Source organism: Pseudomonas sp. FYR_5 (assembly GCF_043106315.1).
Classification (GTDB): domain Bacteria; phylum Pseudomonadota; class Gammaproteobacteria; order Pseudomonadales; family Pseudomonadaceae; genus Aquipseudomonas; species Aquipseudomonas putida_Y.
Map to the genome: position 1 here is coordinate 1 of NZ_JBICMK010000052.1, position 41,673 is coordinate 41,673.

Consider the following 41,673-nt stretch of genomic DNA (forward strand, 5'->3'; position numbering starts at 1 on the left):
CGGATCGGGGGTGGACACACATCGGGGGTTGGACACAGGCCGCCGTGTAGGAGCGGGTTTACCCGCGAAGAGGCCGGCCCTGGTGGTCAATTTCCACCCGCCGTTCACCGTTGCGGCCGCCACCGTATTCGCGGGTAAACCCGCTCCTACCGGTGTTTGTGCTACTGGCTGGATATTGCGCCAGGCAGGTGATCGCAAGGCAACCAGCCTGGCTCAAGACATGCGCTGTAGATGCAGCGTATGCCTGTCAGGCGCGGTGCTCATGCATGCGCGCCAGTTGCCGTTCCAGCATTGACGGGTAGGGCTCCATCAGGCGCTCCACACAGCACGCGCCTTCGGGGCTGGCGATCGGGCGAATACGCGCACGCTGGCGAATCAGGGCATCATCGTTGATCTGCCGCTCTACCAGCAACAGGTTGCGGCTGTGCTGCGACAGCGCCAGGGCATCCTGGACCTTCTCGGCTATCAGCAGGTCAACCAGTTCCAGCCCATGCAGGTCGTTGCCCAAGACCAGGCCTAGCTGCAGTTGCAGGGTGATGCCGCTGTCGGCTACCTCGATCTGCAAGGCGTGGCCCAAGGCGCGCAACAGTTCGCCACAGCAAATGGCGTTGGTCAGGTAGTCCTCGCCACATTCGCGGCTGTGGAACAGCACCAGGGTGCTGCCGTCGTTCAGTGTGTGGGTTTCGCCGTCATAGAGCGAAGCCGCGTGCTCCAGGCAATCGCGGTAGCGCTCGGTCAGCTCGTCCAGGCGTGTACGTGGCAGGCGGCGCAGTTGCTCCTGCGAGCCCAGCTGCACGGCAAGTACGGCGCTGTACTGCGGCTCGTCGGACTCGACCTCTGCGGCGGCCTTGGGGGCAGTGTCGTCGTCCAGCAGGCCGGCGAAGGCTGCGTCGTCATCTTCGTCTTCCAGGGCGACCTTGGTGCGCGGTACGGCCTTGGGTGCCGGGGCAGCTGCGTGCAGGTCGTCGAATTGCTCGTCGTCTTCTTCCTCGGGCTCCGGCTCTGGTGGCGGAGGCGGGGCCAGGCGTGCATGCAGCTGTCGGGCGATGTCGCCGATCTCGTCCTGGCGGTCGGTGGCCGGGGTATAGGGCTGCGGGTCGCGCAGCCATACCCGCAGCTGCAGCAGTGGCAGGGTGATGAAGCGGCCTTGACGCAAGCTGAGGGCCAAGGCCAGGGCCAGCAGGATGGCGGCCAGAATGCCCATGCTCTGCAGGCTGATCAGCATCGGCTGCTGGAACTGGCTCATGTCCAGGCTGATGCGCAGTTGCCCGGCCATCACGTCCTGGAACGTGATCTTGGTCTGGTACAGGCCTTCGGCCTCGCCCAGCAGGCTGTTGCGCGGGCGCTGGCCAGCTTCGGCGAGGATGCGGTTATCCACGCTGTAGATTGCCGCATGGGCCACCAGCGGGTTTTTCACCAGGTTGCCCAGTAGCACGTTGAGGCTGAGGATGTCGTTGGACACCAGCAGCTCGGTTGCCGATGTGGCAGTCTGGGTGGTCAGGCTCTGGCCCAGGGCATCGGCCTGCTCATGCATGGCCTGCTTGAACTGCAGGCCCATCACGCAGGCGTAGATCACCAGCGCCAGCGCCACCAGGAAAATGTTGGTGCAGGCGATGCGCAGTGCCAGCGGCACGCGACGTTGACTCAGGGCGCGATAGATCATCAGGAAGAAGTTGTCTGGTTTGACTGGCGTGGGCCGGTTCACAGAGCTCGGCTCTTAATGGCATGAAAGTGGGGGGAGTATAGCGAGCCGGGTTTTGTCGGCAAAGTATCGTTGGCGCCCGATGGTCATGGAAAATCGGTAGAATGCGCATTTTTCATCGAAGTCGGAGCCAGGTTGTGCGCGAAATCGTCCTGATCAACATCACCGGTGAGGACCGTCCCGGTCTCACTGCGGCTATCACCGGCGTCCTGCTGCAGGGCGGTGTGAGTGTCCTCGACATCGGCCTGGCGGTCATGCACGGCACCTTGTCGTTTGGCATCCTGGTCGACATCCCGGACAACGAAGTGGCTACCGCGCTGCTGCAAAGCGTGCAGGCAAAAGCCCACGAACTGAACCTGCAGGCCCGTTACACGCCGATTTCCGAGGCGGACTACCAGCACTGGGCCGATGGGCATGGCGAAGCGCGTCACATCGTTACCCTGCTCAGCCGCAAGATCACTCCCGAGCAGTTGCAGCGGGTGAGTGCGGTGATCAGCCAGTACGGCCTGACCATCGAGCGCATGGAGCGCCTGTCGGCCCGGGTGGCACTGGATACAGAAATCGACAAGGGCAAGGCAGCCGTCGAGATCTCCGTGCGTGGCGTGCCGAGCGATGCCCAGGCCCTGCGCGCCGACTTCTTTGCCCTGGCTGAAGAACTGAGTGTCGACATCGCCTTCCAGAAGGACGATCTGTTCCGCCGCAACCGCCGCCTGGCGGTGTTCGACATGGACTCCACGCTGATCGAGGCCGAAGTCATCGACGAATTGGCCAAGGCAGCGGGTGTGGGGGAGCAGGTGGCGGCGATCACCGAGCGCGCCATGCGCGGTGAACTGGACTTCCGCGCCAGCTTCAAAGAACGCATGGCTCTGCTCAAGGGCCTGGATGTGGGTGTGCTGGACGAGATCGGGGCATCGCTGCGCCTGACCGAGGGTGCCGAGAACCTGTTTGCCGAGCTCAAGCGCCTGGGATACAAGACTGCGATTCTATCCGGTGGCTTTACCTACTTCGCTCGTCAGGTACAGGCGCGCCTGGGTATCGACTATGTGTTCGCCAACGAACTTGAAGTGGTCGATGGCAAGGTGACCGGCGTGGCTGTTGAGCCGATTGTCGATGCCCAGCGCAAGGCCGAACTGTTGAAGAAGCTGGCCAGTGAGGAAGGCTTGCAACTGGAGCAGACCATCGCTGTGGGCGATGGCGCCAATGATCTGCCGATGCTGTCGCTGGCCGGGTTGGGCGTGGCGTTCCGTGCCAAGCCGCTGGTGCGCCAGTCGGCCAAGCAAGCGATTTCCACCTTGGGGCTGGATGGGGTGCTGTATCTGCTGGGCCTGCGTGACCGCGACGCCCGCGGCTGATCCGTGAATCTGGGGCCGCATGCTGGCCCCAATGAAAAAGGCCCTGCATTTGCAGGGCCTTTCCATATGGATCGAATCAAGCCTGCACGGGTGCCGCCAACTGTTGCCCCATGCGCACTGCTGAGCCAGCACCCAGGCTCTCGGCCCATTTCACCTGCTCTGGCCCGAAGAGCACGATGGCAGTCGAACCCAGCTTGAAGCGGCCTAGTTCGGCACCTTTCTCCAGGTGGATCGGGGCGCGGCTGGCTTCGTCGTAACGGAAGGTCTTCAACTCACGCTTGGGCGGCGTGACCAGCCCAGCCCATACCGTTTCGATCGAGGCGACGATCATCGCACCGACCAGTACCACGGCCATTGGCCCGCGCTCTGTATCGAACAGACACACCACGCGCTCGTTGCGGGCGAACAGTTCGGGGACATTCTCTGCGGTGGTCTGGTTGACCGAGAACAGACGGCCCGGCACGTAGACCATTTCGCGCAGGGTGCCGGCCAGCGGCATGTGCACGCGGTGGTAGTCCTTGGGCGACAGGTAGATGGTGGCAAACTCGCCGCCCATGAACGGCGCGGCCATGGCCGGGTCACCGCCCAGCAGCTCTTGCGCGCTGAAACCGTGGCCTTTGGCCTGGAAGATACGGCCGTGCTCGATCGGGCCGAGCTGGCTGACCGCACCGTCGGCCGGGCACAGGATGGCGCCCGGGGTTTCGTCCAAAGGGCGGGCGCCTGGCTTCAGGGCGCGGGTGAAGAACGCATTGAAGTGCTCGTAAGCGCTCAGGTCTTCGACCAGAGCCTCGCTCATGTTGACCTGGTAGCGCTTGGCGAACCATGCGGTGAAGGCGTTCTTGAACCAGCGCACACGGCACTCGGCGATGCAGCCGGCCAGCCGCGACAGCAGGTGGTGCGGCAGCAGGTACTGGCTGATGATGAACAGACGGGATTTCATGCAGGTTCCTTAGACTTCTACAGGCGTGTCCGGGTGGTTGCCCCATTCGCCCCACGAGCCGGCGTAGGCCTTGACGCGTGGGTAGCCGAGGGACTTGGCCACCAGGTAAGTGAAACCGGAGCGGCGGTGGGTCTGGCAGTGGGTGATCACTTCCTTGTCGGGGGTGATGCCCAGCTTCTCCAGGACTTCAGCGATGTCGTGGCGGATGCGCAGGTGGTCGTTGAAGTCCATGCCGGCGGTCCACTCGAAGTTGATCGCGCCGGGAATATGGCCGCCTTTGGCTGCCAGCACTTTTTCGCCGCTGAATTCCTGCGGGCCGCGCGCGTCCCAGATGACCAGGTCATCGGCACCCAGGCGGCTTTGCAGGTACTCGCGGGTGGCAGTGGGTGCGCTGTCGATGTGCAGACGGACCGGGGCGTTGCCACTGGCCGGCACTTGGGTGGACAGCTTGTCTGCCGGCCAGGCCTGTATACCGCCATTGAGGTAGTGGTAGCGCTTGTGGCCGATGACATCGAGCAGCCAGATGAAGCGCCCGGCCCAGCCGCCACCTTCATCGTCGTACACCACATACACGGCGTCGGCGCGATGGCCGAGTTCGCTGAACAGCTTCTCGAGCTCGCCCAGGGCCGGCAGCAGGCCGGGCGCCGGGGGCTGGCCGAGCTGGGTGCGCTTGCCTTCGACAAAGCGCGCGCCGGGGATATGCCCGCTGACATAGCGGTTGGCGCTGCTCAGGTCGACCAGGATCAGTTGCGGCGAATCCAGGCGTGGCAGCAGGTCTGCAGCTTCGATCACCAGGGGCAGGCCGGAAAAGTCGGTCATCCACGGTCTCCAGTGTGGAAAGAGGGGCGATTGTAGCGCAAGGCTCAACCCTTGCGGTTGGTAAACACCGACAAGGCCCGCTCGATGCATTGCGCGGTCTTGCCGAAGGCTTGCACGCTGATATCGGCCATCGGCCGGCAGCCCTGGTCGGCGACCAGCAGCATCAGCACCTGGTCGTTCGCAGCCAGCGAGCGAAGTAGAACATGCTCGCTGCGAAACAAAGCGCGCAGCGGGGCAGGCATCAGCGCCGAGAACTGGCTGTGGTTTTCCGGTGTGATGCGCAGCTGCCCGGCCTGACTCAGCAGCTTTTGCAGCAGCTTGTTCTGTGATACCTGCAGGGCCAGGGCCCCAGCCTCCTTGGGCAGACCGGCAATTTGCTGCACGCGCAGGTAGTCGCTGGCCTTGTCCAGGCTAAGCAGCATGATGCGTTGCATGCCGCAGGCCAGCAGGGCTTCCTGGGCCTGGGTGGCCAGGTGCACGGCGTTGGTGAACGGGCTGGGTTGGGCCAGCAGGTGCTGGCACAGCGTGCGCCAGCGCGCCAGGTCGTCGCTGCTGGGTGGAGGCGGGGCCAGCATGTCCGGGTGAGGGCGGCGTTGGTGCCACGGCCAGATCAAAGCCTCGGCCGGGTGGAACAGGGCATGCCGGGCGTGGCGGCGGGCGCTGGCAGCCGCCTGCTGGTGCACTTGCTGCTGCACGTCTTCCAGCGTGGTTTGCAGGTACAGCGCGGTCAGCAGTTGCCAGCGCAGCAGGTGCGGGTTGTCCCAGCCGACCTGTGCCGCCAGGGCCAGGTTGTTGGCCAGCAGTACGGTATTGGCCGGCTGGTTGAACCAACGTCGCAAGCCGGGCTCGGCATCCAGGCGGTGCTGTTGGCTGAGCAGGTCTTCGTCGCGGGCGATGCTCAGCACCTGGGCCAGTTGCTCGCGCTCTTCCAGCAGCAGGCGATAGCCCTGGGTGACCCACTGGGGCAGGCGCCAATACTCGGCCATGGTCTGGCACAGCGCCATGATGCGCACGCCGAACAGTTCTTCCTCGACGTGGGCGGCGTCTTCACCTTTGTGAATAACCCGCAGTTCCCAGGTGTCGAGCAGCTTGGGGTAAGCCAGTGCCAGTGGCCAGAGTGGCGACAGGAACAGCAGGCTGCCCCAGTGAATCTCTTGCCACAGCCGTGCCAGGCGGCTGGCGAACAGGCCGCTGGCCTGCTGTGCCGCATGCTGGCTGATCATCTGGAACTGGCACAGTACCGGCGGAATCTCCTCCACGGGCAGTGCCGGCAGGCGTTTGAGAAGCTGCTCGCTGCGCTCCAGGCCCAGGCGGTTGAGTGCGACTTCCAGGCTTTCGGCGGGCTCGGCGAGGCTGGCATTGGTGGGGTGATTGGCTTCGCGCATCACTGACAGCACCAGTGCCGGGCTATCCTGCATCAGTTCGGCGATATCGCGCAGCGAGCGGCGGTTATCGTGGATGGCGGCCATGACCCGGTCGTAGCTGTGCTTCGGCACGGGGATGCGAACACTCTCGAGCAGCTTTACCCAGGCCTCTAGCGTACGCGGGGCCTGAGTGGGCACCTTGGTTTCAATTGGCATTTTGACATCAGTCCGAACTGGCTTTTCGCATTGAGTGGCTATAGTCTGGCGCAGTTCTGCCGATAAGTAGAAGAAGAGTTTTAAAGCTCCCGTCTCTTCCCCTGACCACGACAGCAAGTGCTTTGAACCTATGGCTAAAATTATCGGCATCATCGTCGTATTCGCGAGCGTGCTCGGCGGCTACGTGCTCTCCCACGGCAAGATCGCAGCGCTGATCCAGCCGTTCGAAGTACTGATCATCGGCGGTGCGGCCTTCGGTGCATTCCTGCAGGCCAACCCTGGCCACATGACCATGCATGTCATCAAGAAGTCGATAAAGATGTTCGGCTCGCGCTTCAGCCATGCCTTCTACCTGGAGGTGCTGGGCCTTGTATACGAAATCCTCAACAAGAGCCGTCGCGAAGGCATGATGGCCATCGAGGCCGACATCGAGGACGCCGCTGCCAGCCCGATCTTCGCCAAGTACCCGACGGTACTGGCCGATGAGCGCATGACTGCGTTCGTCTGCGACTACCTGCGCATCATGTCCACCGGCAACATGGCCCCGCACGAGCTCGAGGGCCTGTTCGACATGGAACTGCTGAGCATGAAAGAAGAGCTGGAGCACCCGTCCCACGCGGTGACCGGCATCGCCGACGGTATGCCCGGCTTCGGTATCGTTGCGGCGGTACTGGGTATCGTGGTGACCATGGCCTCGCTGGGCGATGGCGACCAGGCGGCCATCGGCATGCACGTAGGTGCGGCGCTGGTGGGTACCTTCTTCGGTATTCTGGCGGCTTACGGTTTCTTCGGTCCTTTGGCCAAGTGCCTGGAGCACGATGCCAAGGAAGAACTGAACCTCTACGAATCGATCAAGGCTTCGCTGGTGGCCTCGGCGTCGGGCATGCCACCTTCGCTGGCGGTCGAGTTCGGGCGCAAGGTGCTGTACCCCAAGCACCGCCCAAGCTTCGCCGAACTGGAACAAGCGGTTCGCGGTCGCTGAGTCATGGAGAACAATCAGCCCATCATCGTCAAGCGCGTCAAGCGCTTTGGCGGCGGCCACCATGGTGGCGCCTGGAAAATCGCCTTTGCCGACTTCGCCACGGCGATGATGGCGTTCTTCCTGGTGCTGTGGCTGTTGTCCACGGCCACGCCTGAGCAGAAGATCGCCATTGCCGGCTACTTCCAGGACCCAATCGGTTTTTCCGAGAGTGGCACGCCTTATGTCATCGACCTGGGTGGTTCACCGGAAATGGCGCCGGACAAAACCATCAATCCGGAAGTGAAGACCGAGCCGACGCAGCAGTCCCCCACTCAGCTGAGCAAGGACCAGGTCGAGACCATGGCCGAGCAGGTCGAGCGCGAGCGTCTGGAGCTATTGCTGCAGGAACTGCAGAACAAGGTGGAAGAGAACCCGCAGCTGCAGAAGTTCAAGGACCAGATCCTGTTTGAGATTACCCAGGATGGCCTGCGTATCCAGATCATGGATGCCGAGAACCGGCCGATGTTCGACATCGGTAGCGCGCGCCTGCAGCCCTACTTCGAAGATATCCTGCTGGCCATGGCCGACACCATCAAGGCGGTGCCGAACAAGATCAGCATCAGCGGCCACACCGATGCCAAGCAGTATGCTGGCACGGGCGAGTACGGTAACTGGGAGCTGTCGGCCAACCGCGCCAACGCCGCGCGTCGTGCACTGGTGGCCGGTGGTTACCCGGACAGCCAGGTGGCGCGGGTGGTGGGTTACGCCTCGTCATCGCTGTTCGACCGCAAGGACCCGTTCAACCCGGTCAATCGCCGCATCGACATCATCGTGCTGACCAAGAAAGCCCAGCGCAACATCGAGGGTGAGCAGGGTGCGCCGCAAACACCGCCAACTGCTCCTGCAGCGCCAGCCAGTGGTGCTGCGCCAGGGGCTTCGGCGCCGGCTGCCCCAGGGGCAACTGAACAGACACCGATGCAACCGCGTGAGCTGCGCCAGAAGCTGAACATCTTTGAAGAGGGCACGCTGAAGATGGATGACGCCAAGGAGCAGTAAGCGGCCTTTTTGTGTGGGCAACTGTGCTACCCAGCACTTGAACGCTGGCGCGATCACTGCAGGAGCGGGTTTACCCGCGAAGCCTCCAGCGCGGTGAATGGCACCGGCGTTGCCGGTGTTCGCGGCTAAAGCCGCTCCTACATACGCATCGGTGATTGGGCGCAGGCCGTCGTAGGAGCGGGTTCACCCGCGAAAGGGCCGGACCTGCTGGCCAATTTCCACCCGCCGCTCACCGTTGCAGTCGCCACCGTATTCGCGGGTAAACCCGCTCCTACAAGGGATCGCGGCAACTTTCAATTCGAGCGTTTCAGTAGCTGCCTTCAGTCAGGCTGGCAATGATCGAGCGATAGCTGTTCATGCGTTGCGGCTTGATACGCCCCTCTTCCAGTGCCTTGAGCAGCGCGCAGCCCGGTTCGCGGTCATGCTTGCAGTCGCGGAAGCGGCAGGTGCCGAACAGGTCGCGGAACTCGATGAAGCCGTCTTCCACGTCGTCGCGGCTGACATGGCCAAGGCCGAACTCGCGAATGCCCGGCGAGTCGATCAGGTCGCCGCCGTTGGGGAAGTGGTACAGCCGGGCCGTGGTGGTGGTGTGGGTACCCTGGCCAGACCATTCCGACAGGTCGCCGACGCGGGTGCCGGCGTCCGGCAGCAGGCTGTTGACCAGCGACGACTTACCTACCCCTGACTGGCCGACGAACACACTGATGTGGCCGTCGAGTAGCTGCTGCAGGCGCTGCATGCCGTCGCCCTGGTGTGCCGATACTTCCAGTAGCGGGTAACCCAGTTCGCGGTAGACCTCCAGCAACGCATGCAGGCCGGGGCCGTTCTCGTCGTTGATCAGGTCGGCCTTGTTCAGCAGCAGCAGCGGCCGCAGGCCGGCGTGTTCGGCCGCTACCAGATAGCGGTCGATCAGGTTCGGGTGTGGTTCCGGCGCCGGGGCGAACACGATCACGATCAGGTCGACGTTGGCAGCTACGGGCTTGAGCTGGCCATGGTTGTTCGGCCGGCACAGCTCGGTGCTGCGCGGCATCTGCGCCACGATCACGCCAATGCCCTGATTGCCCGCACGCCATACCACGCGGTCGCCGGTGACCAGTGCTGGCAGGTTGGCACGCAAGTGACAGCGGAACACCTGGCCCGCGGTTTCGCCGTCCTGGGCTTCCACTTCTACCTGTACGCCGAAGTGTGCGATCACCAGGCCAAGCTGCTCCGGCCCCAGGTCACCACCCTCCAGTTCCTGCAGTGCATGCTGCTCGCGTTTGGCCGCGCGAGCGGCGCGCTCACCCTGGATTTTTTCGATCCGCCAGTTCTGGCGGCGATTGAGCTGGCGTTTGGCCATGAAGGTACCGTAAGAGAGGCCCGGCGTGGGCATTGAAAACGGCAGGCAGTTTAGCACGCCAGCCGTTGGACTATTCCGCCCAGCTTTATGCCGTGAATGGGCGTGCCTTGGCCACTAGGCTAATATGACCGCCTATATGAGGAGCCCCTGCATGCAAAACCCACAGAACCTGATCTGGATCGACCTGGAAATGACCGGCCTGGATCCGGACAGCGACGTTATCATCGAAATGGCCACCATCGTCACCGACAGCGAGCTGAACACCTTGGCCGAAGGGCCGGTAATCGCCATCCACCACAGTGACGAAGTGCTGGCGCGCATGGACGAGTGGAATACCCGCACCCATGGTGCTTCGGGGCTGACCCAGCGCGTGCGCGAGAGCAAGGTCAGCATGGCCGAAGCCGAGGCGCAGACCATCGCCTTCCTCGAGCAGTGGGTGCCTAAAGGCAAGTCGCCGATCTGCGGCAACAGCATCTGCCAGGATCGTCGTTTCCTCTACCGCCACATGCGCAACCTGGAAAACTACTTCCACTACCGCAACCTGGATGTCTCCACCCTCAAGGAATTGGCCGCGCGCTGGGCGCCGAACGTGCGTGACAGCTTCAAGAAGGGCAATACCCACCTGGCGCTGGACGATATCCGCGAATCGATCGCCGAACTGCGTCACTATCGCGAGCACTTCATCAAGCTGTGAGTCGAAACGGCGCAGATATTGTATCTGCGCCCCCTTTTGGTGCCTTGGGCAACTGGTTAGACTGCGCGCCTTTCCTGCACGGACCCGCACCATGTTGTTGATGCTCTACCTCATCGCCATTACCGCCGAAGCCATGACTGGCGCGCTGTCTGCCGGGCGTCGCGGCATGGACTGGTTTGGCGTGGTACTGATCGCCTGCGTCACTGCGCTTGGGGGCGGCTCGGTGCGTGATGTGCTGCTCGGGCACTACCCGCTGACCTGGGTGAAGCACCCGGAGTACCTGGTGCTGACCAGTTTTGCGGCGCTGCTGACCATTTTCATCGCGCCAATGATGCGCCGCCTTCGCTCGCTGTTCCTGGTGCTCGATGCCCTGGGGCTGGTGGCATTTACCCTGATTGGCTGCATGACGGCGCTGGAGATGGGGCAGGGCATGCTGGTGGCGTCGATCAGCGGGGTGATCACCGGGGTGTTTGGCGGGATCCTGCGGGATATCTTCTGCAACGATATCCCGCTGGTGTTCCGCCGAGAGCTGTATGCCAGCGTGTCATTTGCGGCGGCCTGGTTCTATCTGGGTTGCGTGTATTTCAAGGTGCCGGCGGAGCAGGCGATGTTGCTGACACTGTTTGGCGGTTTCCTGGTGCGCCTGTTGGCGATTCGCTTCCACTGGGAAATGCCCAAGTTCCACTACAACGACCAGCAATAGGCTGATGCAGCCCTGTAGGAGCGGGTTTACCCGCGAAAGGGCCGGGCCTGTCGGCCAATTTCTACCAGGCGTTCAATTTTGCCACTGCCACAGCATTCGCGGGTGAACCCGCTCCTACAAAGATTGTGTGGCTAGGAAATGTCGTGTCGGGCCAGCGCCCATTCCACATGCTCGCGCACCAGATCCGATTCATCGTCGCGCCGGGCCTTCAGCGCCTCGATCACCGGAATCGTCGACGGCGCATTGCCCAAACCTACCGCCAGGTTGCGCAAAAAACGCTCGTACCCGGCCCGCCGCAACGGCCCGCCTTCGGTCTTGCGCAGGAAGGTGCGTTCATCCCACAGGAACATCGCTGCCAGATCGGTATTTTCCAGCCCGTGCCGTGGCTGGAAATCCTGCTCCTGGCTGTGCTTGGCAAAGCGGTTCCACGGGCAGACGATCTGGCAGTCGTCGCAACCGAACACCCGGTTGCCCATCTTTGCGCGCAACTCGACAGGGATCGCGCCTCTCAGCTCGATGGTCAGGTACGAGATGCAGCGCCGGGCATCCAGCACATAAGGCCCGACGAACGCCTGTGTCGGGCAGATGTCCAGGCAGGCCTGGCAACGCCCGCAGTGTTCGCTGGTGGTGGCTTCGTCCACCGGCAGCGGCAGGTCGACGAACAGTTCGGCAAGGAAGAAATAGCTACCTGCCTTGCGGTTGAGCAACAGCGTGTTCTTGCCGATCCAGCCCAGCCCGGCCTGTTCGGCCAGGGCTTTTTCCAGTACCGGGGCGCTGTCTACAAAGGCGCGGTAGCCGAACGGGCCGATGGCTTCCTGGATGCGGTCGGCAAGAAACTGAACGCGCTTGCGCACCAGCTTGTGGTAGTCCCGGCCAAGCGCATAGCGCGACACGTAGGCCTTCTCCGGCTGGGCCAGGCGCTGTGCCATCTGCGTGTCGCCGGGCAGGTAGTCCATGCGTAGCGAGACCACGCGTACCGTGCCGGGGATCAGTTGGTCCGGGTGTGACCTTTTGCTGCCGTGGGCGCCCAGGTATTCCATTTCACCCTGATAGCCGGCGTCGAGCCAACGCTGCAGGTGGTGTTCGTGTTCGCCAAGGTCGACCCCGGCGATGCCGACATGGGCAAAACCGAGTTCCTGGCCCCACATCTTGATCGATTGGGCCAGTTGGGCGAGGTCAGGTGTGGAGGCAGGCATGGATGGGCAAGGCAATACGGGCTCAGGTGCGTATAATTCTGCCAGACATTGGAGCCTTTGACCCCATGCCGCAGACCAAACACCCCAGTAATGCCCCTCAATTGCTCAGCAGCGTGACGGTTGCCCGCCTGCCGGCACGGCATGCGCATGCCCACAAGGGCGACTTTGGCCATGTACTGGTGGTCGGTGGCGACCTTGGTACCGGAGGCGCTGTATTGCTCAGCGCTGAAGCCGCCCTGCGTTGCGGCGCCGGGCTGGTCAGCGTGGCAACCCGGCCCGAGCACGTGTCAGCCAGCCTGGCGCGCCTGCCCGAGGTCATGTGCCTGGGGGCCCGTTCGGCCAACCAGCTGATGGGCGTGCTGGAGCGCGCCTCGGTGTTGGTGGTCGGGCCCGGCCTGGGGCAGGCGGCGTGGGGCCGCAGCCTGTTGTCGGCGGTGGCCAACGCCGAGCGGCCGCAAGTGTGGGATGCCGATGCCTTGAATTTGCTGGCGCGCACCCCGCTGGCCCTGCCCAGTGGCAGCATCCTTACCCCGCACCCGGGGGAGGCGGCGCGGCTGCTGGGCATTTCCACCGAGGCGGTGCAGGCCGACCGTCCTGGCGCCGCACGCAAGCTGGCGCGCCGTTATAACAGCGTCTGTGTACTCAAAGGTGCTGGCACATTGGTGGCAGCTCCGAGCGGGCAACTGGCGGTGTGCGAGCGCGGGCACCCGGCGATGGCCGGCGCCGGTCTGGGCGATGTGCTGACTGGCGTGTTGGCGGCACTGGTGGCCCAAGGCCTGGATGCCTGGGGTGCGGGCTGTCTGGGGGTATGGTTGCACGCCTGTGCCGGCGAGCGCCTTGGGATAAAAGGTAGAGGCCTGGCGGCCAGTGATCTGGCGCCGGTCATTCGTGAGTTGTTGGAGGAGCATTCTGCGTGTCTGGCTTAAATTTGTTTCTGGCCGATGAAGAGGCCACGGTCAAATTCGGTGCAGCACTGGCCGAAGTGACCGGTGGTCGCGGTGTTATTTTCCTTGAAGGCGACCTGGGTGCGGGTAAAACTACCCTGTCGCGTGGCCTGATCCGCGGTCTGGGCCATACTGGTGCTGTGAAAAGCCCGACGTTCACCGTGGTCGAACCCTATGAAATCGGCGAGGTCCGAGCCTTTCACTTCGACCTGTATCGCCTGGTCGACCCGGAGGAGCTTGAGTTCATGGGTATTCGTGACTATTTCGAAGGCGACCCGCTGTGCTTGTTCGAATGGCCACAAAAGGGTGCGGGCGTTTTGCCAAAGCCTGACCTGACCATTACCATAAGCCCCCAAGCGAGTGGACGCTCGCTGAACCTTTCGCCGCAGGGGGCTCGCGGCGAGGCCTGGTGCGTGGCACTGGCCGAACACTATAAACAGTAAGTGGGGTAGGTATGCGCATACGCGCACTGGTCGCCATCGTTGGGCTGCTGCTGACAACGGTGACCGTTGAGGCTCTGGCCGTCACTCAAGTCAAGAGCATGCGCCTGTGGCGCGCACCGGACAACACGCGGCTGGTTTTCGACCTGTCTGGCCCCGTGCAGCACAGTGTCTTCACCCTGAGCGCGCCCGATCGCCTGGTCATCGACATCAATGGCGCAACACTGGCCGCGCCACTGAATGTGGCCACCTCCAACACGCCGATAAGCAATGTGCGTTCGGCCCAGCGTACGCCAACCGACCTTCGGGTTGTGGTCGATCTGAAAAAGTCGGTAACCCCGAAAAGCTTCACCCTGGCGCCCAATGCACAGTACGGCAACCGCTTGGTGGTCGACCTTTATGACCAGGAAGCTGACGCTATCGCGGCCAGCGCGCCGCCGCCTGCACGGGCCCCGGTGCAAACGCCTGCGACCACGCCGGCGGTGCCAGTGACGCCGGCCCAGCCGGCGATCAAGCTGCCACCGGTACCCAGTGGCAAGCGTGACATCGTGGTTGCCATCGATGCCGGGCATGGCGGCGAAGACCCTGGCGCTTCCGGCTCGCGTGGCCAGCACGAAAAAGACATCGTGTTGCAGATCGCCAAAGAACTGCAGCGTCAGATCAACAGCGAAAAAGGTTTCCGCGCAGAGCTGACCCGCACCGGTGATTACTTCATCCCACTGCGCAAGCGTACCGAAATTGCCCGCAAGAAAGGCGCCGACCTGTTCATTTCGATTCACGCCGACGCGGCTCCGTCGCGTGCAGCCTTTGGCGCTTCGGTGTTCGCCCTGTCCGATCGTGGCGCCACCTCCGAGACTGCGCGCTGGCTGGCCGACACGGAAAACCGTTCCGACCTGATCGGTGGTGCGGGTAATGTCAGCCTCGACGACAAGGACCGCATGCTCGCTGGCGTGCTGCTTGATCTGTCGATGACAGCTACGCTCAGCTCCAGCCTCAACGTGGGGCAGAAGGTATTGGGCAACATGGGGCGCGTCACCTCGTTGCACAAGCAGCGCGTGGAGCAGGCCGGCTTCATGGTGCTGAAGTCACCGGATATTCCGTCGATTCTCGTTGAAACCGGGTTCATCTCGAACAACAACGAAGCAGCCAAGCTGGCCTCGCCCAGCCACCAGCAGGCACTGGCCCGCTCGATCCGCACCGGGGTGCGCCAGTATTTCCAGCAGAACCCGCCACCTGGCACCTATATCGCTTGGCTGCGTGACACCGGCAAGATTGCCGCCGGCCCGCGTGAACACACCGTGCGCCCTGGCGAAACCCTGGCGATGCTCGCCGTGCGTTACCAGGTCAGTGTGGCCAGCCTGCGCAGCACCAACAGGCTGAAGACCGATGAACTGAAGGTTGGCCAGCGCCTCGATGTGCCCGCCACAACCTTGGCCGCGCAATAATGAGTGGCGGTTCACGAATTCAGCTGCTCAGCCCGCGGCTGGCCAACCAGATTGCTGCCGGCGAGGTTGTAGAACGGCCGGCATCCGTAGCCAAGGAACTGCTGGAAAACAGCCTGGACTCCGGTGCCCGGCGCATCGATGTCGAAGTAGAGCAGGGCGGCGTCAAGCTGCTGAAGGTGCGGGACGACGGCAGCGGCATTTCTGCCGACGACCTGCCGCTGGCGCTCGCCCGACACGCCACCAGCAAGATCCGCGAGCTGGAAGACCTTGAAGGGGTATTGAGCCTGGGCTTTCGTGGCGAGGCTTTGGCCTCGATCAGTTCGGTGGCGCGCCTGACCCTGACCTCGCGTACTGCCAGTGCCAGCGAGGCATGGCAAGTTGAAACCGAAGGCCGAGACATGACGCCGCGGGTGCAGCCGGCGGCGCACCCGGTCGGTACCTCTGTGGAAGTGCGCGACCTGTTCTTCAATACCCCGGCCCGGCGCAAGTTCCTCAAGGCCGAGAAAACCGAATTCGATCACTTGCAGGAAGTGATCCGCCGGCTGGCACTGGCCCGTTTCGATGTCGGCTTCCACCTGCGCCACAACGGCAAGAGCATCCTCAGCCTGCATGAGGCCCACGACGAAGTCGCCCGTGCGCGGCGGGTGGGTGCCATCTGTGGCCCGGGGTTCATGGAGCAGGCGCTGCCGATCGACGTCGAGCGCAACGGCCTGCGCCTTTGGGGCTGGGTCGGTTTGCCCACGTTCTCGCGCAGCCAGGCAGACCTGCAGTACTTCTTCGTCAATGGCCGGGCAGTGCGCGACAAACTGGTCGCCCATGCCGTGCGTCAGGCCTACCGGGACGTGCTGTTCAACGGCCGCCACCCCACTTTCGTGCTGTTCCTGGAGCTGGAGCCCAACGGCGTCGATGTGAACGTGCACCCTACCAAGCATGAAGTGCGATTCCGTGAAGGGCGCTCGGTGCATGACTTCCTGTATGGCACCTTGCACCGTGCCTTGGCCGACGTACGCCCGGAAGATCAGCTGGCCGCACCTGCTGCCGTGCCTGAGCTGGTGCGCCCGACTGGTCAGCAGGCCGGTGAGTTCGGGCCCCAGGGTGAAATGCGCCTGGCCTCGCCGGTGCTTGAACAGCCTCGAGCCCCACAGCAGTCATTTTCCAATGGTGGCAGTGGCGCCGGTTACCAGTATCAGTACACCCCACGCCCCTCGCAGCCGCTGCCGGCCGCAGAGGCACAGGCGGTGTATCGTGAGTTCTACAAGCCGCTGGAAACCGGTGCAGCGCCTGCGACGGCCCTGCCCGAAAGCCAGGGCGACATTCCCCCGCTAGGCTACGCGCTGGCGCAGCTCAAGGGCATCTACATCCTGGCCGAGAACGCCGTTGGCCTGGTGCTGGTGGACATGCACGCCGCCCACGAGCGGATAATGTACGAGCGCCTCAAGGTGGCCATGGCCAGCGAGGGCCTGAGCGGCCAGCCGCTGCTGGTGCCGGAAACCCTGGCCCTGAGCCAGCGTGAGGCCGACTGTGCCGAAGAGCATGCACAGTGGTTCCAGCGGCTGGGCTTCGAATTGCAGCGCCTGGGCCCCGAAACTTTGGCGATTCGCCAGATCCCGGCCTTGCTCAAGCAGGCCGAAGCCAACCGCCTGGTGCAGGACGTGCTTGCCGACCTTATGGAATACGGCACCAGTGATCGCATTCAGGCGCACCTCAACGAACTGCTCGGCACCATGGCCTGTCACGGTGCCGTACGCGCCAACCGGCGCCTGGCAATTCCCGAGATGAACGCCCTGCTGCGCGACATGGAAAACACCGAGCGCAGCGGCCAGTGCAATCATGGCCGTCCTACCTGGACCCAGATGGGCCTGGACGATCTGGACAAACTTTTCCTGCGCGGTCGATGAAATGAGCGGCAAGCCCCCTGCAATATTCCTGATGGGTCCGACGGCGGCCGGCAAGACCGACCTTGCCATCGAACTGACCACAGTGCTGCCGTGTGAGCTGATTAGCGTCGATTCGGCACTTGTCTACCGTGGCATGGATATCGGTTCGGCCAAGCCGTCGAAAGAAATACTTGCCGCCCACCCGCACCGGCTGATCGACATTCGCGACCCGGCCGAGAGCTATTCGGCCGCGCAGTTCCGTACCGACGCCCTGGAGGCCATGGCCGAGATCACCGCGCGCGGCAAGATCCCGCTGCTGGTCGGCGGCACCATGCTCTATTACAAGGCGTTGATCGATGGCTTGGCCGACATGCCAGCGGCCGATGCGGCGGTGCGCGCCGAGCTGGAGGCACAGGCTGAAGCCCTGGGCCTGGCCGAGCTGCACCGCCAGTTGGCCGAAGTTGATCCGGAGTCCGCGGCGCGTATCCACCCCAATGACCCGCAGCGGTTGATCCGGGCGTTGGAGGTATACCGGGTGAGCGGCGAGAGCATGACAGTTCATCGTCGGCGTCAATTCGCGGAAAGTCGCGGCGCAGACGCAGGCGCTGGCGGACATTTGCCCTATACTGTCGCCAGTTTGGCGATTGCTCCTACAGATCGTCACATTTTGCATCAGCGAATTGCGTTACGATTTTCGCAGATGCTGGAACAGGGCTTCGTTGACGAGGTCCGATCGCTGCGAGCCAGAAGTGACTTGCACGCCGGGCTGCCGTCTATACGGGCAGTGGGTTATCGGCAAGTGTGGGATTACCTGGATGGCAAGCTGACTGAGAATGAGATGCGTGAACGCGGTATCATTGCTACCCGGCAGCTGGCCAAGCGGCAGTTCACCTGGTTGCGTGGCTGGCCTGAAGTGCACTGGCTTGACAGCCTGGCCTGCGACAATCTGTCCCGCACCTTGAAATACCTTGGGGCCATCTCCATATTGAGCTGAGTCCCTGCTGATTGCCGTCTATTCTTGCGAAGGGGCGGCCTAATTTATCGATTTTATTGATTTTCTATTATTTATCCTTACAGGAGTGCGGCATATGTCAAAAGGGCATTCGCTACAAGACCCTTACTTGAACACCTTGAGAAAAGAAAAGGTCCCGGTATCCATTTATCTGGTCAACGGTATCAAACTGCAGGGCTCGATCGAGTCGTTCGACCAGTTCGTGGTATTGCTGAAGAACACCGTCAGCCAGATGGTCTACAAGCACGCCATCTCGACCGTAGTTCCGGCCCGTCCGGTCCGCCTGCCAAGCCCGACCGACAGCGAGCACGGCGACAGCGAGCCAGGCAACGCCTGATAGGAGCCTGCATTGTTCTTTGAGCGCCACGGTGGTGGTGAGCGGGCGTTGCTCGTTCACTTGGAAGGTCAGAACCCTGAGGCGCGCGAAGACCCGCAGGAGTTTCAGGAGTTGGCATTGTCGGCCGGGGCCGACATCGTCTCGCTGGTCACGGTGACAAGGCATCAGCCTTCCGCCAAATACCTGATTGGCAGTGGCAAGGTCGAAGAGTTGCACGACCTGGTCCATGCCGAACAGGTAGATCTGGTGATTTTCAATCACACCCTTACGCCCAGTCAGGAGCGCAACCTTGAACGTGTGTTCGAGTGTCGTGTGCTCGACCGTACCGGGCTGATCCTCGATATCTTCGCCCAGCGGGCGCGTACCCATGAAGGCAAGCTGCAGGTCGAACTGGCCCAGCTGGAGCACATGAGCACGCGGCTGGTGCGCGGCTGGACTCACCTTGAGCGACAAAAAGGTGGTATTGGCCTGCGCGGCCCGGGTGAAACCCAGCTGGAAACCGACCGCCGCCTGTTGCGGGTGCGGATACGCCAGATCAAGTCACGCCTGGAGAAAGTGCGCAGTCAGCGCGAGCAGGCGCGTCGCGGGCGCAAGCGCGCGGATATTCCGTCGGTGTCGCTGGTGGGTTATACCAACGCCGGCAAGTCCACGCTGTTCAACGCCCTGACCGAGTCCGAGGTGTATGCCGCGGACCAGCTGTTCGCCACACTCGACCCGACCCTGCGCCGGCTCGAGCTCAACGACCTGGGGCCGATCGTGCTGGCCGATACCGTAGGCTTCATTCGCCACCTGCCGCACAAGCTGGTCGAGGCATTTCGGGCTACGCTCGAAGAGTCGAGCAACTCCGACCTGTTGCTGCATGTGATCGACGCCCATGAGCCTGAGCGCATGGAGCAGATCGAGCAAGTGCTGGCGGTGTTGGGCGAGATTGGTGCCGAGGGGTTGCCGATCCTTGAGGTGTACAACAAACTCGACTTGCTCGAAGATGTCGAGCCACAGATCCAGCGCAATGCCGATGGCAAGCCGGAACGGGTCTGGGTATCGGCACGCGATGGGCGTGGCCTGGAGCTGGTTGGCCAGGCGGTTGCCGAGTTGCTGGGGGATGATCTGTTTGTCGGTACCCTGTGTCTGGAGCAGCGTTTTGCCCGCTTGCGCGCGCAATTCTTTGCCTTGGGGGCCGTGCAGAGTGAAGAGCATGATGAAGAAGGGCGCAGCCTGCTGAGCGTGCGACTGCCCATGGTCGAACTGAATCGCCTGGTCAGCCGCGAAGGCATGGAGCCGCAAGTGTTTGTCGAGCAACACACTTTGCAATAAATGCTCGTCGAGGTCGCCGGGCAGCAGTGACAGGCATTCTGTAGCATTGGACGGCGCGCCGTGGGCGCGTCTTTGCTTTATCAGATGGAGAGCGCTATGGCTTGGAACGAGCCGGGTGGCAACTCGAACAATCAGGATCCCTGGGGCGGCCGCCGTGGTGGCGGTGGCGGCGGTGGTGACAAGAAAGGTCCACCGGATCTGGACGAGGCCTTCCGCAAACTGCAGGACAGCCTGAATGGCATGTTCGGCGGCAGCAAAAAACGTGGCGGCGGTGACCGCAATGTCGGCAAGGGCGGTGGCCTGGGCCTGCTGGGCATCGGCCTGGCGGTGCTGGCTGCAATCTGGCTGTACAACGCCGTGTATGTGGTCGACGAGCAGGAGCAGGCGGTTGTGCTGCGCTTCGGCAAGTACTATGAGACGGTCGGTCCCGGCCTGAACATCTACTTCCCGCCGATTGATCGCAAGTACATGGAAAACGTCACGCGTGAGCGTGCCTACACCAAGCAGGGCCAGATGCTGACCGAAGACGAGAACATCGTCGAGGTGCCGCTGACCGTCCAGTACAAGATCAGCAACCTGCAGGACTTCGTGCTCAACGTCGACCAGCCTGAGGTGAGTTTGCAGCACGCGACCGAGAGTGCTCTGCGCCACGTGGTTGGTTCCACTTCGATGGACCAGGTGTTGACCGAGGGTCGTGAGCAGATGGCCGTGGATATCCGCGAACGCCTGCAGCGCTTCCTCGACAACTACCGTACCGGTATCACCGTTACCCAGGTCAACGTACAGAGCGCGGCAGCCCCGCGTGAAGTGCAGGAAGCCTTCGACGACGTGATCCGAGCCCGCGAAGACGAGCAGCGTGCCCGCAACCAGGCCGAGTCCTATGCCAACGGCGTGGTGCCGGAAGCCCGTGGTCAGGCGCAGCGCATCATCGAGGACGCCAATGGTTACCGCGACGAAGTCATCGCCCGCGCCAAGGGTGAGGCAGACCGCTTTACCAAGCTGCTTGTCGAGTACCGCAAGGCACCTGACGTAACCCGTGAGCGTCTGTACCTGGAGACCATGCAAGAGGTCTACAGCAACTCGAGCAAGGTCATGGTGGCAACCAAGGACGGGCAGAACAACCTGCTCTACCTGCCGCTGGACAAGATGGTCGAAGGCAGCCGCAGGCCGTCCATGCCAACCACCAGCGTGTCGCCATCGGCCAACGATGCGGCCGCCCGTGCCGCGCAGGACATGCAACAGCAACAGCAGCAACTGCGTACTAGGGAGAGCCGCTGATGAGCAATAGATCGCTGATCGCCCTGATCGCCGCCGTGGTCCTGGCCATCGTGGCCTGGAACAGCTTCTACATCGTGTCCCAGACCGAGCGTGCGGTACTGCTGCGCTTCGGTAAGGTGGTCGAGGCGGATGTTCAGCCCGGCCTGCACGTGAAGATTCCGTACGTGAACCAGGTGCGCAGGTTCGACGCCCGACTGATGACCCTCGATGCTCCTACCCAGCGGTTCCTGACCCTGGAAAAGAAAGCGGTGATGGTCGACGCCTACGCCAAGTGGCGCGTCAAGGACGCTGAACGCTTCTACACCGCCACGTCCGGCATGAAGCAGATCGCCGACGAGCGTCTGTCGCGCCGTCTGGAAAGTGGCCTGCGCGACCAGTTCGGTAAACGTACCCTGCACGAAGTGGTTTCCGGTGAACGTGACGCGCTGATGGCTGACATCACTGCATCGCTGAACCGCATGGCGAGCAAGGAGCTGGGCATCGAGGTGGTCGACGTGCGCGTCAAGGCCATCGACCTGCCGAAGGAAGTCAACCGCAGCGTGTTCGATCGCATGAGCACCGAGCGTGAGCGTGAAGCCCGCGAGCACCGTGCCAAGGGTAACGAGCTGGCCGAAGGTATCCGTGCCGATGCCGACCGTCAGCGCCGTGTGCTGCTGGCCGAGGCTTATCGCGAAGCAGAAGAAACCCGCGGTGATGGTGACGCCCAGGCGGCCGCTATCTATGCCAAGGCCTACAGCCAGGACGCTGATTTCTATGCGTTCCACCGTAGCCTGCAGGCATACCGCGAGAGCTTCTCGAGCAAGAGCGACGTGATGGTCCTGGATCCGAAGAACGAGTTCTTCCGTTACCTGGACAAGAGCAGGCCTTGATGCTCAGGCCCTGATTTTCATGCAGCGGCACCCCGCCTGGCAGCTAATGCACCAGGCGGGGTGCATCCTGAATGAAAAGGGGTGTATGATGAGGCAGCCGGGAAATTTCCCGGCTTTTTTGCGTCTGCAAGGTTGATTGGCACAGCGCCGGTCGACAGTTTGGTCAGCTCGCAAGGCAATTTGAGGGTGTCGGGTACGGTGGCTGCGCTGGGATCAGTGCTGCCCGCTGCTGTGCGCGATACCGGCTTTTCTGACGGCTTGCCTGCTGGCAAGCCGCCCGGACCAGAGGGGAAATGGCGTAATGGCAACGGTAGACCGCTGGCTGCTGCCAGATGGCATCGAGGAAGTACTGCCACCTGAGGCTGCGCGCATCGAGATCGCGCGTCGCCAGGTGTTGGACCTGTTCCAGAGTTGGGGCTACGAACTGGTCGTCACCCCGCATATCGAGTACCTGGAGTCGCTGCTTACCGGCGCCGGCCAGGACCTGGATCAGCGTACCTTCAAGGTAGTGGACCCGCAGTCCGGCCGCCTGATGGGCTTCCGCGCCGACTTCACCCCGCAGGTGGCGCGTATCGATGCGCACACACTGCGCCGTGAAGGCCCGAGCCGCCTGTGCTATGCCGGCAGCGTGCTGCACGCCCAGCCGCGTGCCCTGTCCACCTCGCGCAGCCCGATCCAGTTGGGTGCCGAGCTGTACGGCGATGCCAGCCCTACCAGTGACGTCGAGGTCATCAGCCTGATGCTCGCCACGCTGCAGCTGACCGATGTGCCGGATGTGCACATGGACCTGGGCCATGTCGGTATTTACCGCGGCCTGGCCCGTGCCGCCGGCCTGTCTGGCGCGGTCGAACAGCAGCTGTTCGACGCCATGCAGCGCAAGGCTGTCGATGAAGTGCAGGCGCTGACCGCCGACCTGCCGAAAGACCTGGGCAGCATGCTGCGCGCCCTGGTCGAACTGTGCGGTGGTCGTGAAGTACTGGCTGAAGCCCGCGTGCGCCTCGGTCGCGCCCCGGCCAGCGTACTGGCGGCGCTGGATGACCTGCTGGCGATCGCTGATCGCCTGGCGTCTCGCTACCCGGACCTGCCGCTGTACTTCGACCTCGGCGAGCTGCGTGGTTACCACTATCACACCGGCGTGGTGTTCGCCGTGTTCGTGCCGGGCGAAGGCCAATCGATCGCCCAAGGCGGGCGCTACGACGATATTGGCGCCGATTTTGGCCGGGCGCGCCCGGCCACTGGTTTCTCCACGGATTTGAAGACCCTGGTCACACTGGGGCGAGCGGAGGTCGTATTGCCAACTGGCGGCATCTGGATGCCGGACAGTGGCGACGCGGCCCTCTGGCAGCAAGTCTGCCAGTTGCGCAACGAGGGCCAGCGTGTGGTTCAGGCTCTGCCTGGCCAGCCGTTGAGTGCTGCTCTCGAGGCGGATTGTGATCGGCAATTGATTCAGCAAGACGGGCGCTGGCAGGTTCTGCCGCTGGCCCAGTGAGTTTCTGCGTCGGCAACAGGCCGGCAACCAAGTTTGCGTGAATGAGGACCAATGTAATGGGTAAGAATGTCGTCGTCCTGGGCACCCAGTGGGGTGATGAGGGCAAAGGCAAGATCGTCGATCTGCTGACCGAACATGCTGCCGCCGTAGTGCGCTACCAAGGTGGCCACAATGCGGGTCACACCCTGGTGATCAACGGTGAAAAAACCGTTCTGCACCTGATTCCGTCCGGCATCCTGCGTGAAGGCGTACAGTGCCTGATCGGTAACGGCGTGGTCGTTGCCCCGGATGCACTGATGCGTGAAATCACCAAGCTGGAAGAGAAAGGCGTACCGGTGCGCGAGCGTCTGCGTATTTCCCCGGCTGCGCCGCTGATCCTGTCGTACCATGTGGCCCTGGACCAGGCCCGCGAAAAAGCCCGTGGCGAAGCCAAGATCGGCACCACCGGCCGTGGTATCGGCCCAGCCTACGAAGACAAGGTGGCACGTCGCGGCCTGCGCGTGGGTGATTTGTTCCATCGCGAGCGTTTTGCTGCCAAGCTGGGTGAGCTGCTGGATTACCACAACTTCCAGCTGGTGAACTACTACAAAGAGCCAGCCATCGACTTCCAGCAGACGCTGGACGAGTGCATGGCTTACGCCGAACAGCTCAAGCCGATGATGCTCGACGTCACCGCCGAGCTGCACAACCTGCGTCGCGCCGGCAAGGACATCATGTTCGAAGGTGCCCAGGGCTCGCTGCTGGACATCGACCACGGCACCTACCCGTACGTCACCAGCTCCAACACCACTGCTGGCGGTATTTCCACCGGTTCCGGCGTTGGCCCGATGTACCTGGACTACATCCTGGGTATCACCAAGGCCTACACCACTCGCGTGGGTTCCGGTCCGTTCCCGACCGAACTGTTCGACGAGACCGGCGCTACCCTGGCCAAGCGTGGTCACGAGTTCGGTTCCACCACTGGCCGTGCCCGTCGTTGCGGCTGGTTCGACGCCGTCATCCTGCGTCGCGCCATCGACGTCAACAGCATCTCGGGCATCTGCCTGACCAAGCTGGACGTACTGGACGGCCTGGAAACCATCAACATCTGCGTTGGCTACAAGAACGAGAACGGTGCCGTCATCGACGCGCCTTCCGATGCCGACAGCTACATCGGCCTGGAGCCGGTGTACGAAGAGATGCCAGGCTGGAGCGAGTCGACTCTGGGTGTGAAAACCCTGGAAGAGCTGCCGCAAGCTGCGCGTGACTACATCAAGCGCATCGAAGAGCTGGTTGGCGCGCCGATCGACATCATTTCGACCGGCCCGGACCGCAACGAGACCATCGTGCTGCGTCATCCGTTCGCCTGATCTGCCCGGCAGGCTGATCTGACGCCGTGGCCCTGAAAAGGGCTGCGGCGTTTTCATTTGTGGGTATGCTGGGGCTGGCCAATCCACCGGCAATCCACCGTTGCCGCCGCTACCGTATTCGCGGGTAAACCCGCTCCTACACTGATTGGGTGTGGGTACACAACGGCGGTTGGGCCAAGGCCGTTGTTGGAGCGGGTTCACCCGCGAAAGGGCCGGCACACGAAACCTCATTGCTAGACCTTGGCGCATTTCCCCGCTGCCTACGGCACAACCCTTGCTGTAAGAAGTTTCTGTAGATGCCATCAATATAGTGGCGCCAGAAAACACGAGGGTTACACCGTGTCTGCCATCCTCTCACTGTTACGAAGCCGCCTCTTGCGGCCTGTGTTTGTTGCCCTTGGTATCGCTCTTTTGGTGCAGGTGCTGGTTGCCGTTGCGCTCACCCGAAGCACAGTCACCGCCCTGGAGGCTGATCTTGGCGAGCGACTGGGTAATGACAGTCGCCAACTGGCAAGCGAACTGGAGCAAGCCGGACAAGATGTACGCTCTGGGCTCGACGGCCTGTCCAGCAGTACCCGCCAGCGCCTGAGTGCAGGGTTGTCGGAGCGCCTGCAAAGCGAACAGCAGCAACTGCGCAGCACCTTGGAAAAAAACCTCAAGGATTCCGCCAACGACATGGCTGAACTGCTGGCTTCGGTTGCGCCGCGGGCGATCTGGGACAACGACGTGCCGGTGCTCTCGGATTTCGCGCGACGCGCTCAGCGTAACCCGAACGTGTTGTTCGTGGTGTACGACGACGCTCAGGGTCAGCACCTGACTCGCTATCTCAACCGGCAAAACCCGATCAACCAGGCCTTGTTGGAAAAAGGCCAGGGCGAGCGTGCGCTGGACAAGGTGCTTGATGCCGCGCGTCGTGATCCGTCGGTGTATTTCGTCGAAGCCTCCATCAACCCCAATGGCGCCGAGATCGGCAAAGTCCTGATGGGGGTTTCTACAGCCGGCATTGACCAGGAACTCAAGGCGCTCGACCAGCGCTTCAGTGCCCTGATCGCCAGTGGCGAGCAACTGGTTGGCGATAGCCTGGGCGCGGCGGCTGCCGACAGTGGCAAGGCCCTGCGCGAGCGCCTGGAAGTCGCGCAGGCTAGCGCCACCGCGATGCAGGCCAACACTGCACAGACCGTGCGCGATGCGGCTGCCGAGCTGCGCTGGCGGATTGGTCTGGGCCTGGTGGTGGTGGGCCTGGGTGTGCTGCTGGTGGTCGCTTTAGTGTTAGGCCGCCGCGTGCTCAGCAAACTGCGCCTGCTGATCGCAGCGCTCAACGACCTTGCCGCTGGCGAAGGCGACCTGACCAAGCGCGTGACCCTCGACAGCCGCGACGAGATCGGCGACATGGCGTCGGCGGTCAATCGCTTTGTCGACAAGCTGCAGCCCATCGTCCGCGAGGCTGGCGAGGTGGCCCAGCGTACCGGCGTCGAGATCGGCACCATGGCCCAGCGCAATGCCGGTGCCGATGCCGCGGCGGCGTTGCAGCGTGACGAAGTGGCCGCCAGCCTGCGCGACCTGTCGAGCATGGCTGACGAGGCTCAGGCTGAAAGCCATGCTATGCAGGCGGCGTTGCAGCAGGTGGTGGACATTCGCCAGGCGACCGATGAGAACAGCCGTTCCTCGACGCAACTGGCGAGCCTGATCGAGAACCTTGCCGGGCAGGTCGAAACGGGCTCTCAGGTGATCGAGCGCCTGGCCAAGCAGAGCGAACAGATTGAAGTGGTGCTGACCGTTATCCATGGCATTGCCGAGCAGACCAATCTGCTGGCCCTCAACGCTGCAATCGAAGCCGCACGCGCTGGTGAGACTGGCCGCGGATTCGCTGTAGTGGCCGATGAAGTGCGGGCGCTGGCGAGCAAGACGCAAAGCTCTACCGGCGACATTCAGGCGCACATTACCGCGCTGCAAAAAGGTGCCAAGGAAGCAGTGGCCACCATCAGTCAGGCTGGGCTCAAGGCCAGTGAAGGGTTGTTGGTGCTGCGTGACAACGAGCGCCGCCAGCAGTCGGTGCAGGCGGCCGTGGAGCAGGTGCATGCGGCCATTGGTTTGGCGACTCGCGCTGCCGAACAACAGGCCCATGGCGCACAGGCGGTGCGGGGGCGGGTGGAGAACATCCATGCCCAGGCCGAACGCTCGGCTGAGGTGGTGATGCAGACCACGGCCAGTAGCAAGGTGCTGGATGATCTGGCGGCTCAGCTGCGCGCCAGCCTGGGCCAGTTCCGGGCCTGAATCCTGCGCGGTCCCTTGCGGGGGCTGCCTTGTGTCGCGAAAGGGCTGCATAGCAGCCCCAGGTTTGTTGCATAAATGCGGAAATTGCCGGGGCCGCTATGCGGCCCTTTCGCGACACAAGGCCGCTCCCACACCTGAGCGGTGTTGCTATGCTGTCGGCGACACATGGCAAAAGGAGTTGCTAATGTCCGCCCAGCTAATCGCCGCCCAGGCCGACCTGAATTTCCTGCACAGTGACAGCGTACAGCTCACTGACCCGATGACCGCCCTGCAAGCCTACTGCGCTATGACCTCGGACGTCCCCTGCTGGCTGGCCCGGGCCTTCCGCATTCGCGACTTCATCTCACGCCGTTTCAATGTCGCCGATATCCACGGCTTCACTCGCGGCGATCCAACGCATGTGCCAGCCGTCGGTGAGCGCCTGGACTTCTTCACTGTCGAGACCATCAGCGACCAGCAGCTGGTGCTGACTTCGCGCGACACGCACTTGGCGGTGATGGTCTGCATGGATGTGTACGGGCAAAGCTTAAGCGTGACCACATCGGTGCTGTGCCTCAATACTTTTGGCCGGTTGTACATGCTGCCGGTCGGCATGGTGCATGGCCTGATCGTAAGGAAAATGCTGGAGAAGCTTTAAGCAGCATCGAAACTGACCAAATCGTCATCATCGTCGAATCTGTAGGAGATTTCCCAAATATTCCTTGATAGGGCGTTTGCTGTTGCAAGGGCTGACACAGGGGTTAGTGTTGTATTGAGCCTGAAGGCGGTCGGTACCGGCCGCCGTTTTACTTCGGGAGCAACCTCAGGATGACGATGTCTGAACATCGTCGTTATCAGCCGAACCTTTGCCAGGGAGAGGTAAGCATGGCTTTCGATGCTTATGTTCATATCGGGGAAATCACTGGCGAAGCACTGGATGAGCAGTACGCCAACTGGATCGAAATCATCGGCTACAAGTTCGGTGCCAACCAGAGCACCTCTGCCACCGCAAGCTCCGCGGGCGGCGCATCGTCAGGCCGCACCACACTCACCAACTTCACCTTCACTAAGTACCTGGACAGTGCCAGCTGCAAGCTGCTGGAGGCGAACTGTGCCGGGCAGCACCTGAAGGAAGTGAAGCTCGTGCTGTGTCGTGCGGGTGGCGACAAGCTCAAGTACTACGAAGTCGTCCTGGCAGAAGTGATCATTGCCGATTACGCCCAAAGCGCCAGCGCTGGGGTGCCAGTGGAAGTCGTGCAGCTGAACTACGGGCGCATCAAGACAACCTACACGCTGCAGAAACGCCTCGACGGCAGCGCTGGCGGCAACGTCACGGGCGGATGGGACCGCATCAACAACAAGAAGTATGCGTGAGGTACTACCATGTCCGAGGCGCGCAGCTTCATTAATCCGCATGCGCAGTCGTATGAGTCGCTGAAGGCCGGTACACCCATGAACGCGAATCAGCGGGCCAAGTTTGATGTGCTGAATGCGCATGTCGTCAACACTGTCGTATTCCCTGGCGAGCTGATAATTGTGGGTGACCCAAGCACGCCGTCCTGTACTGCTCATGAGGCATTTCTCATGGGTAAGGCGTTAGGTATACACCTTGACATCGAATTGAACGGCGGTGGGTTTGACGGGTTCCTTCTGGAGAATTTTGAGCTGCTGCAGAGCTTACTGGCCCGTGCTTCCATCGGGGCTGGTACTGCTAGTGACGCTTGGAGTAAGCATCTTGAAGCTATCAAGAAAACGTTAGAGGAGATAGAGCAGCTACATCGAGATTATTTGCTTAAAGGTACGTTGAAAGCTCGTGATGAATTCTACTCGAAGCGCACAGCGCTGTTTTTAAAGTTGGAGGCGCAGCTTGATAGTATGGCTGCGTATGGGGCGGGGCTGCGCAATGGGGGTAAAATCAAGCATGCGCTGGATATATCCACCAAAAGATTTCTTCACGGTGGTGAGATTGAAGGGTATACAGAAAAAATATCTGGCGTAGCGAAGGCGGCTAATTGGATAAAAAAAGGGACGTATTTAGGGATGGCGCTTGATGTGGCGTCAACCGAACTGTCAATTCGTAACGCTTGCGTGCTTGGGCGGGAGGAGGAGTGCAGAAAGGCTGAGTATGTCGAGAGGAGTTCGCTAGTTGCGAGCTTGGGGCTAGGAGGAATGGGTGGACATGTCGGGGGGCTATTGGGGCCAATAGCATGTGTTGCTGTAGGTATTCCCACCGGTGGAACGGCAACTTTCGCATGTGCGGTATTGGGGGGGAGCGGCTGGAGGTATTGCTGGCGGTGAGTTTGGTGAGGTATTGGGAGAAAGCGTGGGGGAGATTTTGTATGAGGCAGTGCGATGAGTAACTTGCACCTGGCAGTGCTTGGTGTGTTTGTAATTATCTCGCCGTTTTTGATGTTTGGTGTGTGGGTATTCGTTGCGTATCGATATCTGGATCGTATCGAATCAATCTTGTCAAATAGCCGAATGGTGGCTGTGAACAGAGAAATATATTCTCATGCTGGGCTGCTTGGGAAAGTCATGCGGCTAGGATCAATTTCTGCAATGCTGTCTATGAAATATTTTAGCGTTCGAAAGGGCCTATTAGATCGCAATGATATTGCTAAGGTTTCCGCCGACCTGCAAAGGCTGTTAGTGCGCTTGTGGACTGTACAAATTTTGCTGATTGCACTGATTGTTCTTTTTTTTGTTTGGATAGAGTGCTTGAGGTAAGCTCTGGTCAAACAGAATGCAACCCATTGCTTTTTAAGCACTCAAGCAGTCACCAACTGATACCCCAGTTTTCGGGCTTTGCGAAGCAAAGCCCTGACCTGCCGGTCTCGGTTCCGAACTCTTCAAGACCTTGTTCAACATAAGCCTGCTCCTTGGTTAACAGGCTGTACACCAGACGTACCAACTGATGCGTAGTGATTTATGAGAGTGCGAAAATGAGTACCGAAGCATTGACGATAATCGCATCTATCCTGCTCGCTTGTATGTCAATCAGCGTGTGTGTGATGATTTACTTTTCTTGTCGATCTATAGAAACTATCGAAAAAGCTTTAGCGAAATGCAAGTATATTCAGGATAATAGGGGGCTTTTTAGCGGCTGGCCTTGCTGGAAAATTAATGCGCACTTGCCTGGCGGCAAATATGCTCATGATTCCAGGGTTGTTTGTTCGAAAAGGTGTGGCAGATATTTCAGATCTCGAGAGTTTCCCAAGGTCTATGGAAAGAGTTTTGTTACCCTCTTGGGTGGGGCTTGTAGTCTCTACGACCTTGTTCTTTGCTTTCAACTGGCTAGTGGGAGTTTTAAAGTGAACTTGTGATGAAGTCTAGGCACTCAGGCTTGTGCCCAGGCCACATGGCGGCCTGGGCAAGCTTTCAAGCCTTGTTCAAATACATCCGCGTAGTCAGCAAATACACCGGCAACCCCGACACCACAATCAACAACGCCGCATACGGCGCCGCCGCCGCGAACTCGACGTTGGCTGTGTGCGCCCACACTTCGGTGGCCAGGGTGGTCATGCCGGTCGGGCTGAGCAGCAGGGTAGCCGTCAGCTCCTTCATGGCATCCAGAAACACCAGGGCGAAGGCCGCCGCCATGGCCGGGAAGATGATCGGCAAGGTCACCCGGCAGAATGCGGCAAAGCTGCTGGCGCCCAGGGTGCGTGCGGCTTCTTCCAGCGTCGGCGAAGCCTTGTTAAGCGCGGTGCGCACCGGCGACTGGGCCAGCGGCAGGAACAGCAGCGCGTAGGCCAGCAGCAGCAGCGCCGTGGTCTGGTACAGCGCCGGCACGTAGTGCAGGGCGAAGAACACCAGGGTCAGGGCAATCACCAGGCCGGGCAGGGCGTGCAGGAGGTAGGGCAGACGCTCAGCCCAAATCGCCAGGCGGCCTTTGTAGCGCACCACCAGGAAGCTGATAGGCAGAGCCAGCAGCACACAAAAGCCGGCACCGCCCAGCGACACCGACAGCGAGGTGAACAACGCCTTCGAGATGGCCGCCACCGGGAATGCCGCCGACGAACCCACGCTCAGCCAGTAACCGAGCATCGCCAGCGGAATGCCGCTGCCCAGCACCGCCAGGCCCACGCAGAACAGTTGCGCCAGTACCGCCCAGCCGCGCAGCCGCACCGGTTGCGCACGGCGCGCTACGCCCTGGCCGATACGTACATGGCGGGCTTTGCCGCGCACCCGCAGTTCCAGCCACAGCATTGCCAGGCACATCGCCAGCAGCACGGCAGACAGCATGGCCGCGTTGGCGTTGCTGAACTCCAGTTCGAACTGCTGGTAGATCGCCGTGGTAAAGGTTTGCAGGCCGAGGATCGACAATGCGCCAAACTCTACCAGCATATGCAGGGCAATCAGTAGCGCACCGCCGAGCATCGACGGCCACAGCAGCGGCAGGGTGACTTTGCTGAACACCCCCCAGCGGCTGCAACCCAGGGTGCGTGCCGACTCCTCCAGCGACGTGTCGAGGTTGCGCAGGGTCGCGGCAACGGGCAGGAACACCAGCGGGTACTTGGACAGGGCCATGACCATGATCGCGCCGCCCAGGCCTTCAAAGTCCGAACTTAGCGACACCCAGGTGAAGCTGCTGACGAACGACGGCACGGCGAATGGCAGGCACAGCACCACGCCCCACAACCGGCGGCCGGCCAGGTTGCTGCGCTCCAGCAGCCAGGCCAGTGCCAGGCCGACCACCATGCAGGTCAGCGTCACCCCGACCATCAGCATCAGGGTGTTGCGCATCAGCCCCCAGACAAAGGGCCGCCACAACAGGTGCAAAGCTTCGCGCCAGCCGGCCTCCCAGGCTTTGATGGCAACATAAGCCAGTGGCAGCAAGCTCATTGCCACAAGGAACAGCACAGGCAGCACTACCCAGATGGAAGGGCGCTTGCGGCGCGGTACGAAGCGTACCGGCACCGGTTCGGACAGGGCGGCAGTCATCAGAGCAGGCCGACCTCACGCTCAAGTTCGATGGCTTCCTCGGCATTGCCCAAGTCAGCTGGCGAGATCTTCGGCGGGCGCAGTTCGTCGAACGGCTTCAGGCCGCGGTCAGAAACCATACCCTTGTGCAGCGGGTACTCGGCGGTGGTCTGGGTGATCACGCGCTGGCCTTCTTCGCTGGCCATCCAGTTGAGCAGGGCCTGGGCTTCTTTCGGGTGTTTGCTGGCCTTGACCACGGCCGCGCCGGAGATAGTGACCAGGTTGCCAGCATCGCCGTCGGCCAGGTAATAGAGCTTGGTGTCCAGCTTGCCGCGTTCGCGTTCAAGCGCGTACCAGTAGTAGTTGTTCACCAGTACTGCAGCCACTTCACCTTTTTCCACGGCTTTGAGGGCGACCATGTTGTTGGTGTAGGTCTTGCCGAAGGCTTTCAGACCGGTCAACCATTCTTCGGTGGCTTCGCGCCCGTGCATCTTCAGAATGGCCACGGCCTGCTCCTGGAACGCACCGCTGGTGGGTACGTAGCCGACGCGGCCTTCCCACTCAGGGTTGGCGAAGTCCATCACCGTGGTCGGCAGGTCTTTCTCGTCGACTTTCTTCGGGTTGTACACCACGATGCGCGTACGGGCGGTGATACCCATCCAGGTGCCGTTGGCGCCAACGTACTCCTTGGGCATCATGTTCAGCGTAGCGTCGTCAATCTTGGCCAGCAGGCCCAGTTCGCCCAGGTTGTTCAGAGGCGGGGACTCTTCGGTGTAGATGATGTCGGCCGGCGAGCGGTCGCCTTCCTCGATGATCTGGCTGGCCAGCTGGTTGCTGCTGCCTTTACGGATGTCGATGTGAATGCCGGTCTTGGCCTCATAGGCCTTGGCAATGGCTTCGCCGATTTCCTTGTGCTGACCGTTGTACATGGTCAGCGCGACCGGTGCGTCTGCCATGGCGGCCGGAGCGCCGATGACCAGGCTCAGCACTGCGGCGGCCAGGGTACGCATCAGCGGTTGCGGGCGGATCGTCATGCGGGTACTTCCTCGCTTACGGCTACATATTTGGAAACAATGGTAAACGAAATTGTTTCTCAAGTGGCCGGGTGACGAGAAATTCATGGTCAGACCATGGTGCAAGGGGTTGGGAGGGGTTGCCTGCAGGGGCCTCTTCGCGGGTGAGCCCGCTCCTGCAACGTGCGCGTATCGGGGAGGGGGAGGCACAAAAAATCGCAGGCAAGAAAAAACCCACTAGCAAGCTAGTGGGTTTTTGTATGGTGCCCAGGAGAAGACTCGAACTTCCACGACCTTGCGGTCACTGATACCTGAAACCAGCGCGTCTACCAATTCCGCCACCTGGGCAAAGCTTTACATCATCTGCAGAAGGCGACTATCGTTCGCTTTCACGCAGTAGTAACAGATCCTTGGTCATCTGTTACTTGAAAATACTTGGTGCCCAGGAGAAGACTCGAACTTCCACGACCTTGCGGTCACTGATACCTGAAACCAGCGCGTCTACCAATTCCGCCACCTGGGCACACATTCGAGGTTACTTGATGCTTTACAGCGTCGTTCATCTCTACTACAACTTCGGGGTTGTCCGTCGTTGTGGTGCGCACTATACGGACGCTACCCAGGGCTGTAAAGCCCCCAATCGAAAAAAAATTCAAAAAATTCAACTCGTTGATTCCATAAGCCTATTTCTGCTGTTTATGCACTGCAGCGGGGGCTGTCCAAGGCAGACATTTCCGGTTTCAATACGCCTATGCCAGAATTCCTATCTATATACCCCAAGGTGAACCCCTTCTGATGGCCGATTGGCAATCCCTCGATCCCGAGGCCGCTCGCGAAGCGGAAAAATACGACAACCCCATTCCCAGCCGTGAGCTGATCCTGCAGCGTCTCGCCGACCGAGGCGAACCTGCTGCCCGCGAGGAGCTGGCAAAAGAGTTCGGTCTGTATGAAGAAGACCAGATCGAAGCCCTGCGCCGCCGCCTGCGTGCCATGGAGCGCGATGGCCAGCTTATCTATACCCGGCGCGGCACTTATGCCCCGGTAGACAAGCTGGACCTGATCTGCGGTCGAGTCTCCGGCCACCGCGACGGCTTCGGCTTCCTTATTCCCGATGACGGCAGCGAAGACCTGTTCCTCAGCCCGTCGCAGATGCGACTGGTGTTCGACGGCGACCGTGGCCTGGCCCGCGTCTCCGGTGTCGACCGCCGTGGCCGCCGTGAAGGCGTGCTGGTCGAAGTCATCTCCCGTGCCCACGAAAGCGTGGTCGGCCGCTATTTCGAAGAAGGCGGCATCGGTTACGTAACCCCGGACAACCCGAAGATCCAGCAGGAAGTGCTGGTGACTGCCGGACGTAACGGCGGTGCCAAGATCGGCCAGTTCGTCGAGATCAAGATCACCCACTGGCCAACGCCGCGCTTCCAGCCGCAAGGCGATGTGGTCGAGGTCATCGGCAACTACATGGCGCCGGGCATGGAAATCGACGTTGCCCTGCGCAGCTACGACATTCCGCATGTGTGGCCCAATGAGGTGGTCAAGGAAGCGCGCAAGTTCCGCTCCGAAGTCGAGGAGAAGGACAAAGAGAAGCGTGTCGACCTGCGCCACCTGCCGTTCGTCACCATCGATGGTGAAGACGCCCGCGACTTCGACGATGCCGTTTATTGCGAACCGCTGGGCAAGCTGCGTCTGTTCTCCGGTGGCTGGCGCCTGTACGTGGCCATTGCTGACGTGTCCAGCTACGTGCGTCTGGGCTCTGCCCTGGATGTCGAAGCCCAGCAGCGCGGCAACTCGGTGTACTTCCCCGAGCGCGTGGTGCCGATGCTCCCCGAAGAGCTGTCCAACGGCCTGTGCTCGCTGAACCCGCACGTCGATCGGTTGGCCATGGTCTGTGAAATGACCATGAACAAAGCCGGCCAGATGGTCGACTATCAGTTCTACGAAGGCGTGATCCACTCCCATGCCCGCCTGACCTACAACAAGGTCAGCAGCATGCTCGAGCACTCGCGTACCCGTGAGGGCAAGGCGCTGCGCGAAGAGTACAAGGACGTCGTGCCGGACCTGAAGAACCTGTACAACCTGTACAAGGTGCTGGTGGACGCGCGTCACACGCGGGGCGCCATCGACTTCGAAACCCAGGAAACCCGCATCATTTTCGGTGATCAGCGCAAGATCGCTGAAATCCGCCCGACCGTGCGCAACGACGCCCACAAGCTGATCGAGGAATGCATGCTGGCGGCCAACGTGGCCACTGCCGAATTCCTGCAGAAGCACGGTGTACCGGCGTTGTACCGCGTGCACGACGGCCCTCCACCGGAGCGCCTGGAAAAACTGCGTGCCTTCCTTGGGGAGTTGGGCTTGAGCCTGCACAAGGGCAAGGACCCGTCGCCGAAGGATTACCAGGCCCTGCTGGCGAGCATCGCCGGTCGCCCGGACTTCCACCTGATCCAGACGGTGATGCTGCGCTCGCTGAGCCAGGCCGTGTACAGCACCGAGAACAACGGCCACTTCGGCCTGAACTACGAGGCGTACACCCACTTCACCTCGCCGATTCGTCGTTACCCGGACCTGCTGGTGCATCGCGCCATCCGCAGCATCATCCGCTCCAAGGTCGATACCCCGCACGTCAAGCGTGCCGGCGCCATGAGCATCCCCAAGGCGCGTATCTACCCGTACGACGAAAACACCCTGGAGCAACTCGGCGAGCAGTGCTCGATGACCGAGCGCCGGGCTGACGAAGCCACCCGTGACGTGGTCAACTGGCTCAAGTGCGAGTTCATGAAAGACCGCGTTGGCGAGACCTTCCCGGGTGTGATCACGGCAGTGACCGGTTTCGGCCTGTTCGTCGAGCTGACCGATATCTATGTAGAGGGCCTGGTGCACGTCAGTGCGTTGCCGGGGGACTACTACCACTTCGACCCGGTACACCATCGCCTGTCCGGCGAGCGTACCGGTCGCACCTTCCGCTTGGGCGACACCATCGAAGTCAAGGTCATGCGTGTTGATCTGGATGAGCGCAAGATCGACTTCGAAGTGTCGGAAAAGACCCTCGCCGCACCGATTGGCCGCAAGCAGCGTGGCGCCGCGCCGGCTGCCGAAAAAGCCGAGCAGCAGCCGGTAACTGAAGCGAAAGCCACGCCCAAGCCGCGCAGCCGCAAAAGCGAAGCGTCCGAAGCGTACTTCCCCAAGGATGCTGTGCAGCGTAACGCTGAAGTGCGTAAAAGCCGCGAGATGAAGAAAGCGCTGATGACCGACGCGCGCAGCAGTGCTGGCAGCAAATCCGAGAAAGGTGGCAAGCCGTCCGGCAAACCGACCAAGCACCGTAAAGGCCCGCCGAAGTCCGGCGCGCCACGCAAAAGCAAGAGCAATTCATGAGTCAGCTGGAAAAGATCTACGGCGTACACGCCGTGCAGGCATTGCTGCAGCACCATCCAAAGCGGGTCAAGCAGATCTGGCTGTCGGAAGGGCGTAGCGAGCCACGCCTCGAGACCTTGCTGGCGCTGGCCGCGGAAAACCGCGTGCCGGTCGGCCAGGCCGAGCGCCGTGAGATGGATGCCTGGGTCGAAGGCGTGCATCAAGGTGTTGTTGCCGAGGTCAGCCCGAGCCAGGTGTGGGGCGAGCTGATGCTCGAAGAGCTGCTTGAGCGCACAGAAACCCCGCCGCTGATCCTGGTGCTGGACGGCGTGACCGACCCGCACAACCTCGGCGCCTGCCTGCGTACCGCCGATGCGGCCGGTGCCACGGCAGTGATCGTGCCCAAGGACAAGTCCGCAACGCTGACGCCGGTTGTGCGAAAGGTGGCTTGTGGCGCGGCAGAAGTCATTCCGCTGGTGGCTGTGACCAACCTGGCGCGTACGCTTGAGAAGTTGCAGCAGCGTGGCCTGTGGGTCGTGGGTACCGCTGGCGAGGCCGAGCAGGAGATCTACCAGCAAGACCTGACCGGGCCACTGGTGATGATCATGGGCGCGGAAGGCAAGGGCATGCGCCGGCTCACCCGCGAGCATTGCGACTTCCTGGTGAAGTTGCCGATGGCGGGTAGCGTCAGCAGTCTCAACGTGTCGGTGGCGACCGGGGTTTGCCTGTTCGAAGCCGTGCGTCAGCGTCAGGCCAAGCGCTGACCTTCAGCCTGTATCGGCCTATTCGCGGGCGCGCCCGCTCCCACAGGTAATCTGCAATGCCAGAGGCAGCAGTGAGCCTGTGGGAGCGGGCGTGCCCGCGAATAGGGGCTGACACATTCTGAATATCTCAGGCTGTTCAAATATTCGCCAATTGCCTTGCGTGTGCGGCACGCCTTCTCTACAATTGCGCCCCTTGCCGAGCTGGCAGGCGCTCATGTGCCTCCCCTCCGTGCAAGACATACAGTGTCATTCACTCCTTGTCTGACCAGATTCGCTGGCAGACTACTAACCCGTAAGGAGCATTCATGCGTCATTACGAAATCATCTTCCTGGTTCACCCGGACCAGAGCGAGCAAGTCGGCGGCATGGTTGAGCGTTACACCAAGCTGATCGAAGAAGATGGTGGCAAGATCCACCGCCTGGAAGACTGGGGCCGTCGTCAACTGGCCTACGCAATCAACAATGTTCACAAGGCTCACTACGTGATGCTGAACGTTGAGTGCACCGGCAAGGCCCTGGCCGAGCTGGAAGACAACTTCCGCTACAACGATGCCGTTATCCGTAACCTGGTCATCCGTCGCGACGAAGCCGTTACCGGCCAGTCCGAGATGCTGAAGGCTGAAGAAAACCGCAGCGAGCGCCGTGAGCGTCGTGAGCGTCCTGAGCATGCTGAATCCGCCGAAGGCGATGACAGCAATGACAGCGACTCCAGCGATAACGCTGACGAGTAATCCACGGACCTTTAGAGGAGCCTATTAAATGGCACGTTTCTTCCGTCGTCGTAAATTCTGCCGCTTCACTGCTGAAGACGTGAAAGAGATCGACTTCAAAGATCTCAACACCCTGAAAGCTTACGTATCCGAAACCGGCAAGATCGTTCCAAGCCGTATCACCGGTACCAAAGCTCGTTATCAGCGTCAGCTGGCTACCGCTATCAAGCGCGCCCGCTTCCTGGCCCTGCTGCCCTACACCGACAGCCACGGCCGCTGAGACCGGGTCGTCGACAAGCAGTAAGGGGTTAGCATGCGAGCGTTAGCAAGTTTCATCATGCGCGGTCGTGTGCAGGCCACCCTGGTGGTGGTCATCAGTGCGGTACTGCCGCTGCTGTTCTGGTTGAGTGCCGCTGCGTGCAGCCTTGTGCTGCTGCGGCGTGGGTTCAAGGATGCTACAACGGTCATCGCTGGCGGCCTGCTGGCCGGGCTGGCCGTGTGGGTCATGGGCGATCCCATCACCTTTCTGGTGATTGCGGGTGCCCTGGCCCTGGCCGCCATGTTGCGTGCCGAGCATCCGTGGAGCCGGGTGTTGCTGCTCAGTGCCGTGTTCGCCGTGGCTTTCAGCCTCGTGCTCGATCTGGCGCTGGCGCAAACCTTCGACGTGCTGGCCAAGGCGTTTGCCGAAGCCATGCCGAAAATCGAGGGGCAACCGGTACTCTCCGATGAGCTGATCCGCCCTGTGCTGGTCGCTTCTACTGCAGTGACGGTGCAATTGTTCAGTGTGTTGGCCTTGGTGCTGGCGCGCTATTGGCAGGCAGCGTTGTACAACCCTGGAGGCTTCGGTCGCGAGTTTCGCGCGCTGAAGTTGCCGAAACAGGCCACGGCGGCCTTGGTGGCAGTGATGGTGGTGGCTCCGTTTATCGGGCCGCAGTTCATCATCCTGGCATCTGCCTCGAGCCTGGTACTGGTGCTGGCCGGCATCGCCTTGATGCACGGGCTGGTGGCACAGGGCCGACTGGCCGGTTTCTGGCTAGTGGGGATGTACGTGACGCTGCCGCTGATCATGCAGCTGATTTATCCGTTGCTGATGGTTTTGGCCATTGTCGACAGCCTGATTGATTTTCGCGGTCGCAAGTCCCCTCCGGGGAAAGACTCCGCGAACGGTGAAGGTTAAAAGTTAAGAGGTTTTACCAAATGGAACTGATCCTGCTGGAAAAAGTCGCTAACCTGGGCAACCTGGGCGACAAAGTAAAAGTTAAGGCTGGTTACGGCCGTAACTTCCTGCTGCCATTCGGCAAGGCCACCGTTGCCAACGCCGCCAACCTGGCTGCGTTCGAAGAGCGTCGTGCCGAGCTGGAAAAAGCAGCCGCTGACAAGAAAGCTTCGGCTGAAAGCCGCGCTGCCCAACTGGCCGAGCTGGAAGTGACCATCACTGCCACCGCTGGCGACGAAGGCAAGCTGTTCGGTTCGATCGGCACCCACGACATCGCTGACGCCCTGACCGCCTCCGGCGTTGAAGTGGCCAAAGCTGAAGTTCGTCTGCCGAACGGCACCATCCGTCAGGTTGGCGAATACGACGTAGCCGTGCACCTGCACAGCGACGTTGAAGCCACCGTACGCGTGGTCGTCGTAGCTGCCTAAGCTGCGCTAACTGGCTGGCTCCTTGCGAGTCAGGCGGTTAACATCGGGCACGGTCCTGTTTTCGACAGGCCGTGCCCTTTGTCTTTTTCGTCCTCCAGAATTCTTTCGTGGCCATGAACGAGATCACCACTTCCGAACAGCTAGACCTGCAAACCGCAGCCCTGAAGGTGCCGCCGCATTCCATCGAGGCCGAACAGGCCGTACTCGGTGGCCTGATGCTGGACAACAACGCCTGGGAGCGGGTGCTGGACCAAGTGTCGGATGGCGATTTCTACCGGCATGACCACCGGCTGATCTTCCGTGCCGTGCACAAGTTGGCCGACGCCAACCAGCCATTCGACGTGGTGACCCTGCACGAGCAACTGGACAAGGAAGGCCTGTCTTCGCAAGTCGGCGGCCTGGCCTACCTGGCTGAGCTGGCCAAGAACACTCCCTCGGTAGCCAACATCAAGGCCTACGCCGCGATCATTCGCGAGCGGGCCACGTTGCGCCAACTGATCAGCATCAGTACCGACATCGCCGACAACGCCTTCAACCCGCAAGGGCGCAACGCCGAAGAAATCCTCGACGACGCCGAGCGGCAGATCTTCCAGATCGCCGAGGCCCGGCCAAAAACCGGCGGCCCGGTGGGTGTCAACGAACTGTTGACCATGGCCATCGACCGTATCGATACGCTGTTCAACTCCGACAGCGACATCACTGGTATCTCCACCGGTTACACCGACCTGGACGAGAAGACCAGCGGCCTGCAGGCAGCCGACCTGATCATCGTTGCGGGTCGTCCGTCGATGGGTAAGACCACCTTCGCCATGAACCTGGTGGAAAACGCCGTACTGCGTACCGACAAGGCGGTGCTGGTGTTCTCCCTCGAGATGCCAGGTGAGTCGCTGATCATGCGTATGCTCTCGTCCCTGGGGCGTATCGACCAGACCAAGGTCCGTTCCGGCCAGCTGGACGACGACGACTGGCCGCGCCTGACCTCGGCAGTGAACCTGCTCAACGACCGCAAATTGTTCATCGACGATACGGCGGGTATCAGCCCCTCGGAAATGCGCGCGCGAACCCGCCGCCTGGCCCGTGAGCATGGCGAAATCGCCATGATCATGGTCGACTACCTGCAGCTGATGCAGATCCCGGGGTCGGCCGGTGACAACCGTACCAACGAAATTTCCGAGATTTCCCGCTCGCTCAAGGCCCTGGCCAAGGAATTCAACTGCCCGGTCATTGCCCTTTCGCAGCTGAACCGCTCGCTGGAACAGCGCCCGAACAAACGCCCGGTCAACTCCGACTTGCGTGAATCCGGTGCAATCGAGCAGGACGCCGACGTGATCATGTTCGTGTACCGCGACGAGGTGTACCACCCTGAAACCGAGCACAAGGGCGTGGCGGAAATCATCATCGGTAAACAGCGTAACGGCCCCATCGGTTTCGTGCGTTTGGCGTTTATCGGCAAGTACACCCGGTTCGAGAACTTGGCGCCGGGGATGTACAACTTTGATGATGATGAATAACCCATTGAGCTAGCAAGGCCGCTCCTACGAGGTTTGCGGTGCGCCTGCTAGCTCTGAAATCTGAGCGATGTTCGTTTGCCCTTGGCTGATGATCCGCCCCTCGCTCAGGGTGATCACCCGGTCAAACCGCGACAGTGAGCTCTGATCATGCGTCACGCAAATCAGCCCTCGCCCTTTAAATGCTTCGAACAACAGGTCCCAGGTACGCTCTGCCGACGCGGCATCGAGCCCGGCTGTGGGCTCGTCAAAGAAATTGAATTCCCCAGGCTGATTAAGAAGGCGTAGCAGCGTCAGCCTGCGTGCTTCGCCGCCCGATATCGATTCTGCGCGTGCATCCAGATCAAGTTCGTACCAGTCTTTGCTCAGGCCCAACCGTTCAAGCCATCGTTCGATTTGAGCGCGATCATGAGCTTGCTCGAACAGCACCGCGCGGGGCAGGGGGCCGGGTATGAAATGCGCATCCTGAGGGCAGAGTCGTAATCGACTGAATTGTTCACTAGCGTCGAGCGACGCCAGGCACCTGCCGTGCAGGTGCACATCCTTGCGCAACGGGAATATCGTTCCCGCCAGCGTATGCAGAAGTGTCGACTTACCACATCCGCTGGGCCCGATCAGTGCGACCCGTTCTCCTTTGTGCAGTACCAAGGGTTCTTCGATGTGAAGTTGTACAGTATCTCGAGCGCTCAACTGGCACGGGGCGATGCTTAGGCCAGCGTCCTTGTCTTGGGACTTCGCCTCAGTAGTGCATGCTGGGCCGAACGAGGGGAACTGGAGCCAGTGTTCGAGTTTGCGTTTGTCTAGCCGAAACTGG

The 41,673-nt window shown here is 61.5% G+C and carries 36 protein-coding genes, 2 tRNA genes and 3 pseudogenes; 29 read left to right on the plus strand and 12 right to left on the minus strand.

What is annotated here, in order from left to right; all coding sequences use genetic code 11:
• Positions 1-247 precede the first annotated feature (247 nt).
• The gene (locus ACF8RA_RS07530; RefSeq protein ID WP_176683132.1) at positions 248-1,705 is read right to left on the minus strand and encodes an AhpA/YtjB family protein; all 1,458 of its coding nucleotides are present in this window, start codon (positions 1,703-1,705) and stop codon (positions 248-250) included.
• 134 nt (positions 1,706-1,839) lie between these two features.
• On the opposite strand from ACF8RA_RS07530, the gene serB reads away from it, so the two are divergent.
• A complete protein-coding gene (gene serB, locus ACF8RA_RS07535) occupies positions 1,840-3,054 on the plus strand; it encodes a phosphoserine phosphatase SerB (RefSeq protein ID WP_176683133.1) in 1,215 nt (404 codons plus the stop codon).
• Between the two features lie 76 nt (positions 3,055-3,130).
• Here the strand turns inward: serB and asd are convergent, their stop codons facing one another.
• From asd to ACF8RA_RS07550, 3 genes are read right to left on the minus strand one after another with little or no spacing between them, the layout of a single operon-like run.
• The gene (asd, locus tag ACF8RA_RS07540) at positions 3,131-3,994 is read right to left on the minus strand and encodes an archaetidylserine decarboxylase (RefSeq protein WP_025340835.1); all 864 of its coding nucleotides are present in this window, start codon (positions 3,992-3,994) and stop codon (positions 3,131-3,133) included.
• A gap of 9 nt (positions 3,995-4,003) precedes the next feature.
• Positions 4,004-4,813: a rhodanese-like domain-containing protein gene (locus ACF8RA_RS07545; protein WP_176683135.1), complete on the minus strand. Its 810-nt coding sequence runs from the start codon at positions 4,811-4,813 to the stop codon at positions 4,004-4,006.
• A gap of 44 nt (positions 4,814-4,857) precedes the next feature.
• Positions 4,858-6,393 carry an HDOD domain-containing protein gene (locus ACF8RA_RS07550; RefSeq protein WP_176683136.1) on the minus strand — a complete coding sequence of 512 codons (1,536 nt, stop codon included), beginning with the start codon at positions 6,391-6,393 and terminating at the stop codon, positions 4,858-4,860.
• Between the two features lie 130 nt (positions 6,394-6,523).
• On the opposite strand from ACF8RA_RS07550, the gene motA reads away from it, so the two are divergent.
• Both motA and motB read left to right on the plus strand, forming a co-directional pair.
• Complete coding sequence (gene motA / locus ACF8RA_RS07555; protein ID WP_176683137.1) at positions 6,524-7,375, plus strand: flagellar motor stator protein MotA; 852 nt, start codon at positions 6,524-6,526, stop codon at positions 7,373-7,375.
• 3 nt (positions 7,376-7,378) lie between these two features.
• Positions 7,379-8,410 carry a flagellar motor protein MotB gene (gene motB / locus ACF8RA_RS07560; RefSeq protein WP_176683138.1) on the plus strand — a complete coding sequence of 344 codons (1,032 nt, stop codon included), beginning with the start codon at positions 7,379-7,381 and terminating at the stop codon, positions 8,408-8,410.
• A gap of 307 nt (positions 8,411-8,717) precedes the next feature.
• On the opposite strand, the gene rsgA is transcribed toward motB, so the two are convergent.
• A complete protein-coding gene (gene rsgA, locus ACF8RA_RS07565; protein ID WP_392518994.1) occupies positions 8,718-9,749 on the minus strand; it encodes a small ribosomal subunit biogenesis GTPase RsgA in 1,032 nt (343 codons plus the stop codon).
• 151 nt (positions 9,750-9,900) lie between these two features.
• On the opposite strand from rsgA, the gene orn reads away from it, so the two are divergent.
• Positions 9,901-10,443, plus strand: coding sequence for an oligoribonuclease (gene orn, locus ACF8RA_RS07570; RefSeq protein WP_176683140.1), 543 nt, complete (start codon positions 9,901-9,903; stop codon positions 10,441-10,443).
• A gap of 91 nt (positions 10,444-10,534) precedes the next feature.
• Positions 10,535-11,146 carry a trimeric intracellular cation channel family protein gene (locus tag ACF8RA_RS07575; protein WP_003249516.1) on the plus strand — a complete coding sequence of 204 codons (612 nt, stop codon included), beginning with the start codon at positions 10,535-10,537 and terminating at the stop codon, positions 11,144-11,146.
• Between the two features lie 131 nt (positions 11,147-11,277).
• Here ACF8RA_RS07575 and queG read toward each other — a convergent pair whose 3' ends face one another.
• Positions 11,278-12,342 (minus strand): tRNA epoxyqueuosine(34) reductase QueG, encoded by a 1,065-nt coding sequence (gene queG, locus ACF8RA_RS07580; RefSeq protein ID WP_209963120.1) that lies wholly within the window; start codon positions 12,340-12,342, stop codon positions 11,278-11,280.
• A 65-nt stretch (positions 12,343-12,407) separates the two neighbouring features.
• Here queG and ACF8RA_RS07585 point away from each other — a divergent pair, with 65 nt between their 5' ends.
• From ACF8RA_RS07585 to ACF8RA_RS07665, 17 genes and pseudogenes are all read left to right on the plus strand, one after another.
• Positions 12,408-13,268: an NAD(P)H-hydrate dehydratase gene (locus ACF8RA_RS07585; RefSeq protein ID WP_176683142.1), complete on the plus strand. Its 861-nt coding sequence runs from the start codon at positions 12,408-12,410 to the stop codon at positions 13,266-13,268.
• Complete coding sequence (tsaE, locus tag ACF8RA_RS07590) at positions 13,256-13,729, plus strand: tRNA (adenosine(37)-N6)-threonylcarbamoyltransferase complex ATPase subunit type 1 TsaE (protein ID WP_003249523.1); 474 nt, start codon at positions 13,256-13,258, stop codon at positions 13,727-13,729. The genes ACF8RA_RS07585 and tsaE overlap by 13 nt, the downstream gene beginning before the upstream one ends.
• Positions 13,730-13,740: 11 nt before the next feature.
• Positions 13,741-15,171 (plus strand): N-acetylmuramoyl-L-alanine amidase, encoded by a 1,431-nt coding sequence (locus tag ACF8RA_RS07595; RefSeq protein ID WP_176683143.1) that lies wholly within the window; start codon positions 13,741-13,743, stop codon positions 15,169-15,171.
• On the plus strand, positions 15,171-17,069 hold the full coding sequence (gene mutL, locus ACF8RA_RS07600; RefSeq protein ID WP_084851629.1) for a DNA mismatch repair endonuclease MutL: 1,899 nt from the start codon (positions 15,171-15,173) through the stop codon (positions 17,067-17,069). The genes ACF8RA_RS07595 and mutL overlap by 1 nt, the downstream gene beginning before the upstream one ends.
• Position 17,070: 1 nt before the next feature.
• The gene (gene miaA, locus ACF8RA_RS07605) at positions 17,071-18,042 is read left to right on the plus strand and encodes a tRNA (adenosine(37)-N6)-dimethylallyltransferase MiaA (protein WP_176683144.1); all 972 of its coding nucleotides are present in this window, start codon (positions 17,071-17,073) and stop codon (positions 18,040-18,042) included.
• A gap of 94 nt (positions 18,043-18,136) precedes the next feature.
• On the plus strand, positions 18,137-18,397 hold the full coding sequence (hfq, locus tag ACF8RA_RS07610) for an RNA chaperone Hfq (protein WP_003249532.1): 261 nt from the start codon (positions 18,137-18,139) through the stop codon (positions 18,395-18,397).
• Between the two features lie 12 nt (positions 18,398-18,409).
• The gene (hflX, locus tag ACF8RA_RS07615) at positions 18,410-19,711 is read left to right on the plus strand and encodes a ribosome rescue GTPase HflX (protein ID WP_012274456.1); all 1,302 of its coding nucleotides are present in this window, start codon (positions 18,410-18,412) and stop codon (positions 19,709-19,711) included.
• 96 nt (positions 19,712-19,807) lie between these two features.
• Complete coding sequence (gene hflK, locus ACF8RA_RS07620) at positions 19,808-20,989, plus strand: FtsH protease activity modulator HflK (RefSeq protein WP_176683145.1); 1,182 nt, start codon at positions 19,808-19,810, stop codon at positions 20,987-20,989.
• Positions 20,989-21,858 (plus strand): protease modulator HflC, encoded by an 870-nt coding sequence (gene hflC, locus ACF8RA_RS07625; protein WP_014592592.1) that lies wholly within the window; start codon positions 20,989-20,991, stop codon positions 21,856-21,858. The genes hflK and hflC overlap by 1 nt, the downstream gene beginning before the upstream one ends.
• Positions 21,859-22,159: 301 nt before the next feature.
• Entirely contained in the window at positions 22,160-23,347 is a 1,188-nt protein-coding gene (locus ACF8RA_RS07630; protein ID WP_176683146.1) for an ATP phosphoribosyltransferase regulatory subunit, read from the plus strand.
• Between the two features lie 56 nt (positions 23,348-23,403).
• Positions 23,404-24,696 (plus strand): adenylosuccinate synthase, encoded by a 1,293-nt coding sequence (locus tag ACF8RA_RS07635; RefSeq protein WP_003249542.1) that lies wholly within the window; start codon positions 23,404-23,406, stop codon positions 24,694-24,696.
• A gap of 1,155 nt (positions 24,697-25,851) precedes the next feature.
• Positions 25,852-26,112 (plus strand): annotated as a pseudogene (locus ACF8RA_RS07640) (HAMP domain-containing protein); the annotation flags it as partial.
• A 69-nt stretch (positions 26,113-26,181) separates the two neighbouring features.
• Positions 26,182-26,970 (plus strand): methyl-accepting chemotaxis protein, encoded by a 789-nt coding sequence (locus tag ACF8RA_RS07645; RefSeq protein ID WP_370844178.1) that lies wholly within the window; start codon positions 26,182-26,184, stop codon positions 26,968-26,970.
• Positions 26,971-27,154: 184 nt separating this feature from the next.
• Positions 27,155-27,607, plus strand: coding sequence for a DUF2867 domain-containing protein (locus ACF8RA_RS07650; RefSeq protein ID WP_176683148.1), 453 nt, complete (start codon positions 27,155-27,157; stop codon positions 27,605-27,607).
• Between the two features lie 227 nt (positions 27,608-27,834).
• Positions 27,835-28,323, plus strand: coding sequence for an Hcp family type VI secretion system effector (locus tag ACF8RA_RS07655; protein ID WP_392518995.1), 489 nt, complete (start codon positions 27,835-27,837; stop codon positions 28,321-28,323).
• A 9-nt stretch (positions 28,324-28,332) separates the two neighbouring features.
• Positions 28,333-29,305, plus strand: a pseudogene (locus tag ACF8RA_RS07660) (hypothetical protein).
• Positions 29,302-29,676, plus strand: a complete 375-nt coding sequence (locus ACF8RA_RS07665; RefSeq protein WP_176683150.1) for a hypothetical protein — start codon at positions 29,302-29,304, stop codon at positions 29,674-29,676. Before ACF8RA_RS07660 ends, ACF8RA_RS07665 begins: the two are co-directional and overlap by 4 nt.
• A gap of 41 nt (positions 29,677-29,717) precedes the next feature.
• Here ACF8RA_RS07665 and ACF8RA_RS07670 read toward each other — a convergent pair.
• The 5 genes and pseudogenes from ACF8RA_RS07670 to ACF8RA_RS07690 all read right to left on the minus strand — a co-directional run.
• Positions 29,718-29,872: pseudogene (locus tag ACF8RA_RS07670) on the minus strand (IS110 family transposase); the annotation flags it as partial.
• Between the two features lie 455 nt (positions 29,873-30,327).
• Positions 30,328-31,893 carry an iron ABC transporter permease gene (locus ACF8RA_RS07675; RefSeq protein ID WP_003249548.1) on the minus strand — a complete coding sequence of 522 codons (1,566 nt, stop codon included), beginning with the start codon at positions 31,891-31,893 and terminating at the stop codon, positions 30,328-30,330.
• Positions 31,893-32,906 (minus strand): extracellular solute-binding protein, encoded by a 1,014-nt coding sequence (locus ACF8RA_RS07680; protein ID WP_176683151.1) that lies wholly within the window; start codon positions 32,904-32,906, stop codon positions 31,893-31,895. Before ACF8RA_RS07680 ends, ACF8RA_RS07675 begins: the two co-directional genes overlap by 1 nt.
• 240 nt (positions 32,907-33,146) lie before the next feature.
• Positions 33,147-33,233 (minus strand) — tRNA-Leu (locus tag ACF8RA_RS07685).
• Between the two features lie 88 nt (positions 33,234-33,321).
• Positions 33,322-33,408, minus strand: a tRNA-Leu gene (locus ACF8RA_RS07690).
• A 272-nt stretch (positions 33,409-33,680) separates the two neighbouring features.
• Between ACF8RA_RS07690 and rnr the strand changes: the two genes are divergently transcribed.
• From rnr to dnaB, 7 genes are all read left to right on the plus strand, one after another.
• A complete protein-coding gene (gene rnr, locus ACF8RA_RS07695; protein WP_176683152.1) occupies positions 33,681-36,254 on the plus strand; it encodes a ribonuclease R in 2,574 nt (857 codons plus the stop codon).
• The gene (gene rlmB, locus ACF8RA_RS07700; RefSeq protein ID WP_003249554.1) at positions 36,251-36,997 is read left to right on the plus strand and encodes a 23S rRNA (guanosine(2251)-2'-O)-methyltransferase RlmB; all 747 of its coding nucleotides are present in this window, start codon (positions 36,251-36,253) and stop codon (positions 36,995-36,997) included. Before rnr ends, rlmB begins: the two co-directional genes overlap by 4 nt.
• A 305-nt stretch (positions 36,998-37,302) precedes the next feature.
• A complete protein-coding gene (gene rpsF / locus ACF8RA_RS07705) occupies positions 37,303-37,728 on the plus strand; it encodes a 30S ribosomal protein S6 (RefSeq protein WP_021783885.1) in 426 nt (141 codons plus the stop codon).
• A 28-nt stretch (positions 37,729-37,756) separates the two neighbouring features.
• Positions 37,757-37,987 carry a 30S ribosomal protein S18 gene (gene rpsR, locus ACF8RA_RS07710; RefSeq protein ID WP_003249563.1) on the plus strand — a complete coding sequence of 77 codons (231 nt, stop codon included), beginning with the start codon at positions 37,757-37,759 and terminating at the stop codon, positions 37,985-37,987.
• Positions 37,988-38,020: 33 nt separating this feature from the next.
• Positions 38,021-38,884 carry a hypothetical protein gene (locus ACF8RA_RS07715; protein WP_176683153.1) on the plus strand — a complete coding sequence of 288 codons (864 nt, stop codon included), beginning with the start codon at positions 38,021-38,023 and terminating at the stop codon, positions 38,882-38,884.
• Between the two features lie 20 nt (positions 38,885-38,904).
• A complete protein-coding gene (gene rplI, locus ACF8RA_RS07720) occupies positions 38,905-39,351 on the plus strand; it encodes a 50S ribosomal protein L9 (protein ID WP_003249568.1) in 447 nt (148 codons plus the stop codon).
• 113 nt (positions 39,352-39,464) lie between these two features.
• Positions 39,465-40,862 carry a replicative DNA helicase gene (gene dnaB, locus ACF8RA_RS07725; protein ID WP_021783887.1) on the plus strand — a complete coding sequence of 466 codons (1,398 nt, stop codon included), beginning with the start codon at positions 39,465-39,467 and terminating at the stop codon, positions 40,860-40,862.
• Between the two features lie 24 nt (positions 40,863-40,886).
• Here the strand turns inward: dnaB and ACF8RA_RS07730 are convergent.
• Positions 40,887-41,673 (minus strand): ATP-binding cassette domain-containing protein (locus tag ACF8RA_RS07730; RefSeq protein ID WP_392518996.1); only part of this gene is annotated, 787 nt, incomplete at its 5' end.

Excerpts from the sequence above, each read along its gene's own strand:
- ACF8RA_RS07645 (WP_370844178.1), top strand. The coding sequence starts at position 26,182 with ATGGCCCAGCGCAATGCCGGTGCCGATGCCGCGGCGGCGTTGCAGCGT.
- rplI (WP_003249568.1), top strand. The coding sequence starts at position 38,905 with ATGGAACTGATCCTGCTGGAAAAAGTCGCTAACCTGGGCAACCTGGGC.
- ACF8RA_RS07650 (WP_176683148.1), top strand. The coding sequence starts at position 27,155 with ATGTCCGCCCAGCTAATCGCCGCCCAGGCCGACCTGAATTTCCTGCAC.
- ACF8RA_RS07715 (WP_176683153.1), top strand. The coding sequence starts at position 38,021 with ATGCGAGCGTTAGCAAGTTTCATCATGCGCGGTCGTGTGCAGGCCACC.
- rpsR (WP_003249563.1), top strand. The coding sequence starts at position 37,757 with ATGGCACGTTTCTTCCGTCGTCGTAAATTCTGCCGCTTCACTGCTGAA.
- miaA (WP_176683144.1), top strand. The coding sequence starts at position 17,071 with ATGAGCGGCAAGCCCCCTGCAATATTCCTGATGGGTCCGACGGCGGCC.
- rlmB (WP_003249554.1), top strand. The coding sequence starts at position 36,251 with ATGAGTCAGCTGGAAAAGATCTACGGCGTACACGCCGTGCAGGCATTG.
- ACF8RA_RS07665 (WP_176683150.1), top strand. The coding sequence starts at position 29,302 with ATGAGTAACTTGCACCTGGCAGTGCTTGGTGTGTTTGTAATTATCTCG.
- ACF8RA_RS07635 (WP_003249542.1), top strand. The coding sequence starts at position 23,404 with ATGGGTAAGAATGTCGTCGTCCTGGGCACCCAGTGGGGTGATGAGGGC.
- ACF8RA_RS07595 (WP_176683143.1), top strand. The coding sequence starts at position 13,741 with ATGCGCATACGCGCACTGGTCGCCATCGTTGGGCTGCTGCTGACAACG.
- dnaB (WP_021783887.1), top strand. The coding sequence starts at position 39,465 with ATGAACGAGATCACCACTTCCGAACAGCTAGACCTGCAAACCGCAGCC.
- ACF8RA_RS07680 (WP_176683151.1), bottom strand. The coding sequence starts at position 32,906 with ATGACGATCCGCCCGCAACCGCTGATGCGTACCCTGGCCGCCGCAGTG.
- asd (WP_025340835.1), bottom strand. The coding sequence starts at position 3,994 with ATGAAATCCCGTCTGTTCATCATCAGCCAGTACCTGCTGCCGCACCAC.
- rsgA (WP_392518994.1), bottom strand. The coding sequence starts at position 9,749 with ATGGCCAAACGCCAGCTCAATCGCCGCCAGAACTGGCGGATCGAAAAA.
- ACF8RA_RS07655 (WP_392518995.1), top strand. The coding sequence starts at position 27,835 with ATGGCTTTCGATGCTTATGTTCATATCGGGGAAATCACTGGCGAAGCA.
- rnr (WP_176683152.1), top strand. The coding sequence starts at position 33,681 with ATGGCCGATTGGCAATCCCTCGATCCCGAGGCCGCTCGCGAAGCGGAA.
- rpsF (WP_021783885.1), top strand. The coding sequence starts at position 37,303 with ATGCGTCATTACGAAATCATCTTCCTGGTTCACCCGGACCAGAGCGAG.
- ACF8RA_RS07575 (WP_003249516.1), top strand. The coding sequence starts at position 10,535 with ATGTTGTTGATGCTCTACCTCATCGCCATTACCGCCGAAGCCATGACT.
- ACF8RA_RS07585 (WP_176683142.1), top strand. The coding sequence starts at position 12,408 with ATGCCGCAGACCAAACACCCCAGTAATGCCCCTCAATTGCTCAGCAGC.
- hflC (WP_014592592.1), top strand. The coding sequence starts at position 20,989 with ATGAGCAATAGATCGCTGATCGCCCTGATCGCCGCCGTGGTCCTGGCC.
- ACF8RA_RS07630 (WP_176683146.1), top strand. The coding sequence starts at position 22,160 with ATGGCAACGGTAGACCGCTGGCTGCTGCCAGATGGCATCGAGGAAGTA.
- ACF8RA_RS07675 (WP_003249548.1), bottom strand. The coding sequence starts at position 31,893 with ATGACTGCCGCCCTGTCCGAACCGGTGCCGGTACGCTTCGTACCGCGC.
- mutL (WP_084851629.1), top strand. The coding sequence starts at position 15,171 with ATGAGTGGCGGTTCACGAATTCAGCTGCTCAGCCCGCGGCTGGCCAAC.
- ACF8RA_RS07550 (WP_176683136.1), bottom strand. The coding sequence starts at position 6,393 with ATGCCAATTGAAACCAAGGTGCCCACTCAGGCCCCGCGTACGCTAGAG.
- ACF8RA_RS07545 (WP_176683135.1), bottom strand. The coding sequence starts at position 4,813 with ATGACCGACTTTTCCGGCCTGCCCCTGGTGATCGAAGCTGCAGACCTG.
- queG (WP_209963120.1), bottom strand. The coding sequence starts at position 12,342 with ATGCCTGCCTCCACACCTGACCTCGCCCAACTGGCCCAATCGATCAAG.
- motA (WP_176683137.1), top strand. The coding sequence starts at position 6,524 with ATGGCTAAAATTATCGGCATCATCGTCGTATTCGCGAGCGTGCTCGGC.
- orn (WP_176683140.1), top strand. The coding sequence starts at position 9,901 with ATGCAAAACCCACAGAACCTGATCTGGATCGACCTGGAAATGACCGGC.
- hfq (WP_003249532.1), top strand. The coding sequence starts at position 18,137 with ATGTCAAAAGGGCATTCGCTACAAGACCCTTACTTGAACACCTTGAGA.
- motB (WP_176683138.1), top strand. The coding sequence starts at position 7,379 with ATGGAGAACAATCAGCCCATCATCGTCAAGCGCGTCAAGCGCTTTGGC.
- hflK (WP_176683145.1), top strand. The coding sequence starts at position 19,808 with ATGGCTTGGAACGAGCCGGGTGGCAACTCGAACAATCAGGATCCCTGG.